This window comes from Acidovorax sp. ACV02, from assembly GCF_014851475.1.
GTDB classification, from domain to species: domain Bacteria; phylum Pseudomonadota; class Gammaproteobacteria; order Burkholderiales; family Burkholderiaceae_C; genus Acidovorax; species Acidovorax delafieldii.
In genome coordinates, this window is record NZ_JACUZU010000002.1 from 341569 (window position 1) to 397279 (window position 55711).

A 55711-nucleotide genomic window follows, 5' to 3' on the forward strand; every position below is an offset into this window, starting at 1 on the left:
GATGAAAAATGGAATGGGCGCAGTGTCCCGTGGCAGGGTGGGCCGCCTCAACAGGCTATAGCCGCCAACTCGATGCCACGCACCAGCTGGGCACGCTGAACAGCCTCGCCCCGCACCACCAGGCCCGAAGCCGCCACGCCCAGCGCACCGGCCAGCTTCTCGACGGTGGCCAGCGAGGCAATCACGCTGCCCCGCTCGATCTCGCCCACATAGGAGCGGTTGAGGTCGGAGTGTTCGGCCAGGCGCTCCTGCGACCAGCCCCGGGCCTCGCGCGACTGGCGCACCGCGATCCCAAAACCCTGGACCAGCGTGCTCATAGCGCAGCCCCCGCCAGCACGGAGGCAAAACGGCCCGACTCCAGCGAGCTGGCCTGGGTGACATTGCCGCCGGCCGGCACGTCGTGCGTGAGCCAGACGTTGCCACCGATGACGGCGCCCCGGCCCAGCGTGACGCGGCCCAGAATGGTGGCCCCTGCATAGATCACCACGTCGTCTTCCACCACCGGGTGGCGCGGCAAGCCCTTTTGCAGGTGGCCTTCGGCATCGGTGGGAAAACGCTTGGCGCCCAGCGTGACCGCCTGGTAGACCCGCACGCGCTGGCCGATGACGGCGGTCTCGCCAATCACCACACCCGTGCCGTGGTCGATGAAAAATCCCGCTCCAATCTGCGCGCCGGGGTGGATGTCAATGCCGGTTTCGCTGTGCGCCAGCTCGGCCACGATGCGCGCCAGCAGAGGCAAGCCCAGCTGGTACAGCCGATGTGCCAGCCGGTGGTGGATCATGGCCAGGATGCCGGGGTAGCACAGCAGCACTTCGTCCACACTGCGGGCCGCCGGGTCGCCCTGGTAGGCCGCCAGCACATCGCTGTCGAGCAGGCGGCGGATGGCGGGCAGCGACTGCGCAAACGCCTGGGCCGACCGGCGCGCCTGCGCTTCCACATCCGATCCGTCCAGCGCCTGGCGGCGGGCGCTGTAGCGCAGCTCCAGACCGATCTGTACATGCAGCGCATGCAAGGCGCTGTCCAGCGTGTGGGCCACGTAGAAGTCTTCGCTCTCCTGGCGCAGGTCGTAAGGGCCCAGCCGCATGGGAAAAAGCGCGCCCTTGAGCTGGTGTACCACCTGGGCCAGCGCGTCGCGCGAGGGGAACTCGCGTTCGCCCGCATCCTGCACGCGGTTGTGCGCATCGCGCCACTCGCGCCGGGCCGCGCTCAACGACTGCGCGATCTGTTCAATGTCAAAAAGGGCCATGGGTTTCACACCGGTCGTACCGGTTCATCCAGTCTGCAAAGTTCGGGAGGTCCGCGCGCTACTCTTCAGTCCTGCACCCACGGCAGGTTGTGAAAGCGCCATCCATCGCCACCGCCGCGGTGCTGCAGGGCATCGATCTCGCCTTCGAAGCCTTCGAGCACGTTGAACACATGGCGGAACCCCGCTGCTGCGGCTGCCTCGGCCGCCAGCACCGAACGCTTGCCGCTGCGGCACAGCAGCAGCGCCACGGCATCTTTGCCGCCGTCCTTGGCCAGCCTGGCTTCCAGCTCGCGCACAAAACGCGGGTTGCGTGTGAGCGCTGTGCCCGTGGCCCAGGCCACATGCTGGCTGCCGGGCACATGGCCCACAAACTTGCGCTCTTCGGCCGAACGCACATCCACCAGCACAGCCTGGCCCGACTGCACCAGCGCCCACGCTACGGGCGGGCGCACGCCACCGGCGTAGTTCAGCCCCTGGGCAGCGGCATCTGCGCGGGCAGCCTCCAGGGCTTCGGGCAAGGTGATCTCAAGGGCATCGGCGGACATGGACAGGGTCTCCTGGAACGTGCGGGTAAGCGGTTTTGGATGGGGATAGCCACCAATCTATGCCGTGGTCAGCCAAAACCAAACGAATAAAAATCGTTTTCTTTACAACCAAATCATCTGACGGCAGGTGCAAAGACCAAAAGAAGGAGACCTGGCGTGCCGCGCGCACTGCGGAGCAAGGGCTCGCCTGCATGGGGCTTGCGCCTCCCGCACGGAGCCAGGGGAGCCAACGCGCCGAGGCGGCGCACGCCCCACCAGGGCGTGCAGGGCAAGGGGTGTTGGAGGTGTGGGGTGCCCGTCAGCGAGGGCTGCGGACTGGGAGCCTGGGCTGGCGCGTGGATGCGATCACGCACAGAACCCGCGAGCGTGGGTCGTGTGCACGCCCCGCTCACAAGCGACAAAGAGCGGGGCCGATGCCGGCTACGCCAGTCAAAGAATCACCGGCTTGCGCCAGCAGTTAAAGGTGGCTTATCCCGATGCACGGCCGTTTGCGCTGCGGACCGATGCCGCGCTGATGGCAAGGCTCCGCAACGAGCGTGCCCTTGAGGAAAGCGTTTGCGCCTGCAGCAGCTACGCACAGTGCGTGGCGTGCAGGCGCAGAGATGGCAGGGCGCTCAGGACGGCCGCTTCATCTGACACGACGTCGGCTGGGCGCTGATGTAGTTGTCCCACGCCACTTCGGAGCGGAAGCCGTAGCCGGTTTTTTCCGCGTCGTACTTCACGCCCTTGCTGCCCTGCTTGGCCCAGATGCCCAGGTACAGCGGGGCTTCAAGCTGGTGGTCGGTCTTGCGCATGCGTACCTCGCCCATGGGGCTCTTGTAGGTCATGCCTTCCAGGGCCAGGGCCACCTTCTTGGCGTCGGTGGACTGGGCCTTGCGCATGGCTTCGCGCAGCATGTGCACGCTGTTCCAGTGGGCGGCAAACACAAAGTCTTCACCGGTCTTCTTCTTGTAGTCCACGTAGATCTTTTCGAGCTCGGGGGTGGGGGCGTTGTGCACCCAGTTCCAGATCACCCCGACCTTACCCTCGCCCCAGGGCCCGATCTGCGCGGGCGTGCCGGGGTTGTTGGCGTTGAGCGTGAAGTAGTTGATGTTCAGGCCATAGTCGCGCGAGGACTTGAACAGCAGCGTGAGGTCGCTGCCCCAGTTGGAGGTGATGACCGTGTCGGCCTTGGTGGCAGCAATCTTGGCCACGTACGAGGCAAAGTCGCGCGTCTGCGCGATGGGGATGAAGTCATCGCCCACAACTTCGATGTCAGGCCGCTTGCGCGCCAGGTATTCCTTGGCCGCCTTGGAGACCTGACGGCCGTGGGTGTAGTCCTGGTTGAGCAGGTACACGCGCTTCACGTCCTTGCGGCCTTGCAGGTAGGTGGTCAGCGCCTCCATCTTCATCTCGCTCGACGGATAGAAGCGGAAGTGCCAGAAGCTGCAGCGCTCGTTGGTGAGCTGCGGGTCCATGGCGGCGTAGTTGAGGTACACGGTCGCGCGCTCGGGGTCGCGCTCGGCGAGCTTGTTCAGCGCATCCACCAGCGCCAGCGCCACGCCCGAGCCACCGCCCTGGGTGATGTAGCGCACGCCCCGGTCGGTGGCAGCCTTCAGGGCGTTCAGGCTCTCCTGCGGCGTGCCCTTGTTGTCAAAGTCCATCACCTCGAACTTGGGCTCATTGGGCCCGGCCTTGGCGTTGACCTGCGCCACCACCTCGCGCAGCTGGTTGAGCGAGCTTTGGCCGGTGAGCGCAAACGGACCGGACAGCAGGTCGATGAAGCCGATCTTCACCGTCTCGGCAGCCCCGGCGTGCGCAGCCATCACCAGCGCTGCGGCGCATGCGCCGGCCTTGAGCCATTGATGAGGCCATTTCCTGGGAACCATGTTCATGTGTGTCTCCGTGGGGTGGTGGGTAGAAACTGCGTCAATGCAGGGCGATGTCAGTCGCCGCCGAACACCGAGCCATGGCGTTGCCGCAGCTCGTTTTTCTGGACCTTGCCGGTGCCGCCCAGCGGCAGGCTTTCGACAAACAGCACTTCGTCGGGCAGCCACCACTTGGCAACACGCTCTGCGAGGAAGTCCAGGATCTGCGCCTTGTCGAGTGACTGGCCGGGCTTGCGCACGATGAAGAGCAGCGGGCGCTCGTCCCATCGGGGGTGCTTGACGCCGATGACAGCGGCCATGGCCACCGCCGGATGCGCCACGGCGGCGTTCTCCAGATCGATGGAGCTGATCCACTCGCCGCCCGACTTGATCACGTCCTTGGTGCGGTCGCGAATCTGCACCACGCCCTGGGGGCTGATGGTGGCGATGTCGCCGGTGGGGAACCAGCCATCGGCCAGCGCCGAACGCTCGGCCTTGTGGTACCGGTCCACGATCCACTGGCCGCGCACCATCAGCTCGCCCTGCGCCACGCCGTCGCGCGGCAGGCTGGCGCCGTTTTCATCCACCAGCTTGAGCTCGATGCCGAACACCGACTTGCCCTGCTTGGCGACCAGGGCGTGGCGGTCCTCGGGTGGCAGTTCGGCATCGGCAGCGCCCAGCACGCTCATGGTGGCAATGGCCGTGGTCTCGGTCATGCCCCAGCCGTGGCGCACCTCCACGTCGTACACGTCGTTGAACTTGGCGATCAGCGCCTTGGGCATGGCCGATCCGCCCACGCCCGTGCGCCGCATGGTGGTGAACCGCAGCTGGTGCTGCTCCACATGCTGGATGAGGCCCATCCAGATGGTGGGCACACCCGCGCTGACGGTGACGCGCTCGGTCTCCATCAGCTCGTACAGGCTGGCGGCGTCCAGGCGCGGGCCGGGCAGCACCAGCTTGGCCCCGCCAATCAGGGCCGCATAGGGCAGGCACCAGGCGTTGATGTGGAACATGGGCACCACGGGCAGGATGGTCTCCCGCGCGCTGATGCTCAGCACGCCCGGCATGCAGGCCGACAAGGCACTGAGCACCAGCGCCCGGTGCGAATACAGCACGCCCTTGGGGTTGCCGGTGGTGCCCGAGGTGTAGCACAGCGCTGCGCCGGTCTTTTCATCACATTCGGGCCACTCAAAGCGGTCATGCTGGCCGGCCACCAGTGTCTCGTAGGCCTCGACCCCGGGCACCCCTTGCAGGTCGATGGTGCCGAGCGTGTCCGCATCACACAGCGCCACCCAGTGCCGCACGCGGGGGCACGACGCAGCGATGGCGCGCACCAGCGGCGCAAAGGTAGTGTCAAACAGCACCACCTCGTCATCGGCGTGGTTGACGATGTAGGCCAGCTGCTCGGGGTGCAGGCGTGGGTTGCAGGTGTGCATGACCATGCCGCTGCCGGACACGGCGTAGTACGCCTCCAGGTGGCGGTGGTTGTTCCAGGCCAGCGACCCCACTACGCTGCCAGGGCGCAGGCCCAGCGCCTGCAATGCGTTGGCCAGCTGCCGGGCGCGCCGGGCCATGTCGGCAAAGCGGTAGCGGTGCAGGCTGCCATTGGTGTCGCGCGAGACGATTTGCTGGTCGCCGTACTGGTTCTCACCGTGCTCGAGGATGGCCGAGACCAGTAACGGCCGATCCATCATGCTGCCGGGCTGCTGCATTGCTGTCGTCTCCTTGTGGTGTGCGCGGTGCTGCATCGCGGTATCCGTGGGATGCCGGTGCAGAGCCCTCTTTGCCGGGGCTGCCGCATCGTCGCAAACAACGCGGGGCGTGCTTGTCTTCTACGTGACTGGAGCGCACAGCACCGCCGTGGTGCACGAACGGGTCACAGGCCCAGCGCTGTGAAAAGCCCGTCCACGCGCGCCTGCACGGCGGCGTCCATGGCCATGGGGCGGCCCCATTCGCGCTGGGTCTCGCCGGGCCACTTGTTCGTGGCATCCATCCCCATCTTGCTGCCCAGGCCGCTGACAGGCGAGGCAAAGTCCAGGTAGTCGATGGGGGTGTGCTCCACCAGCAGCGTGTCGCGGGCAGGATCCATGCGGGTGGTGATGGCCCAGATCACGTCTTTCCAATCGCGCACGTCCACATCGGCATCCACCACCACGATGAACTTGGTGTACATGAACTGGCGCAAGTGGCTCCACACGCCCATCATCACGCGCCGCGCGTGGCCCGCGTAGGCCTTGCGGATGCTGACCACGGCCATGCGGTAACTGCAGCCTTCGGGCGGCAGGTAGAAATCAACGATCTCGGGGAACTGCTTTTGCAACAGCGGGATGAACAGCTCGTTCATCGCCAGGCCCAGCACGGCGGGCTCGTCGGGCGGTTTGCCGGTGTAGGTGCTGTGGTAGATCGCGTCCTTGCGCAGGGTGATGCGGTCCACGGTGAGCACGGGGAACTCGGCGCATTCGTTGTAGTAGCCGGTGTGGTCGCCGTACGGCCCTTCCAGCGCATGCTGCCAGCCGCTCGGGTGGCTCGCGTCGGGCTGGATGTGGCCTTCGAGCACGATCTCGGCGGTGGCGGGCACTTGCAGGGGTACGCCCAGAGCGGGCGTGACTTCGGTGCGTGCGCCGCGCAGCAGACCTGCGAACTGGTATTCGCTTAAAGAATCCGGCACGGGCGTGACGGCCCCCAGCAGCGTGCCCGGGTCCGCCCCCAGCGCCACGGCCACGGGGTAGGGCTGGCCGGGGTGGGCGGCGCAGTGGTCGGCAAAGTCCAGCGCCCCGCCCCGGTGCGCCAGCCAGCGCACGATGACCTGGTTGCGCGAGAGCACCTGCTGGCGGTAGATGCCCAGGTTCTGCCGCGCCTTGCGCGGGCCACGCGTGATGGTCAGACCCCAGGTGATGAGCGGGGCCACGTCGCCGGGCCAGCAGTGCTGCACGGGCAGGCGGTCGAGATGAACGTCCGGCCCCTCCCAGACCTCCTGCTGGCAGGGTGCGCCGCGCGCCACGGTGTGCGGCGCCATGTTCCACAGGGTCTTGAGCAGCTGGCCCATGCCCAGCATGTCCTTGAAGCCTTTCGGCGCCTCGGGCTCCTTGAGGGTGGCCAGCAGTTCGCCCAGTGCGCGCACGCCGCGCAGGTCGGCCACGCCCATGGCGCGGGCCACGCGGTCTGTGGTGCCAAACAGGTTGGTGAGCACCGGCATGCGGTGGCCCGTGGGCTGGGTGAAGAGCAGCGCCGGGCCGCCTGCGCGCAGCACGCGGTCGCTGAGCGCAGTCATCTCCAGGTGGGGCGACACGGGCTCCGCCACGCGACGCAGGTCGCCCGTGGCTTCGAGCTGGGCCATGAAGTCGCGCAGGTCGCTGTAGGCCATGTCAGGTTCAGGATTTGAATGAAATCGGCCGGTAGCGCAGGTATTGATTGCGCTAGCAGCTATAAATTAAGGAGCATTCAGCTCCAGGCCCTGCCACCGGGGCGCCAGGGCGTGCGGCACATCCATGAGGTCGAGCACGCGCGCCACGCTGTAGTCCACCACCTCGCCCACGGTCTGGGGGCGCAGGTAGAAGGCGGGCAGCGGCGGGCAGATGATGCCGCCCATCTCGGTCACGGCCACCATGTTGCGCAGGTGCGTGAGGTGCAGGGGCGACTCGCGCACCATCAGCACCAGGCGGCGGCGCTCCTTGAGGGCCACGTCGGCCGCGCGCGTGAGCAGGTTGTCGGCCAGCCCATGCGCTATGGCAGCCAGCGTGCGCATGGAGCAGGGAGCGACCACCATGGCATGGCACTGGAACGAACCACTGGCAATGGCCGCGCCCACATTGGCCACGTCGTGCACGCGGTGGGCCAGGGCCTCGACGGCGGGGCGGTCCATGTCCAGCTCGTGCTGCAGGTTGCGCCAGCCGGCGTCGGAGACGACCAGGTGGGTCTCGATGCCGCTTTGGCCCTGCAGCACCTGCAGCAGGCGCGCGCCGTACACGGCGCCGCTGGCGCCCGAGATCGCGACGATGATGCGGCGGGTGTGGGCAGCATCAGCCATGCGAGGGCTCCATGGCGGCAGAGCGAACCAAGGGCTGTGCGCGCTGGTCGGCCTCCACCTGCTCCAGCACCAGCGTGGCCTGCACGGGGTCAAAGTCTTCGTGCGTGCGCTTTTTCACACCGTATTGCTGCAGCTGGTAATGCCGGTCGGCCACGATGCCATGGCGCGCCAGCGTGCTTTTCACGCAGACCAGCGGACAGCCGTCGAGCGCGATGATGGGCCGGCCCGAGCGCACGGTCTTCATCAGGTGCGGCACATCGCCCCCCACGCCCGCAATGCACGACATCTCGGCCACGCCGCGCCGGTCGAGCTGCAGCGCCACATGGTTGGCCAGCTGCGCGGCGCTGGAGCAGCCGGAGCAGGAATAGACCAAGGGGTGGTTCTGGGGATGGGTGTCGGTGGTCATGCTCACCCTCCGTTGCGTGGAGTGGGGTCCAGGCGGCGGCGCAGGTGGCCCAGCACCTGGCGCGGCGCCAGCTTGTGCACCCACTGGCGCGGGTCCAGCACGGGCAGCTCGATCGCATCAAGCGCGTTCTTCACCACCAGGCCCAGCTCGGTGTCGCCCTCCATCGACAGGCGGCGGCTGAAGAACAGCGTGTCCGGGTCTTGCTGGCGCTGGGCCAGCAGCAAAAAATCATGGGCTGTGGCGCTCAGCGTGACGTCGGCCACCTGCGGCGGCACCAGCGGTGCATGGGGGGCGAAGCGCTGGCCCGTCCAGGCAAAGTCGAACGCCACGCGCGCATCGCGCACCTGCACCCGCATCTTCTTGTGCAGCAGCACCTGGCCCACGTCCGCAGGCAAGTGCCGCGCGAGCGCCAGGTTGAGCGCGGTTACCAGCAGCTGCGAGCCAGGGTAGGCGGGCAGGCGCGCCAGCACAGCGCCCACGGGCGCAGGAACGACCAGGGGGAAAGGAAGGGGAGAAGCCGCCATGAGACAGAAGGGCCCTCAGGCCACGTAGAAAAACACGGTGAAAAAGTGGCAGACGCTGCCGCCCAGCACAAACAGGTGCCACAGCCCGTGGCCGTGGCGCACGCGGTGGTCCAGCGCATAGAAGACGATGCCCAGCGTGTAGCAGGCGCCGCCCGCCAGCAGCCAGGCAAACCCGGCTGGGGTGAGCGCCTGCCACAGCGGCACCACGGCCACCAGCGCCAGCCAGCCCATGAGCACATAAATGACCAGCGACAGCACGCGTGCGCCACGCGCCCACCAGATCTCCTGCGCAATGCCCAGCAGGGCCAGGCCCCACACCACGCCCAGCAGCGACCAGCCCCAGGGCCCGCGCAGCGACACCAGCGCAAACGGCGTGTAGCTGCCCGCAATTAGCAGGTAGATGCTGCAGTGGTCCAGCTTTTGAAGCACGGCCTTGATGGTGCGCCGGCGCACGCTGTGGTACGCGGTGGAGGCCGCGTACAGCGCCACCAGCATGGCGCCGTAGATGCTGAACGCCACCACCTTCCACGGATCGCCCAAGCGTGCAGCAAGGGTGATGAGCACGGCCGTGCCTGCCATGGCGAGCAGCGCGCCCACCAGGTGGCTGATGCTGTTGAAACGTTCTCCGGGGTACATGCGGTGATTCGCTTTTTTTGCGTTATGGATGCATCGCAGGCCGCGTGGCAGCACCACGCGCTGCCCCTTGCAGCCCCTGCTCCAGGCCCGGGCGACCGAACCAGTAGCCATTGCAGGGCAGATCGGGCATGAAGGGCTGCATGCGCTCCACAAAGTCGGGGGTCTTTTCAGCCGTCTCTTGCGCAAGCACTGCGCGGCGGGCTTCGTCAAACGCGGCGATCACCTGCGCCATGTGCTGCGCCTGCGGGCTCAGTCGCACCACGTCCACGCCCTGGGCCTGCATCGCCGCCAGTTCGTTGGCCAGGTTGTAGACGCGCGCCGATTGCGTTTGTGTGCCGTTGAGCACCAGAAAACCCTCGCCCTCGCGCGTGCGCAGCGGCAGACCGTCGGCGTGTTGCAGGCAGCTGAACTGGCAGTCGTCCTTGGGCAGGTTGCGGTGGCGGGCGGTGAAGCAGCGCGCCGAATAGGCCAGGGGCATGCGGCCGTAGGCAAACACCTCGGTCTCGATGCCTGCGGGCCGCTGCGCCAGCACAGCAGCGAGCGCGTCCTGCGACATCTCCAGCGGCATCACCCAGCGCGTTGCGCCCAATTGCGCCATCCATTGCAACGAGGGCGCGTTGTACAGGTTCAGGTGCGGCCCGGCCACAAAGGCTTGCGGCCCGGCGGGCGCACGCGAGAGGCAGCCCACGGCCCCCATGTCATTGGCCTCGACCAGGAACTCGCCGTTGCCCGTGATCTTGTGCATCACCCCCACGTCGGCGCTGGACTCGATGAGCACTTGGCTGGACAGCACCACCTCCTTGCCCGCGTCCCGCAGCATGCGCGCCAGTGCCAGCCAGTCGGCCAAGCGCAGCTCGTGGCGGCGCGAGCATACCGTCTCGCCCAGGTACACCACATCCACAGGCGTGGCGGCTATGGCCTCGTAGAACGCGAACACGGTGTCGCGGGGCCAGTAGTACAGCAGCGGGCCGAGAGAGAGTTTCATGGGGCGGTCTCAAAGGTTTTCATCGTGGTAACCAGGCGCCAAAGCGGCTCACTGAGTTCGAATCTGGCGCGGGCCAGGCCAGCGACCGCCGCGCTGGCGGTGTCCCCCTTTCCCGCATCGCGCAAGCGAGGCGAGAGAAGGGGGAAGCCGCGCAGCGGCTCAGGGGTTGTCGCCTGATCATTTCATTTCCAGGGGCGGTAGTAAGCGCCCAGCGTGTGCTGCTGCCCCTCGGCCACCTGGTCCAGGCTGGCCATCCAGCGCGTCTTGGGCGCATAGCGGTGCGGGTAGGACAGGCACTGGTCCATGGCCTCGCGCCAGACCTGGGTGACCTGCGCCACATACGCGGGGCTGCGCTGGCGGCCTTCGATCTTGATGGCGCGCACACCCATCTTGAGCAGCTGGGGCAGCAGCTCCAGCGTGTTGAGGCTGGTGGGCTCTTCGATGGCGTAGTAGTTCTCATCGTCCCCCACGTCGAAACGCCCCTTGCACAGCGTGGGGTAGCCCGCGTTCTCGCCGGGCGCATAGCGGTCGATGAGCACGCCGTTCAGGCGCGACTCGCGGCCCTGCGGGGTCTCCACCCAGCGCACGGCCTTCGGCGGTGAACACACGCCGTGCGTGTTGGGCGATTCGCCCGTCGCGTACGACGACAGCGCACAGCGCCCCTCGACCATTACGCACAGACTGCCAAAACCGAACACCTCGATCTCGACCGGCGTGCGGTCGATGACCTGGCGTACCTGCTCCATCGACAGCACACGCGGGAGCACGGCGCGCACGATGCCGAACTGCTCGCGGTAGAAGTTGATGGCCTCGTAGTTGGTAGCCGAGCCCTGCACCGATAGGTGCAGGCGCAGCCGGGGATGGTGCTGCACCGCGTAGTGCATGAGGCCAGGGTCGGCCAGGATGACCGCGTCCACGCCCAGGTCCACCGCCTTGTCCAGTGCGCTACGCCACGGCCCGGGGTTGGCCGCCTGCGGGTAGGTGTTGAGTGCCATGAAGACCTTGCAGCCGCGCGCGTGGGCATAGCCAATGCCCTGGGCAATGGCCGCCTCGTCGAAGTTGAGGCCCGCAAAGTTGCGCGCGTTGGTGGCGTCGCGCAAGCCCAGGTAGACACAGTTGGCGCCGTGGTCCACAGCGGCCTTCAGGGCGGGCAGGCTGCCCGCGGGGCAAACCAGTTCCATGGCAGGGCCAGCCGCCCCGGGCAAGGCGGTGGCCGTCGATTTCAAGAGATCCATCACAAACATTCAAACGCTTGCCCCGGTGGGGAGCCACAGCACTGGGCGCCACCATACGGGGGGCTCTCCGCGCATCCGCTGATCTTCATCAACGGCAGTGCACAATGCCGGAGCAAAGCAGTCGGGTTTTGATGTGCTCCAGCCTTCCCGGCGTTCCACACCGCCCACCGGCCTTGACTTGCATCCAGTGCCCTGCGTGGGACATCCATTTCATAAAGACGCCAAAAGGCGCCCTCTGCCGTGAACAAGAACCTGTGGTTGCTGGCCCTGTGCCAAGGCCTTTTCCTGACCAACAACGTCGTCTTCATCGCCATCAACGGGCTGGTGGGGCTGCAGCTCGCGCCCTTTGGCTGGATGGCCACGCTGCCGGTGATGGGCTATGTGGTGGGCGGTGCGCTGTCCACGCCGCTGGTGGCCAGGACGCAAATGCGCTGGGGCCGCAAGGTGTCGTTCCAGATCGGGCTGGCCGTGGCCGTCGTGTCGGCCGCGCTGTGTGCCTGGGCCGCGTTCAGCGCCAGTTTCTGGCTGCTGTGCACGGCCACGGTGGTGGCGGGCTACTACAGCGCCAACGGTGGCCTGTACCGTTTTGCCGCCGCCGAACTGGCCAAGCCGGACTACCGCGAAAAGGCCGTGTCGCTGGTGCTGGCCGGTGGCCTGCTGGGCGCCGTGGCAGGTCCCAACCTGGCCAGCGCCACGCGCACGCTGTTCCCGGTGCCGTTTGCGGGCGCGTACATCGCGCTCATCGGCGTGGCACTGCTGTCCATGCTGTGCATGACAGCCATCCGGTTCGAAATGCAACCCGTGGTGCTCAACGCTGCGGGCCAACGCGAGCCAGGGCGCCCCCTTTCTGTGCTGATGCGCCAGCCTGCCTTCATCGTGGCCATTGTGGGCGCCGCGTTGGGCTATGGGGTGATGAACCTGCTGATGGCGGCCACGCCGCTGGCCATGCAGGTGTGTGGCTTTGACTTTGATGCCTCGGCACTGGTGCTGGAATGGCATGTGATCGGCATGTTCGCGCCCGGCTTTGTCACCGGCCACCTCATCAAGCGGTTTGGTGTGTTGCCCATCATGGGCACGGGGGTGTTGCTCAACCTGGCGTGTGTGGCGGTGGCGCTGATGGGCGTGGAGCTGCACCACTTCGGCATTGCGCTGTTCTTGCTGGGCGTGGGCTGGAACTTCCTGTTCACCGGCTCCACCACGCTGGCCATGACGGCCTACCGCCCCGAGGAAAAAGACCGCGCCCAGGCAGCCATCAACTTCTGCGTGTACGCCACACTGGCGCTGAGTGCGTTCTCGTCGGGCGTGCTGGTCACTACGCAGGGCTGGACGCTGTTGAATGCCGGATCGCTGGTGCCGATTGTGGTGACGGGGCTGGCGCTGGCCTGGCTGGGTTTGCAGCGCCAGCGTGCTTCAAGCGGCGCCTGAAGACCGGCCTACCGCAGCGCCCTCTGCCTGCGCCGTGGTGCGCAGCCACTGTGCAAAGGCCGCCACCGCAGGGTCTTCCAGGCGCCCCGGCGCCACAAAGAGGCTGTAGCCCCGCGCACCGCTGTCGTGGTGCGGGTGGGCCAGCACCAACTCGCCCGATTGCAGTTCGCGCTCCACAAAATACCGGGGCACCAGGCCAATACCCAGATCGGCGCGCACCGCCTCCACCAGCATCGAGAACAGATCAAAGCGGTGGCCGCCCAGGGTGTGGGCCGGCACGCGCGTGATGCCCGCGCGGCCCAGCCAGTCGTCCCACGCCCCCAGGCGGGAGCTGAGCTGCAACAGCGGCACGGCCCGGAAGTCGCCGCGCTCTGTGGCGCGCCGGTGGCGCGACTGTGGCGCGCACACGGCCACGCAGACCTCGGGCATCAGGGGCGCGGGCACCACGCCGGGCCAGGCCGCGTCGTCGTACTGCACGGCCACGTCGAACGGGATCTCCGCCATGTAGATCTGCGTGGGGTACACCTGCAGGTGCAGGCTGCAGCCTTTGTGCTGTGCGAGGAAGGCCGGCAGCCGGGGCAGCAGCCAGCGCTCGGCAAACACCGGCACGCAACCCACCAGCAGGCGCGCGCCATCGGGCCGCTGGGCCATGGCTTCGAGTGTGTGGTTCTGCAACCGCAGCAGGTCGCCCACGATCTGCGCGTGGTAGCGGCGGCCCACGTCGGTGAGCGTGGAGCCGCGTGCGCCGCGCTGCACGAGCTGCAGGCCCAGCTGGCCCTCCAGCAGGCGCAGCTGCTGGCTCACGGCGCTGTGGGTGAGGCAGAGTTCTTCGGCCGCCTTGCTCACGCCATGGTGGCGCGCCACGGCATCAAAAACAAGCAGGGCGCGGGTGCTGGGGATGTGTTTGCGCATGTAAGAAAAACTGTCGGCTGGGCAGATTAAAGCAGAGCCCAGGGGCGGGGTTCGGTCCAACAATTGCATGGCACTGCATGCCGGCCCACGGCTCCATCCACGATGGCTGGACAGGCCAGTCACTCCTTCCGTTTGTGTTCGTGTTTCGCTGGATCACCATGACTCTCCCTCTCCATACCTTCCGTGCCACAGCCCTTGCGGGTGCCATGGCCCTCGCCTGCTCCGCCTTGCTGCCCGGTGCCGCCCATGCGCAGTTCGGCGCCGTGGCGCCCACGCCCACCACGCTGCGTCCCGCCGTGGACAAGGCCTACGGCCAGCTGATGGCCGCACCCCAGATCCTGCAGCTGCTCGACGCCGTGAAGGCCGACCACGACCGCGCCACCGAAGACCTGCGCATGCTCACCGAGATCGAGGCGCCGCCGTTCAAGGAACAAAAGCGTGCCGAAGCCTTCCTGGCCCGGCTCCAGGCCCTGGGCCTGACCAATGCCGCCATTGACGCCGAAGGCAATGTGGTGGGCGTGCGCAAGGGCACGGGCAACGGACCCAAGCTGGTCATCTCGGCCCACCTGGACACCGTGTTCCCCTCCGGCACCGACGTGAAGGTGAAGGAGCGCGACGGCAAGCTGTATGCGCCCGGCATCTCCGACAACACGCGCGGCCTGGCCGTGCTGTTGTCGTGGCTCAAGGTGTTGAACGACCAGAAGATCGCCACCGTGGGCGACCTGGTGTTTGTGGGCAATGTGGGCGAGGAAGAGCTGGGCAACCTGCGCGGCATGAAGCATTTGTTCAAGGAGCACCTGGACATCGACGGCATGGTGGCGCTGGAGCCCGCGCCCGATGGCACGGTGCTGGTGCTGGGCACGGGCAGCCACCGCCACGAGGTGACCTTCAAGGGCCCGGGCGGCCACAGCTACGCCGCGTTCGGCGAGGTGCCCAGCGCCATTCACGGCATGGGCCGCGCCATTGCCAAGATCGCCGAGATCCGCACGCCCAAGAGCCCCAAGACCACCTTCACCGTGGGCACCGTGGGCGGCGGCACGTCCGTCAACACCATCGCGCCCGATGCGCGCATGGCGGTGGACATCCGCTCCGACGAAATGGCCCCGCTGCTGGCCACCGAGAAGCAGGTGCTGGCCGCCGTGGACAGCGCCGTGACCGAAGAGAACGCACGCTGGGGCGTGAACACCCTGAGCGCATCGACCAAGCTCATCGGCGACCGGCCCGGTGGCCGCACCGCCGCCGACGCGTTGATCGTCGAGGCTGCCGTGCGCGCCAACACCGCCTTTGGCCGCAAGACGGTGCTGGCCGGTGCCAGCACCGATGCCAACGTGCCCATGGCGCTGGGCATCCCCGCCATCGTGATCGGGGGCGGCGGCAAGACGGGCGGCTTCCACGCACTGTCGGAGTGGATTGACCTGACGGATGCCTGGAAGGGCGCCCAGACCTCGCTGGTCACGGTGCTGGGGCTGGTGGGGGTACAAGGTGTGAGTGCGCCGCTGCTCGACAAGCGCCCACCCCGCACCAAGTAGTGGCGCGGCACCCCAGCGGCGTCACCCCGTTCACGATTGTTGACACGAAGGCGCCTCCGAGGTGCGTACCATGGATGGTTCCGTCCGGGCTGGCGCACTGCCGCCCTTCATTCCTCTGCAGGAGAACACCATGGGTTTGCTCGATTCCGTTCTGGGTGCCGTCATCAACAATGCGTCGCAAGGCGGTAACGGCGCCGCTGCATCCGGTGGGGCCGGTGGTGGCCTGGGTGGCCTGCTGAGCCTGGCCGCACAAAACCCGCAGCTGGTGCAGGCCGTGATGTCCCTGATCAGCAACGATGGCCCGGTGGGCGGCCTGCCGGGGCTAATGGCCAAGTTTCAGCAGGCCGGGCTGGGCAATGTGATGGCGTCCTGGCTGAGCACGGGGCCCAACCACGCAATATCGGGCGAGCAGCTGTCCCAGGTGCTGGGCAGTGGCCCGCTGGCGCAGATCGCGTCGCAATTGGGTGTGGGCCCCAGCGCTGCGGCGGGGCAGCTGGCCCAGGTGTTGCCGGGCCTGGTAGACCACCTGAGCCCCCAGGGCCAGGCGCCCCACGGCGGGTTTGGCAATGCCAACGATCTGCTGGAGATGCTCGGCGGCCTACTTCAAAAATAATAGCAACCGGGTCATATTGCACTAGCGCAACCAGCCGTTTTCTCTGAACTCAGGCCACCCGGTGCCTGCCTACGGCCTTGCAGGCACCGCGCAGCCCCGCACCAGCCATTGCCGCAGCAGGTCGAACACCGGCTCCACCAGTTCCGGGCTTTCGTTGAACAGCTCGTGGAACAAGGGCTCAAAGCAGTGGGACTGCACCACAGCCTTGGGTGCAGCGGCCGCAAAGGCACGGCTGCCCGCAGGGTTGACCAGCTTGTCGCTGCCCGCCCACATCAGCAGCGTGGGCACGCTCCAGTGCGCAGCGCGGGCCACGGTGGCGGGGCCACCCTCGGCAATGAAGCGGGCCAGGCGCGCGCTGATGCGGTCGTGGCACAGCGGATCGGCCAGGTAGGCCGCCACCACGGCGCTGTCATGCGAAAGGTACTGCGCGTCCAGCCCATTGCCCACGCGCAGGTTGGGCGCGATGCGCGGCAGCGTGGCCAGCAGCAGTTTTTGCACGGCGCCCAGGCCGGCATCGAGTGCAGGGGAGGACAGCACCAGCGCATCCACCGGCCGCAGGTGCAGGGACACAAACCGCGAGGCCACCAAGCCGCCCATGCTGTGGCCCAGTAGCACCAGGGGTTGCCCTGCCGGCATGCGGGCGCGGGTGGTGTCCACCAGGTCCGCCAGATCGTCCAGCAGGCGCATGTCCGACGTGAGCCCGCCGCGCGGCCCGGCCGACTCGCCATGGCCGTATTGGTCATAGCCCCGCACCGCAAACCCCCAGTCGTTGAGGCGGCGGGCCAGCGCGTCGTAGCGGCCCACATGCTCGCCCAGGCCGTGCACCAGCAACACCGTCCCCCGGCAGGGCTCGCCCTGCGGCAAGGGCCAGTCCTGCACGGCCAGGTTCTCGCCATCGCTGGCGGTGAAGGTGGTCAGGGTGGAGGGCGCAAGTTCTTCGTCGTTGAGGGTCATGGTGAAAGGGCTGGCACGGACTAGGGAACAGAACGCGGATCAGGCGGGGCGCAATACCGGGGATGCCGAGCAAGGGCCGCCCCGCAGTGAGGGCATCGTCCCCCTTCCCGAAGTCGCGCAGCGATTTCGAGAGAAGGGGGGAAGGCGCGCAGCGACTCAGGGGGTTGTACCCGAGCTTTGGGCCATGGCCGCCATCACGTGTGCCACGGAAGCGGTGAGGCGCTTGGCATACGGCACATGCAAAAACTCGTTGGGGCCGTGCGCGTTGCTCTTGGGGCCCAGCACGCCACAGACCATCATCTGCGCGGTGGGGAAGCCTTCGCTGAGCATGTTCATGAGCGGAATGGTGCCGCCCTGGCCGATGTAGCCGCAGGGTGCGCCAAAGTGCGCCTGTGAGGCCTCGTTGAGCGCCTGCTCGAACCAGGGTGTGGTGGCCGGGGCATTCCAGCCCGTGGCACCGCCGCCGCTCTGGAAGGTGACCTTGGCCTGGTAGGGCGCGTTGTCTTCCAGCAGCGCTTTCAGATCCTGCACGGCTTGCGCGGCGTCCACCAGCGGGGGCAGGCGCAGGCTGAGCTTGAAGGCGGTGTAGGGGCGCAGCACATTGCCAGCGTCCTGCAGCGCCGGGAAGCCCTCGGCACCGGTCACGCTGAGCGTGGGCTCCCAGGTGCGCTTGAGCAGGGCCTGCACCGGGTCGGTGGTGGTGGGCAGTGCAAACGTGGTGGAACCTCCGCAGTCGTAGTGCGCCCAGGGGAAGCGGCGGTACACCTCTTCGCCCAGGATGGCCGCCGTGGCGCGGGCCTGGGCCAGCCGGTCGGCGGGCACCTCGCAATGAAAGCTCTGGGGCAGCAGGCGGCCGGTGGCGCTGTCTTCCAGCCGGTCGAGCACCTGCCGCATGATGCGGAACGACGAGGGCACCAGGCCCGAGGCGTCGCCCGAGTGAATGCCCTCGGTCAGGATCTCGACCTTGAGCGTGCCGCTGGCCATGCCGCGCAGGCTGGTGGTGAGCCACAGCTGGTCGTAGTTGCCGGCGCCCGAGTCCAGGCACACGACCAGCGCCACGTTGCCCATGCGGGGCTTCAGTGCATCGATGTAGGGCAGCAGGTCGCGCGAGCCGCTTTCCTCGCAGGTTTCAATGAGGCCCACGATGCGCGGGTGCGGCACGTTCTGGCGCTTGAGTTCCTGCACCGCAGCGATGCTGGCGTACACCGCATAGCCGTCGTCGGCGCCGCCCCGGCCGTAGAGCTTGCCGTCTTCGTACTTGGGCGTCCAGGGGCCCAGGTCGCTGCGCCAGCCGGAGAACTCGGGCTGCTTGTCCAGGTGGCCGTACATGAGCACGGTGTCGGTGGCGCCGGGCTGGGTGGCGGCGATCTCGAAGAACAGCACCGGGGTGCGGCCTTCCAGGCGCACGATTTCGAGCGTCAGGCCCTCGACCTTTTGCGACTCCACCCAGGCGGCGGCGTTGCGCACCACGGTGTCGAGCAAGCCCAACTCGGCCCAGTCAGCAGCGAACGTGGGGGACTTGGCAGGGATGGCGATGTAGTCGGTGAGCTGGCGAACAATGTCACTGTCCCAGGCCTGGCTGACACGCTGCAGGGCAAGCTCAGGCTGAAGGACTTGGGAGGGCACGCGGGCGTTCATGGTGGGGCTCCTGAAGGCAGAAGGTGATCAATCCGCCATTCCAACACAACCCCCCGCCGGGCGCCATCGATCAATACAGAGACTCGGGCAGGGTCTCGGGATTGGCCTGGGCCGCCAGCTGGGCGCTGGGGCGGCGCAAGCCCGTGGCCACCTCGACGCGGTTGCGGCCGTTGTTCTTGGCCTGGTACAGCGCGCGGTCGGCGGCAGCAATCAGCATGTCCCAGCTGTCGCCCGACTCCAGTCGCCCGCCAAACACGCCAATGCTCACCGTGACCGCAATGCCCGGGCCGGGCACGCCATCAGCAGGGCAGCGGGACTCCTCAACCGCCTTGCACAGCTCGCGCGCCAGTTGCTCGGCGCCCGTGAGGCCGGTGTCGGGCAGCAGCACCATGAACTCCTCGCCCCCGTAGCGGCCCACCAGGTCCTGCGCACGCACGCGCTGGCGCAGGACGTTGACCACGCTGCACAGCACGCGGTCACCCGCCGGATGGCCGTACTGGTCGTTCACATCCTTGAAGTGGTCGATGTCCACCATCATCAGCGCCATGGGCTCGCGCATGCGCTGGGCACGGGCCACGTCGCGGTCCAGCGCGGCGATCAGCGAGCGGCGGTTGGCCACGCCGGTGAGCGGGTCCAGCGCGGCCAGCACGCGGTTGTTTTCGTCGGCCCGGTCGCGCGACATGAACACAAAACCCACCGAGCTGACGAGCACCACCGAGAACGTGGCCAGAAAGGTCAGCGTTTGCAGCGCGCTGCTTTGCAGGATGCTGGTGGCATCAGAGTGCGTACTCAGGGCCACAACAGCGCGCCCGCCCAGCACCAGGGCCTCCAGCGCCAGTCCTGCCACCAGCAGCCATTGCCCGCGCCCTACGGTCACGTTCCGCTGCGACAACGCCGCCAACAGCGCCCACACCGCCTGCAGCCCGATGGCCAGGCCCACAAAGCTCACCCGCGCCGGAAAGTTGTCGATGAACACCGAGACAAAAACCAGCACCAGCGCCGGTGGGGCCAGCAGCAGCGGCCAGCGCACCGGCCGCCCCTGGAACTGGTAGACCGCCGCAATCAGGCCCACGAACACGCTGGACAGCATCAGGTTGCCGACCACGATGGACAACACATCGGGGATCAGGCCGCGCAGCATGATCAGCAGGTGCCCGATGGCGTTGACCAGCAGGGCCGCCGCCCAGCGACCCAGGCCATCGCGCCGCCGCCCCCAGCCCACCACGGCCATGGAGGCCGCCATCATGAGGGAACTGGCAATGATCATTGCCAGCATGGTGGGGACGTGGGCAGCCATGGATGCGGGTGGACAGGGAGATGGGTGGGGGAATCAAGCCAGCATAAACCAAGCTTTGCAGACCGCAAACCGCCAGATGACCGCCCGGCCGGTTGTCAGGCCCTATTGCAGCTGGGCGGGCGCCCGGGCGCCGCTGCCGGGCGCGTGCTGTCCCTCTCCGTCGCCGGTCTGCGCCATGGGCGCAGCCAGGGCCGCGCGCGCCGAGTAACCCAGGCCACCGTGGGTCGCCGTGCCGTCGCCCCGCGAAAGTTTGAACACCTGTACCGCCCCGGCCAGCCGCGTGGCCTGCTCGCGCAGGCTTTGCGCAGCGGCGGCAGATTGCTCCACCAGCGCGGCGTTCTGCTGCGTCATCTGGTCGAGCTGGTTGACGGCGGTGTTGACCTGGCCGATGCCGTCGGACTGTTCGGTCGATGCGGCCGTGATCTCGCCGATGATGTCGCCAACCCGTTTGACCGAGCCCACGATCTCGTCCATGGTGCTGCCCGCGTTTTGCACCAGGCGCGCGCCCGACTCCACCCGCTCTACGGACGCACCAATCAGCGCCTTGATCTCGCGCGCCGCCTCGGCGCTGCGCCCGGCGAGGTTGCGCACCTCGCTGGCCACCACGGCAAAACCCCGGCCCTGCTCACCAGCGCGGGCGGCTTCCACCGCAGCGTTGAGCGCGAGGATGTTGGTCTGGAACGCGATCGAATCGATCACGCCGATGATGTCGGCAATCTTGCGCGAGCTCTGGTTGATGTCACCCATGGTGGTGACCACCTCGCCCACCACCTGGCCGCCGCGCGCAGCCACTTCGGCGGCGGTGCTGGCCAGCTGGTTGGCCTGGCGGGCGGCGTCGGCCGACTGGCGCACGGTGGAGGTCAGATGCTCCATGCTTTGTGCGGTCTGCGCCAGGCTACTGGCCGTGGCCTCGGTGCGGGCCGACAGGTCCTGGTTGCCGCTGGCAATCTCGGCGCTGGCGGTGGTGATGCTGTCCACGGCATTGCGCACCTGCTGCAGCATTTGCGTATAGCGCTGGCGCATGCCCTCCACCTCCTGCACCAGCGCGCCGATCTCGTCGCGCCGCGTGGTGTGGAAGGCCTCGGTCAGGTCGCCCTGCGCGACCAGCGTGATGGCCTGGGTCAGGTCCTGCAGCGGGCGGCTCACGCCCCGGCGCAGCATGACGAACAGGCCGATGGCCAGCAGCACCACGGCCACGGCCATCAGGCCCCAGACTGCCAGCGTGACGCGCCGCTGGCTGGCCATGGCCTCGCCGTCGGCCACCTCCGCCACCACCCACCAGCCGCCACCGGTCTTGCGCACCAGGGCCCAGGGGTTCTCGGCGCCGGTGCCCAGCACGTCCGCGGCCTCGCGCACAAAGCCGTCCTGCGATGCGGCCAGCGCTTCAAAGAAGGGGCGCGCCTGCGGGTAGGCCTCCAGCACGCGCTTGCCGCGCGCGGTGGGGTGGTACACAAACACGGCCTGGTCCAGCGAGGTGCCAGGGTTGATCACATAGGTGCCGCCGTGTTCGAAGAACTTCGTCTGCGCCACCTGTTTTTGCAGCATGGCGTGGAACACGCTGATGTCATTGCCGATGAACAGCAGCGCAATGACCTTGCCCGAGGCGTCCTTGGCGGGCAGGTAGTGGCCCATGAAGGGCTTGCCGTTCACCACCGTGACGCCCGTAAAGGGCTCGCCCTTGGACACCGTGGCGTAGGCCGGGTCGGTGCGGCCAAGCGGCGTGCCCATCTGGCGCTCGCCCTTGTCGTTCTTGACCGAGGTGGTGATGCGGATGAAATCGTCGCCCTTCTTGGCGAACACGGTGGCAATGCCGCCCGTTTCGCTGGCGAATTTGTCGACCGAGCCGTAGTCCTCGTTGACCAGCGCGCCGTAGCTGCGCAGCTCGCCCGAGGCTTCGTCGAGCTGCATGGCGGCCTCGAAGTAGCGCTGAAAGCCCTTCATGGTCAGCTGCACCAGCTCGCGGTTGGTGTTGTCGGCCGCGTCCAGCGACTGCGCCACGCTCTGCGCCGTGTCGCCCACGCTGGCCACCACCTGGGCACGGGTGCTGCGCTCGGTCAGCACAGCAATCGCCAGCCCCACCAGCACCAGCACCAAGGCCACCAGCGCAATGGCGGTCAACGTGACCTGGCGCGCGACGGATCGGTTGTTGGCAAGGGATGCGGGCATGCGGGGTGTCTCCTGGAATGGAATGCGAAAAGCCGGCTGGGCCGGTCTGCATTCACTCTAAGCGCAGCACCTTGTTACATTTATTCACGCATTCCCTTACGCATTCGCGCGTATTGGTGCCGACCGCCGAAACGATCTATGCGGGGTGCGGGGCGCGGCTGCGCAGGGCCCAGTCCCGCCAGCCGAGCCCCTGTGACGTGCCTGCCGCCGGGGTGTATTCGCACCCCACCCAGCCCGTGTAGCCCAGGGCGTCGATGGTGTCGAGCAGGAACGGGTAGTGCAGCTCGCCCCGGTCGGGCTCATTGCGTGCGGGCACGCCCGCCACCTGGATGTGGGCCACGCGGCCCGTGGGCAGGTAGCGCTGCAGCTTGCCGTGCAGGTCCCCCTCCACCAGCTGGCAGTGGTACAGGTCCATCAGCACCTTCAGGTGGGGCACCTGGGCCGCGTCGAGCAGCTCGTGCGCATGGTCCTGCCGGTTCAGAAAATAACGCGGCACGTCGCGCAGGTTGGTGGGCTCGATGAGGATGTCACACCCTGCACGCGCGGCCTGCTCTGCCGCCCAGCGCAGGTTGCCCACGCACAGGGCCTTGAGCGATTCGCGCTCCACCCCCGGCGGCACGGTGCCGCACAGCAGGTTGATGAACGGGCAGCGCAGTTGCTCGGCATACCGCAGGGCCTCCAGCACCCCGGCGCGAAACTCCGCCTCTCGACCCGGCTGCGCGGCGAGGCCCCGTGCGCCCTGGTCCCAGGCGTGGGCCATGTCGGTGGGCGCGAACCCGCCCGCCGGGGCGTTGAACAGCACCAGCTGCAGGCCGTTGTCCTGCAGCCGGGCAGCGATCTCGCGGGGGTCGAAAGCGTAGGGGAAGTGCAGTTCCACCGCCCGGAACCCGTCGCGCGCCGCAGCCGCAAAACGGTCGAGCAAGGGCAGCTCGGTGTACATCAGGCTCAGATGGGCGGCAAACTGGGGCATGGGGGCAGTGCGAAGAGGCAACTTCTAAGCGCCGCAGCTTATCGTGTAGCCAACGAGCCCATTGCCCGCCCAGAGCGCCGTGGAGCCTGAATTTGTGCCAAATTCGCCTCTAGCGCTAGTTTCATATGCCTTTACAGCTATACATTTTATAGCAATCTCAGGATCACCCATGCGCATCGGAGAACTCACCCAACGCACCGGCACCACGCCCAAGGCCATCCGGCTGTATGAGTCACGGGGCCTGCTAGGCACGGTGGCACGCGCGGGCAGCTACCGCCACTATGGCGAGGCCGATGTGGCGCGCGTGTTGCTGATCCGCCGGGCCCAGGCGCTGGGTTTTCGGCTGTCGGAGCTGGATGGCCTGCCCCACATCGACACCGCTGCAGGCTGGGACCGCATGGCCCAACTGGTGGCCGGGCGGCGGGCCGCCGTGGCGCAGGAGCTGGCGCGCCTGGCAGCGCTGGACGCACAACTGGCCGCACTGGAAGCCGAGCTGCACACCTGCGACACGCTGGCCGTGCCCGTGGCACCCGAAGCCTGCGCTGCACTCTCCACACTGGCGGTGGCACCTCCAGCGCACAACCCCGCGCAATTTGGTGCAGCGACCACAGCGGGCGCTGCGAGATCCACCGCGACTTGACCTGACCGCTTGACTCTGCCCCGTGGGGCAAGGTGACCATGGCGCCATCAACAACACCGAGATGGAGCGTCTGTGGCAGAGCAACACAACATTCTGGTCATCCTGGGCCATCCCGCCGCCGGGAGCCTGTGCGCGGGCATGGCACGTGCCTATGCCGAGGGCGCCCGGCACGCCGGGGCGCAGGTGCGCTTTCTGGACGTGGGTCAGCTGGCCTTCAACCCCCTGTTCCAGGGCTATGGCGCTGCCCAGCCGCTGGAACCCGACCTGCTGGCCGCACAGGCTGACATCAGCTGGGCGCACCACCTGGTGTGGGTGTACCCCATCTGGTGGGGCGCCATGCCCGCGCTGCTCAAGGGTTTTATCGACCGCGTGCTGCTGCCCGGCTATGCCTTCAAGTACCGCAAAGGCTCATCGCTGTGGGACAAGCTGCTGACCGGCCGATCGGCCGAGCTGCTGGTGACCATGGACTCGCCGCCCTGGTACTTCCGCTGGGTCACGCGCATGCCGGGGCACCACCAGATGAAGAAAGCCATCCTGGAGTTCTGCGGCATCCGGCCCGTGCAGGTGCACAGCTTTGGCCCGGTGCGCAGCGCCAGCGCCGACCGGCTGGCACTGTGGGTGGAAAAGGCGCGGCAACTGGGGTTGCGCCAGGGGGCGCGTTCCGCACCGGGCAAGCCGCGCCCGGCACCTGTTACTTCGTCGCCTTCGCCGTGAAGGCCTGGACTGCAGCACGGCCCACCGCCGAGTCGTCGGTGAAGAAGCCGTCGATGCCCGCGCGCAGGTAGGCCGTGATCTCGGCCACGCTGTCGCCGCGCACGATGCCATCGGTGGTGGGCGCCTTCTTCAGACCGGCGGGCAGGAAGGCGTTTTCGGGCCGCAGCGTCCAGATATGCACTGCCAGCCCGGCGGCATGGGCCTGCGCGACCAGCGGCGTGGGCTCGCCGGGCACACCGTCCTTCACCGGCACCACCAGGGTCTTGAATGGCCCAACGGCGTTGGCGTAATTGGCCACCTGCTTCAGGCCCTCGGGCGTGATCAGGTCGGCATAAGCGCGCGTGTTGGCCGCGCCCTGGGCCAAAAAGTCATAGGGCCGGCCCGAAGGGGCGACCAGCTGCACCAGGCGCACGCTGCTGAGCTTGCGGATCGCCTGCAGGTTGCTGACCTCGAACGACTGCACGAACACGGGCGCGTCCTTGTGGTTCCAGCCGTTCTTCTCCAGCACGGCCAGCAGCGGCGCCTCCAGCGGCAGGCCGATGGACTGGAAATAGGTGGGGTGTTTGGTCTCGGGGTAGATGCCGATGGTGCGACCGGTCTTGGCCGTGGCCGCCTTGGCCAGGTCGATCACTTCCTGCAAGGTGGGCACCTCGAACTGGCCGTTATAGGCCACGTTGGCCGGGCGCTGTGCAGGGATGCGCTCGCGGGCGCGCAGGGTTTTGAGCTCGGCCAGCGTGAAGTCTTCGGTGAACCAGCCGGTGATGGCCTGGCCGTCGATGGTCTTGGTGGTTTTACGGCCCGCGAACTCGGGGCGGTCCACCACGTCGGTGGTGGCTTCCTTCACAGAGCCATCGGCGCCCAGGATGGCGATGGCGTTCTCGTGCCGCGCCACCAGCACGCCGTCCTTGGTGATGACCAAGTCGGGCTCGATGATGTCGGCACCGTCGTCAATGGCCTTTTGGTACGCGGCCAGCGTGTGCTCGGGCCGCAGCGCCGAGGCGCCCCGGTGGGCAATGACGGTGGGGGTGGGCGGCCAGGCCTGGGCGACGGCGCCCAGCGCCCAGGTGGTCAACAGCGCGGCAGCGGTCACTGCGCGCAGTGCAATGCGTTTCATGCGGGTCTCCTACAAACGGAGCCCGCACCTTAGCCGATGCGCTTGACAGCGGCGTGTCGCCGGGGCGTACACCCCGGTAAGCGCTACGCGTGTTCGAAGTGGAAGACGGCGGTGCCCGCGCGTGCGTTGGGCAGCCAGCGCACTTCCTGTCCATCCTGCAGGCCGAAGGCATCCAGGATGCGCAGGCTGTTCTTGGTGGCCAGCACTTCGAAGTCCTTGTAGGTGCCCACGCGGATGTTGGGCGTGTCGTACCACTGGTAGGGCAGGCGCCGCGTCACGGGCATGCGTCCGCGCAGGATGGACAGGCGGTTGGGCCAGTGGGCAAAGTTGGGAAACGCCACCACACCCGTGCGGCCTACGCGCGCCGTCTCGCGCAGCATGGTTTCGGCATTGCGCAGGTGCTGCAGCGTGTCGATCTGCAGCACCACGTCAAAGCTGTTGTCGTCGAACATGGCCAGCCCCTCGTCGAGGTTGAGCTGGATCACATCCACCCCGCGCTGCACGCAGGCCAGCACGTTGGCGTCGTCGATCTCCACACCATAGCCGCTGCAGCCGCGCTCGCGCTGCAGGTAGTCGAGCATGGCGCCGTTGCCACAGCCCAGGTCGAGCACGCGCGAGCCGGGGGGCACCAGGCGCGCCAGGGCTTGCATCGCCGCTTTTTCGGTCATGGTTGCAACTCCTTGGCAATGCTATCGAAGTAAGAGCGCATCACGCCCATGTACCGGGCATCATCGAGCAAAAAGGCATCGTGCCCGTGGGGCGCATCGATCTCGGCGTAGCTCACGCTGCGGCGGTTGTCGAGCAGGGCCTTCACGATCTCACGGCTGCGCTTGGGTGAGAAGCGCCAGTCGGTGGTGAAGCTCACCAGCAGAAACCTGGCCTGCGCCCGGGCCAGGGCCCGCGTGAGGTTGCCGGCATGGGTGCGCGCGGGGTCGAAGTAGTCCAGCGCCCGGGTGATGAGCAGGTAGGTGTTGGCGTCGAAGTAGTCGCTGAACTTGTCGCCCTGGTAGCGCAGGTAGCTTTCGATCTGGAACTCGATGTCCTGCGTGCTGTATTTCAGATCGATGCCTTCACGCAGCTGACGCCCGAACTTCTCGTTCATCACGTCGTCACTGAGGTACGTGATGTGGCCGATCATGCGGGCAATGCGCAGGCCACGCTTGGGGATCACGCCGTGGCGGTAAAAGTGGCCGCCGTGGAAGTCCGGGTCGGTCACGATGGCGCGGCGGGCGACTTCGTTGAAGGCGATGTTCTCGGCCGTGAGGTTGGGCGCACTGGCCACCACCACCGCGTGGCGCATGCGCTCGGGGTACTGCAGCGTCCAGCTGAGCGCCTGCATGCCGCCCAGGCTGCCGCCCAGCACGGCCGCCAGTTGCTGGATGCCCAGACGGTCCAGCAACCGCGCCTGGGCGTTGACCCAGTCTTCCACCGTGACCACAGGGAAGTCCGCTCCATAAACCTCGCCGGTGTCCGGGTGGTGGTGCATGGGCCCGGTGGAGCCAAAACACGAGCCCAGGTTGTTCACGCCGATGACGAAGAAGCGGTCGGTGTCCACGGGCTTGCCGGGGCCGATCATGTTGTCCCACCAGCCCTCGCTCTTGTCCTGCCCGGCGTACACGCCCGCCACATGGTGCGAGGCGTTGAGGGCGTGGCACACGAGCACGGCGTTCGAGCAGTCGGCATTGAGCGTGCCGTAGGTCTCAAAGGCCAGGTGGTAGTCGCGGATGGACGCGCCGCTTTGCAGCGGCAGCGCATCCGGGAAATGCATGGACTGGGGTGTGGCGATGAACGACATAGTTGGAACTGGTAAGCCCTCACGTTCCACCGCTTGCACACGCCGCAAGCCCCTCGAGGAGCCGCTGTCACCGAGGGCAAAACCTCGGCAAAAAAATACCCGGCGTCGCTAAAAACGAGGCCGGGCAGGTGTGTCGGACGGGTCTTTAGCAGAATTTATAAAGCGCCCGCAAGCTGTGGCAAATCGGCGCGTCTGGCAAATATACCAAAGCAGCGCCGCGTCGCCCAGCCCGTCGCACCGATCAGGTCAGCCTGCGGACGAAAAAATCGCCAGAAGCCCCAACACCAGAAAGATGGCGGCAGACACCAGATGCACCGCGCGAATCGGCACCTTGCGCGTGATGCGCTCGCCCAGCCAGACCACGGGCGCATTGGCCAGCATCATGCCCAACGTGGTGCCCGCCACCACCCAGAGGTAAGCGTTGTATTTGGCAGCAAGCATGACCGTCGCAATCTGGGTCTTGTCGCCCATCTCAGCCAGGAAGAATGCGACCACGGTGGTGCCAAACACACCCCAGCGTGGCGATCCGTCGGCTTCGCCTTCGTCCAGCTTGTCGGGGATCAGCATCCAGACCGCCATGGCGATGAACGAGGCGCCCAAAATCCAGCGCAGCACCTGGGGGCCCAGGAAGGTGGTCACCCAGGCACCGACAGCGCCGGCCAGGCCGTGGTTGACTAGCGTGGCCACCAGGATACCCAGCACGATGGGCCAGGGTTTGCGAAAGCGTGCCGCGAGCACCAGAGCGAGCAGCTGCGTCTTGTCGCCCATCTCGGCGAGCGCGACGATGGCGGTGGAAATGAAGAAGGCTTCCATGGGGGAGGGGGTCCTATCCGGCCGGATGGGTGGAAAACGCATTGACTGCACCCCGACTCCGGCCATGTGGATCGGTTTGCAGTCAATGGTCTCGCCCAGCTCAAAAGCCGCATACGCCATAGGTCTCAAAGAACCCAAGTGTGTTGACGCATGCCCCCGGCGCATTGCGCGGCCGGGCGGGCTACTCCCCAAAGACCCACGGATTTTACCCTATGGTTTGCCCTGAAATTCCCCGAAAAACCACGCTGCCCCGGGGTTTTGAGCCCATCTGCCCAGAAATAAAACCCCACGGGCCCCATAAAGTGATTAATAATGGATTCGCTTTTCTGCTTGCAGAAGGGCAGTTAGCTTAGCGGTGAATGGTCAGTTTCGCGTCTTTGAAGTCGTCACAGGTTTGTTGATTGCGTCGGGCTCCATCGCGTTTTTGTGTTTTTTCAGGAGTCCTTCATGGGCAACAAACTTTACGTGGGCAACCTGCCCTACTCTTTCCGCGACGAAGATCTGCAGCAGACCTTCAGCCAGTACGGCTCGGTTGGCAGCGCCAAGGTCATGATGGAACGTGACACCGGCCGCTCCAAGGGTTTCGGCTTTGTCGAAATGGGCAGCGATGCTGAAGCCCAAGCCGCCATCCAAGGCGTGCATGGTCAAAACTTCGGTGGCCGTGACCTCGTGGTCAACGAAGCCCGTCCTATGGAGCCCCGCGCTCCCCGTAGCGGTGGCTTCGGTGGCGGCAATGGCGGCGGCGGCGGTTACGGCGGTGGCCGTAGCGGTGGCGGCGGTTACGGCGGTGGCGGCGGTGGTGGTTACGGCGGTGGCCGTAGCAGCTACTAAAAAGTCCTTATCGGCAGTCCTCAGGGCCTGCCGACGGCAAAAAAAGGAGCCTTCGGGCTCCTTTTTGCGTTCGGGCGCGGCACGGACACCACAGCGCGCAAAGCCCCTTGCTTTTTCCCCAAAAGTGTGGCGCATAATGGTCTGGCGGGTTTGGCCCGCATTTCAAGTTTGCGGTGATCCGTCAGTTTCGCGCTGAGAGCGTCATTGAGATTAGCTGGCTGCGTTTTGGGGACTCCATCGCTTTATCCATGTGTTTTTGAGGAGTCCCTCGATGGGCAACAAACTGTACGTCGGCAACCTGCCTTACTCGGTGCGCGACGGTGATCTGGAACAGGCCTTTGGCCAGTTCGGTGCCGTGACCAGCGCCAAGGTCATGATGGAGCGCGACACGGGTCGCTCCAAAGGCTTTGGCTTTGTGGAGATGGGCAGCGACGCAGAAGCCCAGGCCGCCATCAACGGCATGAACGGCCAGCCCCTCGGCGGTCGCAGCATTGTGGTGAACGAAGCGCGCCCCATGGAACCACGCCCACCCCGTAGCGGTGGTTTCGGCGGCGGCGGTGGTGGTGGTGGCGGCTACGGCGGCGGCCGCAGCGGTGGTGGCGGATATGGCGGCGGCCGTGAAGGCGGCGGTGGCTATGGTGGTGGCCGCGAGGGCGGCGGCGGTGGATACGGCGGCGGCCGCGAAGGTGGTGGCGGGGGCTATGGCGGCGGTGGCCGCAGCGAAGGTGGCTTCCGCAGCCCGTACGGCTCGGGTTCGCGCAACGGTGGTGGCGGCGGCCGCAATGGTGGCGGTGGTGGCTATGGTGGCGGCGGCAACGGCGGCTACTGAACCACACCCGTTTTTCTGTCACAAGGGCCCTTCAGGGCCCTTTTTCATGGCAGCTGCACGTCGAGATAGCAATCTCCATCGCCCCCGGCGCCTTGGGGCGCCTTGTGCAATCCCGCCCCTACTGCATTTCGCTCTGGCGGCGCTTGCGTGGGCGGCCCGCCAGCACCTTGTCAAACAATGGGTTCGGCAGCATGCGCAGCAGCTTGGCGACCACGCCCATTTGCCAGGGGATGACCCGGTAGCTCACGCCCGCCTGAATGGTGCGAAACGCCAGGTCCGCAAAATCGGCGGGCTGCATCAAAAACGGCATGCTGTAGCGGTTCTGTTGCGTGAGGGGGGTATCGATGTAGCCCGGCGACACCGTCACCACGCGCACGCCGTGGGGGCGCAATTCACCCCGCAGGCTTTCGCAGTAGCTGATGACAGCCGCCTTGCTGGCGCAGTAGGCGCCATGGCCGGGCAGCCCCCGGATGCCGGCCACGCTGCCGATGCCCACCAGGGTGCCGCTGCCGCGCTGCACCATGGCGTCTACAAACGGCTGGAAGGTGGCCGCCATGCCGATGTTGTTGGTGGCAAAGGTGCGGGCCATGACGTCGATATCGTCCCGCACCGCTGTGTCCATGCCCACGCTGATGCCGGCATTGGCGATCACCACATCCGGCACACCCTGGCGTGCGATGCAATCGCGCCCTGCAGCCACGATGCTGTCAGTCACCGACACATCAGCACTATAAATTTCATAGCTTTCAGGGCTTATTTCTTGAGCACTTGCCCATGTTTTGACTTCGGAAGTGCGCCGCGCCACCAGAGCCAGGCGAAACCCCGCTTGGTGATAGCGCTGGGCCAGCGCTTGGCCGATGCCACTGGATGCGCCGGTGATGAAGACAAGGGGAGTGGTCATGTGCATTCCGACAGGGGGCGGCTAGGCAGGATAGGTGGAGGCTACCGCGTGGTGCCAGGCAGGATCATGCCGCGCACGCGCCCGCGCAGTTGCAGCACCTGGTCGAGGTTGTCGTAATCCATGCTGTCGGCGGTGAAGCGGTCGTTGCCACGGGTGAGCGTGACCGGCTGATCAGAGCGCACCCGCTCGGTGTTGGTGAAGGCATGCAGAAACTCACCACGGAACTCCATGGGGGGCTGCGCTGCCGCCCCGGGCTTGGCGGGCAGCGGTTCACGCTTGACGATGGCGTTGCCGAACAACTGCACTTCGGAGCCATCGGCGTTGCTCAGGGCCCGGTTGGCCGTGGCCACGGTGACCCGGCCATCGAGGCTGACCGAACGCATGCGGACCTGATCGATCTCCAGCGTGTCGGTGTCGGGGTAATGGCGCGCCTCGTCACCCTGCACCTCGCTCTGCAGGCGGCCCGTGGCATCGAATGTCTTCACCGAAAAGGACTTCATGAAATAGTCCGGCTGGTGCTGCACGGGCCGGTCAATCGCAGGCAACTGGGGCATGGGCGCGTTGCGCACCAGCCACCAGGTGCCCAGGGCCAGCAGGCCCATCAGCACCACGGGCAGGTAGATCGAGAGCTGGTCCCAGCCCTGGCGGATCACGCGGATCATGCGGTGTAGTCCGCCAGCAGCGCCGCATAGCGGCCCGTGGCCACCAGCAGCAAGTCACACAGCTCGCGCGCTGCACCCTCGCCCCCGCGCGCTTGGGTGACGAAGTGGGCCGCGTGGCGCACCTCGGTCTGGGCGTTTGCGGGCGCGCAGGCAAAGGCGCTGCGGCGCATCACGGGCAGGTCGGGCCAGTCGTCGCCCATGGCAGCCGCCTGCGCCCAGGTCAGGCCCAGGGTGGCCAGAATCTGCTCCGCGGCGGGGCGCTTGTCTTCGGTGCCAAACACGGCGTGCTCCACGCCCAAGGCCTTGAGGCGCACGCGCAATGGGGCAGAGTCGCGACCGGTGATGACGGCGGGGGTGATGCCTGCCTTTTGCAGCAGCTTGAGGCCGTGGCCGTCCAGGGTGTTGAAGCGCTTGAGGGTCTCGCCCGTTTCGCTGAAGTACAGGCCGCCGTCGGTGAGCACACCGTCCACGTCGAAAAAGGCCACGCGCACGCCCTGGGCGCGCAGCAGCAGCTCAGGGTCAATCTGCAGGGCAGGAGAGGGAGAGGTCTGAGGAACCAGCGCCATCGTCAGATCACCTTCGCCCGCATCAGATCGCCGATGTGCACCACGCCCACCAGGGCGCCCGCAGCGTCCACCACCAGCACGCTGGTGATGGCGTGGGCTTCCATCATTTCGGCGGCGTCCACGGCCAGGGCGTCGGGGGCAATGCGGCGCGGGTTGGCGTGCATGACCTGGGCTGCGGTGGTGGACCGCAGGTCCGCCCCGGCCTCGATGCGGCGGCGCAGGTCGCCGTCGGTGAAGATGCCCAACAGCTGCCCGTCGGCATCGACGATGGCCGAGGCGCCCAGGCCCTTGGCGCTCATCTCGCGCATGAGGTCGCTGAACGAGGCATCGGGGGCCACGCGCGGCACCTCGGTGCCCGAGCGCATCACGTCGCTCACATGGGTGAGCAGCTTGCGGCCCAGCGCGCCGCCGGGGTGTGAGCGGGCAAAGTCTTCGGGGCGGAAGCCCCGGGCGTCCAGCAGGGCCACAGCCAGCGCGTCGCCCATGGCCAGCTGGGCCGTGGTGCTGGCGGTGGGGGCCAGGTTCAGCGGGCAGGCTTCGCGCGCCACGCTGCAGTCGAGCACCAGGTCGGCATAACGCGCCAGGGTGGACTGCAGGCCGCCCGTCATGGCGATCATGGGCGCGCCCAGGCGCCGCAGCACGGGCAGGATGGCCGTGAGTTCGCCACTTTCGCCGCTGTTGGAGATGGCCAGCACCAGATCGTCGCCGGTGACCATGCCCAGGTCGCCGTGGCTGGCCTCGGCAGGGTGCACAAAAAACGCGGGGGTGCCGGTGGAGGCCAGTGTGGCGGCGATCTTGCGCCCCACGTGGCCACTTTTGCCCATGCCCATCACCACCACGCGGCCCCGGGCCTGCAGCACCATCAACACCGCCTGGGCAAACACACCATCCACGCGGGCCGCCAGGCCATTCAGGGCCTCCACCTCGATGTGGAAGGTCTCGCGGGCCAGGCGCAGGGCCTGGTCGGCATCAAAAGGGGGCAGCGCGGCGGGGGCGGGAGTCATGCAAGGATTCTATCGACCGGGCATGCCTGCCGGGCCGTCGCATGGGCCAAGTCCACTGGCACGGTCCGTGCATCCGGGTAGAAAAGCCCTTGCCCGGCCCACAAGGCTTGCCAGACTTGCACAAACAGGGAGGCAGCAGCGGCCTGCAGCCCCGGCCAATGGCTTGCTTGAATCCTGTGTTACACAACGCAAGCCTCGGATAGCATCGAACCCATGTCTTCACTCGCCCTCACACTGCTTTACCTGCTGGCCGCGGTGCTGGGCGTGGTGACCTGCCGCAGCCTCAAGCTGCCGCCCATGCTGGGCTACCTGGCCGCCGGGGTGCTCATTGGCCCGCACGCGCTGGCACTGGCGCAAAACTCCGAAGGGGTGCGCCACCTGGGCGAGTTTGGCGTGGTGTTCCTGATGTTTGCCATCGGGCTGGAGTTCAGCCTGCCCAAGCTGCGTGCCATGCGCAAGCAGGTGTTTGGCCTGGGACTGATGCAGGTGGTGCTGACGATGGCGGTCGTGTCCGGCATGGCACTGGCGTTGTCCCGCTGGGCGGGTGGGGTGTGGGACATGGGCTGGCAGACGGCGCTGGCGCTGTCGGGCGTGATGGCCATGAGCAGCACGGCGATTGTGGTCAAGCTGATGGCCGAGCGGGCCGAGCTGGAGAGTGAACACGGCCGGCGGGTGATGGGCATCTTGCTGTTCCAGGACCTGGCAGTGGTGCCGCTGCTGGTGCTGATCCCGGCGCTGGGGTCGTCGCCCGACCAGCTGCTGACCTCGCTGGGCTGGGCGCTGATCAAGGCCACGGTGTTGGTGGGCCTGCTGCTCACGGGCGGCCAGCGGCTGATGCGCTGGTGGCTCACGCTGGTCGCGCGGCGCAAGAGCGACGAGCTGTTCATGCTGAACCTGCTGCTGATTACGCTGGGCCTGGCCTGGCTGACCGAGCTGGCGGGCCTGAGCCTGGCGCTGGGCGCCTTCATTGCGGGCGTGCTGGTGTCCGAGACCGAGTACCGCCACCAGGTGGGCACGGACATCCGGCCCTTTCACGATGTGCTGCTGGGCCTGTTCTTCATCACCATCGGCATGATGCTGGACTGGCACATCCTGGTGGACCGCTGGGCGCTGGTGTTGATGCTGCTCACGGTGCCGCTGGTGCTCAAGCTGGGGATCATCCTGGTGCTGGCGCGGGGCATGGGCGCGACCACCGGTGTGGCGCTGCGCACCGGGCTGTACCTGGCGCAGGCCGGCGAGTTCGGCTTTGTGCTGCTGTCGCTCACGCAGAACAACGGGCTGGTGCAGCCAGCGCTGATGAACCCCATCCTCGCGGCCATGGTGCTGTCGATGCTGGCCACGCCCTTCCTCATCATGTACAGCAACCGCATCGTGATGAAGCTGGTGGCCAGCGACTGGCTGCAGCAGTCGCTGCAGATGACATCGATTGCGCGCAAGTCCATCAACACCAGCAAGCACGTGATCATCTGCGGCTACGGCCGCTGCGGGCAGAACCTGGCGCGCATGCTGGAGCACGAGGGCATCCCCTACATGGCGCTGGACCTGGACCCGGACCGCGTGCGCCAGGCAGCGGCGGCGGGCGACTCGGTGGTGTATGGCGACGCCACCCGTCTGCAGGCGCTGATGGCGGCGGGCCTGGTGCGCGCCAGCGCTGTGGCCGTGACCTACATCGATGTGCCCGCCGCGCTGAAGGTGCTGGCCAATGCCCGGTCACACGCGCCGCAGGTGCCGGTGGTGGTGCGCACGCAGGACGACCTGTACCTGGACAAGCTGCAGGAGGCCGGTGCGACCGAGGTGGTGCCCGAGGCCATCGAAGGCTCGCTCATGCTCGCCAGCCACGCCCTGGCCCTGGTGGGCGTGCCCATGCGCCGCGTGCTGCGGCTGGTGCAGGACCAGCGCGATGCGCGCTACAACCTGCTGCGCGGCTACTTCCATGGCGCGGACGACGACACGGTGAACGAACGCGACCAGGAGCGCCTGTCCACCATCAACCTGCCCCCGGGCTCCACCGCCCTGGGCCGCAGCCTGGGCCAGCTGGCCCTACCCGCCATGGGCGTGCGCGTGGTCAACCTGCGGCGCGGCAATGGCCATGTGAGCGCAGCAGTGGACGAGGCCCTGCTGGCCGAAGGCGACACGCTGGTGCTGTCGGGCCATCCGGCGGCGCTGGCGCTGGCGGAAGACAAGCTGCTGAAAGGCTGACTGGCCCACGGCCCGCCGCTGGCAGCTCAGCGGGTGGTTGGGCACCCCATTTGAATGAAATCGGCCTGTAGCGCTAGTGCAATATGCGCTGACAGCTACACATTTAATAGCAAACTACAGCAGCTCTTCCGGCCCAGGCCGCCCGAACAGGTAGCCCTGGAACTGGCGGCAGCCGTTGCGCAGCAAGAAGCTGCGCTGCCCCTCGGTTTCCACGCCCTCGGCCACCACGTCCAGGCCCAGGCTGCGGGCCAGCGTGATGATGGTACAGGCGATGGTGGCGTCGTTGGGGTCGGTGAGCACGTCGCGCACAAAGCTCTGGTCGATCTTGAGCTGGTCCAGCGGCAGGCGTTTGAGGTAGCTGAGCGATGAGTACCCGGTGCCAAAGTCGTCGAGCGAAAAACCCACCCCCAGCGTGCGCAGCGCCTGCATCTTGAGGATGCTGTCCTCCACGTCGTGCAGCAGCAGGCTTTCGGTGAGTTCGAGCTTGAGCAGGCGCGGGTTGGCGGCCGCATCGCGCAGCGCTGCCAGCACCTGCTCCACAAAATCGGGCTGGCGGAACTCCTGGGCACTCACGTTCACGGCCAGCGTCCACGCGGCTTTCGCCGGGGCGGTGGCCCACTGGGCCAGCTGGCGGCAGGCCAGGGCCAGCACCTGGCGCCCCAGGGGCAGGATGAGCCCCGTCTGCTCGGCCAGCGGTATGAAATCGGCGGGCGAGACCATGCCGCGCTGCGGGTGTTGCCAGCGCACCAGCGCCTCGGCCCCCAGCAGGTGGCCGGTGGCGTCCACCACCGGCTGGTAGTGCAGCAGGAACTCGTTGCGCGCCAGGCCCTGGCGGATGTCGCCCTCCAGCGCCGAACGCGCCGACGCGGCAGCCTGCATGGCGGGGTCGAAAAAGCACAGGGTGTTGCGCCCCTGCGCCTTGGCCTGGTACATGGCCAGGTCGGCGCGCTTGAGCAGCTCTTGCACGGGCTGCTGCGCGTCCTGGAACAGCGCAATGCCGATGCTGGGGGTGCTGTGCATGTCGCAGCCATCCACGACATAGGGCTGGTTCAGCGCCAGCAACACCTTCTGGGCCACGGCCTCGGCCTCGGCCGCGGCTTCGACCTCATGGCCGTGCAGGCCCTGCACCACGACCACAAACTCATCGCCACCCAGCCGCGCCACGGTGTCGGTGGCCCGCACGCTGGCCCCGATGCGCGCGGCCACCTGCACCAGCAGGCGGTCGCCCCACTCGTGGCCCATGGTGTCGTTGATGCCCTTGAAGTTGTCCAGGTCGAGGAACAGCAGGGCGCCATGGCGGCCGTCGCGCTGGGTGGTGGCCACCGCGCGCTCCAGCCGGTCCATCAGCAGCCGGCGATTGGGCAGGCCGGTGAGTTCGTCGTAGAACGCCAGGCGCTGGATCTCGGCCTCGGCCAGCTTGCGCTCGGTGATGTCGCGCGCCACGCCCCGGTAGCCGGTAAAGCGGCCCTCTTCGTCAAAGATGGGCTCGCCACTGATCGACACCCACACGGGCTTGCCGTCCTGGGACAGGCGCTGCATCTCGAAGTCGTGAAAGACCTGGTGCGCCTCCAGCTGCTCGCGGTGCTCGCGCCATTGCCCTTCGTTGACGAAGGTGTCGGGCAACTCCCAGCGGGTCAGGCCGTAGTGCATCTCATCGGGCACGCCCTCCGTGTGGTACGGGTTGCCGTCCAGCCGCACAAAACGAAACTGGTCGTCCTGCTCCCAGTACCAGTCGGACGACAGGTCCGTCAGGCTGCGCCAGCGCGCCTCGCTCTGGCGCAGGGCCTCCAGCGTGCTCAGGTAGTCGGTGACATCGGTGAACGTGCGCACGCGCCCGCCGGGCTCCAGGGCACGGGTGCGCACCTCGATGTAGCGGCCCTGCCGGGTGCGCCGCACGTAGCTCTGCGGCATGGTCAGGCGGCCGCCATGCGCTGCGTATTCCGACGCCACGTAGTTGCGGGCCATGGGCTCGATGAGCTGGAACTCGGGCCCGAAGTCGCCCCGCTCGGTCTGAAAGCGCACCACCTCTTCCACCAGCGGCTGCGTGGCCAGCAGGGACTCGGGCAGGTCCAGCAGCTCCAGGTAACGCTGGTTGTAGACGCGGATGCGGCCCTCGGCGTCCACATTGGTGATGCCCTGCGAGATGTTGTCCAGGGTGCCTTCGAGGGCTCGGGTCTTCTCGGCCAGCAGGGCGCTGGTGCGGGCCAGTTCGGCCTCCACATGGCTGCGGGCCAGCTCGGCGCGGCGGGCGGTCTCCAGTTGGCCAATGGTGTTCAGCAAGGGCTGCAGAAACTGCACGTCGGCGTTGGTGTAGCCGCCGCTGCGGTTGGCCAGCCCCACCATGGCCACCAGCTCGCCCGCCGCATGGATGGGCAGGCCCAGGTAGGTGCGCAGCGTGGGGTGGCCGGACGGCGTGCCCGCGCTGCGGGCATCGTGGTTGGCGTCGTTGCTGAGGACCGGCTCGCCCGTCACCAGCGCAGCGCCCACCAGCGAGTGCAGGTTGTCGAACACCATGCCATCCTCAGCATGCTGGGCATAGCGCTGGCGCGAGGCCTCGTCCCAGCTGATGTCGGTCATCGCGTGCACGCGCAGGTAAGGGTGCCCGTCATCGGCCCGCTGCACCTGGCCCACGAGGCCGAACGCGCTCTGGGTCAGCGTCATCAACTCGCCCAGCAGCGCCTCGAACGCCGCCCGAGGGCCCGAGCTGGCAATGAACATGCCCTGGGCCCGCGAGATGGCCTGCAGCAGCCGGTGCTGGCGCGCCAGCATGGCCTCGGCCGCGCGGCGGGCACGGGCGCTGGAGGTGCGCTCCAGCACGGCTTCGATCTGCGCGGGCAGGGTGAGCAGGTAGTCCAGCGCCGGGTCCTGCACGGTGAAGTCGTCAAAGCCGTGGCGCATGGCCTGCGCCGCGTGGGTCTCCGCCCCCATGCGCACGATGATGATGGCCGGAACGCCATCGAGCAGCTGCAGCAGGTCAAAGGCCGATCCGTCCATGGTGCGCTGGGCCGCCAGCACGATGTCGGGCCGGTGGCCCAGCAGGTGGTCGCGCGCCTCGGTGATGGACTCCACCACGTCCACGCGCCAGCCCGACCAGGGGTCGGCCAGCGCCCCCGCCACGGCCTGTGCGTGGGGGTGATCACTCTCGATCAGCAGGACGGAGATGGGCATGGGCCGATCGTCGTGGGGGTTGGGGCACCGCCCGCCGCAGGCGGCGCGAGTTTGTAACGCCAGTGAAACACATTATGGCGTCTGGTGCAGGCGCGCGCGGGCACCGCCGGGCTGTTTACACTCACGCACTTTCCGTGCCTCGCGCCACTGGCCAACCCCTGGCGCATACCCAGGCATTGGCCCTGCCCGGGCCTCCCCCGCGTCATCACTCCCCACCCGCCCATGCAGCCCCTCAGCGTCAACCAGTACCTTCGCCAGCACATCCGCACCGTCCCCGACTGGCCCGCGCCTGGCGTGCAGTTCCGCGACATCACGCCACTGCTGCAGGACCCGAAAGTGTTCCGTGTGCTGATCGATGCCTTCGTGCACCGCTACATGGACAAGGCGCTGCGCCCCGACGTGGTGGCGGGCCTGGATGCGCGGGGCTTCATCCTGGGCGCCGTGGTGGCCTACGAGCTGAACGTAGGCTTCGTGCCCATCCGCAAGAAAGGCAAGTTGCCCTTCACCACGGTAGAGGAAACCTACGAACTCGAATACGGCAGCGCCACCGTGGAGCTGCACACCGACGCCGTGAAGGCCGGCGACCGCGTGCTGCTGATCGACGACCTGATCGCCACCGGCGGCACCATGATGGCCGGCAAGAAGCTGTTGGAAAAACTGGGGGCCACCGTCACCGAAGGCGCCGCCATTGTCGATTTGCCCGAGCTGGGCGGATCGCAGCGCCTGCGCGATGCCGGCCTGCCGCTGTACACCCTGGTGGACTTTGCAGGGCACTGACCCGAGGACCGTGGCATGGGTGCACAGCCCCCTGTGGGCGTGCACCACACGACCCCTGGATCAGTTGAGTTCGCCGTACTGCGTGCTGCTGAGGTCGGGAGCGGGACCGTCGGCACCGGGCATTTCGGTGTCCTCAAACCCTGTCGGCTGGGACGGTGGCAGCAGCGGACCGGAGCGCACCGGCACGCCTGGCTTGGCGGCGGCAGCCGTGGCCGCCGATGACCCTGCGGCGTTGGCCAGCGCGCGCTTGAACGCGGCCACCTCGTCGGCCTCGATGGGTTCGAACCGGGCAGAAGAGGCAGGCCGCGTGGCAGCCAGCGGTGCGGGTGCAGACACGAGGGGCGCGGGGGCCGACACCGCACCGAGCGGGCGGCGCGCAGCCAGCGGGGCCGCAGCGGGCGCCAAAGGAGCAGGGGAAACAGGTGCCGCGGCAGCCGCGGCGGGGCGTGCGCCCGCCAGCGGTGCAGGCGACGGGGCCAGGGGTGCCGGGGCCGTGGCCGCTGCTGCTGGCGGACGGCGCACCGCCGTAGAAGCCGCCTGCAACGGCAGCGCAGCGCCCTGGGGCGCCACGCCCTTTTGTGGAATACCCACCGCCACATGGTCGTTGATGCGCCAGTACACGGCCGTCACCAGGATGTCGTAGCGGGTTTTGGCGGTCTGGGCGATGAGCGCCTCGATCTCGCTCAGGCGCACCGTCTCGCCGCCGTATTCCCGGGCCAGGTCCATCATCACCAGGAACTGGCGGCCGCGCTGGTCGAGCGACAGCACCTTGAACTTGTAGCTGGCCGACAGCACGCCAGCGCGCACCATGGCGTCGCGCACCACGGTGTAGAGCAGCTCACGGCGCTCCATGCGCTCGTTCTTGCGATTGGCGGCGTGCTCTGGGGGCTGGGGCTCCACGAGCGGCTTGCCCTGGCGCCCGGGTTGCAGGGGCACGGTGGCGTCGGCGTTGAACAGGCCGGAGGGCTCGGCCGCTGCGCGGGGCTTGGCGGGAGCGGGTTTGCGGCTGAACCAACTGAACAGGGACATGGCTTGCTTTCTTCGGATGGTGCCTGGACAAAATCCAAATCGAGTGTAACGCGCCATCCCCCCGCAGAAGGCGGAAGAAGCCCGAGGGAAACCCCCGACAGGCCCCGCCTGTCAGGTGGCCGCAACGCGGCGGCGGCGGTTGCCCAGGCGCTTGGCCAGCACAGCCCCTGCCGCCATGGCCAGACCCAGGGCAATGGCGGGCTGGCGGTTGGTCAGCTCGGTGAAGCGAATGGCCGTGAGGCTCCACAGTTTGCACGGCGCGCTGGCCTGCACGGTGGCACTGCGCGCGCGGTGTGAGAAGAAAGCGCCTTCACCCACCACCGACCCCGCGCCCACAATCGCCAGACGCAGGCGTTCCTTTTCGTCCTGGTAGTGCACGCTCAGGCTGCCGCTTTCGACCAGGTACAGGGTGCGGTCCGTAGCACCCTGGCTGAAAAGCACTTGGCCCGCGGGCAACACCACCGGGAGCAGGTAGGACGACAGCACCTCCCACTGGGCGGCCGTCAGCGGGTTGGTCATGCTGTCCTCCGCCGTGGTCTGGGCAATGGCGTCGATCAGACCTTTGAGGTCCACCTTGGAGGCAACGGGCATGGGAACATTCATGGTCCGCCGAAAGTAACCCTGTTACAGATCGGACACAAGCGCTGTTTACGTCCGTTTACAAGATAGGGCGACCAACGGTCGCTATTTACCGATGCAGAAGCTGGAGAAGATCACGCCGAGCAGGTCGTCGGAGGTGAACTCGCCGGTGATGGCGCTCAGGGCGTTCTGCGCCAGCCGCAGCTCCTCGGCCAGCAGGTCCAGCGCCGGGCCCTGGGCCTGCAGTTGGTCAGCAGCTTCCTGCAGGTGCAGCGACACGGCCTGCAGCGCCTGCACATGCCGCGCCCGGGCAATGTAGATGCCCTCGGGTGCCGACTGCCAGCCCGCCACGTCCAGCAGCAGCCGTCGCAAGCCGTCCAGCCCCTGACCGGTGCGGGCCGACAGATGCACCGCAGGGCGCCGGGGGTTGGCCGTAGGCGCAACACCGGCCGCGCAGTCCAGCTTGTTCCAGACATCGATCACGGGGATGTTTTTTGGCAATTTTTGCCCCAAGGCGCTTTCGATATCTGCGTCGGCAGCTACATATTCAGGAGCACTTTGCCGCGACAGGTCGTGCAGGAACAGCACGGCGTCTGCCCCAGCAATCTCGTCCCAGGCGCGGGCGATGCCGATGCGCTCGACCTCATCACTGCTGTCGCGCAGGCCGGCGGTGTCGATGATGTGCAGCGGCACCCCTTCGATCTGGATGGTCTGCTGGACCTTGTCGCGCGTGGTGCCGGCAATGGGCGTGACGATGGCCAGCTCGGCCCCTGCCAGCGCATTGAGCAGTGAGCTTTTGCCGGCATTGGGCTGCCCGGCGATGACCACCTTGATGCCCTCGCGCAGCAAAGCGCCCTGGCGCGCGCGCTGCATCACCGAGGCCAGGGTTTGCTGCAGATTCGATAGCTGGCCATGCGCATCGGCCTTGCGCAGGAAGTCGATTTCTTCTTCAGGAAAATCGAGCGTGGCCTCCACCAGCATGCGCAGGTGGATGAGCGCGTCGCGCAGGCTGTGGATTTCTGCCGAGAACGCGCCGGTGAGCGAGCGGCTGGCGCTGCGGGCTGCAGCCTCGGTGCTGGCGTCGATCAGGTCGGCAATCGCCTCGGCCTGGGCCAGATCGAACTTGTCGTTCAGGAAAGCCCGTTCAGTGAATTCGCCGGGCTGGGCCACGCGCAGGCCCGGCAAGCAGGGCTGGCCCGTGGCCGGGTCCGTGTCGGCGCCCGCCTCCAGGCAGCGCGCCAGCAACAGCTGCAGCACCACGGGGCCGCCGTGGGCCTGCAGCTCCAGCACATCCTCGCCGGTGTAGCTGTGCGGGCCGGGGAAGTACAGCGCCAGCCCCTGGTCGATGGCCTGACCCTGTGCATCCCGAAAGGGCAGGTACGTCGCCTCGCGGGCCTTGAGGGTGCGGCCGCACAGCGCCTGCACCAGGCCCTCCAGCCCTTTGCCCGACACCCGCACGATGCCGACGGCCCCGCGCCCGGGGGCAGTGGCGATGGCAACGATGGGGTCGTGGTGGCGGGCAAGCATGGGCAGGGACTTTACAAGGTGACAGAAAAAAGGCCGCTTGCGCGGCCTTCGGGAGTCAGTTCGTGGATGTCAGCGTTGCCGCTGCGGCATCACTTGAACTTGGGCAGATTGAACTGCGGTGGCACGCCCATGCGGGTGTTGATGATCCACTGCTGCGCAATCGACAGGATGTTGTTCGTCAGCCAGTACAGCACCAGGCCGGCTGGGAAGAAGAAGAACATCACGCTGAAGATCAGCGGCATGAACCACATCATCTTGGCCTGCATCGGGTCTGGTGGCGCGGGGTTCAGGGCGGTCTGCAGCAGCGAGCTGGCCGTCATCAGCAAGGGCAGGATGAAGAATGGGTCAGGCGCGGAGAGGTCGTGGATCCAGCCGATCCAGGGCGCATTGCGCATCTCGACGCTGGACAGCAGCACCCAGTACAGCGCAATGAACACAGGGATCTGGATCATGATGGGGAAGCAGCCGCCCATCGGGTTGACCTTTTCCTCGCGGTAGATGCGCATCATCTCCTGCTGCATCTGCTGCGGCTTGTCCTTCAGGCGCTCGCGCATCTCCATGATCTTGGGATTGATGGCCTTCATCTTGGCCATGCTGGCGTAAGCCTTGGCATTGAGCCAGTAGAACGCGATCTTGAGCAGCAGCACCAGCGCAACGATGGACCAGCCCCAGTTGTTCAGGAGCTTGTGCAGGTTGTCGAGCAGCCAGTACAGCGGCTTGGACAGGATGGTCAGCCAGCCGTAGTCCTTGACCAGTTCCAGGCCGGGGTACAGCTTTTCCATCATGGTCTCGACCTGCGGGCCGGCGAATAGTCGCGCGTCGATGGTCTTGGTGGCGCCCGGCTCGATGGTGCCGAGGGAGGTCAGCATGCCCACGGAGTACAGGTTGGTGTCCACCTTGCGGGTGAAGGGCTCGCGCTGCACGCCGTCGGCCAGCAGCCATGCGGTGGCGAAATAGTGCTGCACCATGGCGACGTAGCCATTGGCCGAGTCCTTGGGAATGTCGACCTTGCCGCTTTCGATGTCCTTGAACTCGATCTTCTGGTACTTCTTGGCTTCGGTGAAAACCGCCGGGCCGGTGAAGGTGGAGTAGAACGACGACTCGCCTGGCGGCTTGTTGCCGTCACGCACCAGTTGCAGGTACAGCTGGGGCGATACAGCAGCGCTGCCGGTGTTGACGATGTCGTGCTTGACGGCGATGTCATAAGCGCCGCGTTTGATGGTCCAGGTCTTGACCAGCTTCACGCCGCCCTGGTCGGGCGACTCGAAGCGGATGCTCATGGAGTCTTCACCGTCCTTGAGTTCGCGCGGGCCGGGAACGGCCGTCATCACCGTCTTGTGCGTGGGGAAAGTGCCGCCCACCAGGCCGGTCTGCGCCACGTAGACGCGCTGCGCGCTTTCATCCAGCAACAGGAAGTTGCGGGCCTTTTCGGTCATGTCGGCGTGCTTGAGCAGCTCGGCCTGGGTGAGCGAGCCGCCTTCGCTGTCGAACACCAGGCGATACAGGTCGGTCTTGACCTCAATGCGTTCGCGTTTGGCGGGTGCAGCCGCTGCGGCAGGCTGCCCGGGCACGGCTGCCGCGCCTTGCGCGGCCGTTGTGGCTGCGGGCACGCTGGTGGCGGGCACGCTGGCAGCCCCGGTCGCACCGGAGGCCGCGCCTGCGGCAGCAGCAGGGGCTGTCACTGCGGGCGTGGTCGGGAAAAAAGTGGCCTTGTTGCCATTGTGCAGCTGCCACTTGTCCCACAGCAGAACCATGGAAAAGCCAAAAATCACCCACAGGATGGTGCGGCGAATGTCGTTCATGAAGACTTCTTTGGTGAGGATGGGGGAGTGGTGGAAGGGGTGAGCCTGGAGAAAAGCCGCAGGCTGCGCGGCAGATCTTGCGGGACCGGATCATGGCCCCCGTCACACCAGGGGTGGCAGCGTACCAGCCTGCGCACCGTCAGATAACTGCCTGCTGCAGCGCCGTGCTGCTCCAGCGCCTGCAGCGAATAGACCGAGCAGGTCGGCTCAAAGCGGCAGGCCGAACCCAGCCATGGGCTGAGAAACAGCCGATAGCCTTTGACCACGCCGATCAGCAGGCGCTGCATCATGGGGCAGTCACCGGCTCTGCCACCGGCGGCACAGGCGCAGCAACCGCTGCGCCCGAATGCCGGGTGGCATATCCGAACAGCTGCAGCAGCTCCGCGCGTACCGCCTGCTTGAGTTGGTCGGACGTGGCGCTCACGAACTGCTTGCGATCAAACGCCGAGCGCAGGCGCACCACATGGGCGGCCTGCGGCAAACGCGCCTCAAACGTGGCGCCCACGGTGTAGATCTGCCGCTTGATGGTGTTGCGCGTCACGGCGCGGCGCGCCCAGCGCTTGGGCACCATGGCACCCATCCAGACGCCCTGAACGACAAACAGGGCCTGCGGCCCTTGCGTGTGCGGCAAGGAGCCGGGCCCTGTAGGTGCAACAGTGGCGGCTTGGCTGGCAACTGCGGTGCTGTTGGCGTCTAGTGCCAAACGGTGCAACGCAAAATGCGCCGTGCGGGAGACAGTGCCCCCCGCCATGGCAGCCTGGAACTGCGGCCGGGTTTTTAGCCTGTGCATGCAAGCGCCCCGTTTGGAACCTGGCGGTACAAACCGGGAACAGGCGGGGAGCAGGCCGTAGACCGTATCGGCCTTAGACGGCCAGGCGCTTGCGGCCCTTGGCGCGGCGTGCGTTGATAACGGCACGGCCGCCGCGGGTCTTCATGCGGACGAGGAAACCGTGGGTGCGCGCGCGGCGCGTCTTGGAGGGCTGGTAAGTACGTTTCATGGTGCTATTCCTTGAGGTTCAGTTCCGGACTGCTGCTCTTGAACCCCCTGCAATCTGCACACCCACGCTATGTATGAAACATCGCCTGGAGGCAGACCCACGGGGCAGAAATAACGGCGCGCCGGGTCAAATCACCCTGAACACATTCAGGGAAACCCAAAATTATCGCAGGCTTGTGGCCGACTGGCAATGCCTTTCGATGGGCAGGCCTTTACCAGCGGGTCGCGGAGGCTGCAGCGCCCGCCCCTTTCAGGCCACGTCTTCCCCGCATGGCAACCCCGGATTCCCCCGGATGACAGCCACCTTCAAATTGTGGATAACTCCTTGACAAGCTACAATCCACCGCCTTACCCCGTTCCTCCTATCCACAATAAGAATTCCCCAGAAATGACCGAGGAACCCACCCGCAGCCCTATCAATTCGCCCGGCTCAGATGCCGGTCAGGGCCTGTGGCAAGCCTGCGTTGAGCAACTGGCACAAGACCTGCCAGAACAACAATTCAACACCTGGATCAAGCCCCTGATTGCCCAAGTGGCCGAAGACTTCTCCAAAGTCACGCTGCTCGTGGGCAACCGCTTCAAGCTCGACTGGATCCGCGCCCAGTACGCCGGCCGCATTGCCGCGCTGCTCGAAGGCCTGTATGGCCAACCGGTCACACTGGAGTTAGCACTCGCTCAGCGCGAATCCGTTGCCAGGACTTATGTACGGCCCACATCGCAGGAGCCCTCCAGCCCCGCAGCGCCAGCCGAAACCCCCTCCAGTAGCAACGATGAGGCCTCAGCGGGCGCGTTCCGCAACCGCCTCAACGCCGCCCTCACGTTCGAGACCCTGGTGGAAGGCACGGCCAACCGCATGGCGCGCTCTGCGGCCATGCACGTGGCCGGCATGCCCGGCCATCTGTACAACCCGCTGTTCATCTACGGCGGTGTCGGCCTGGGCAAGACCCACCTGGTGCACGCTGTGGGCAACCGCCTGCTGCAGGACAAGCCCGACGCCAAAGTTCTCTACATCCATGCCGAGCAGTTCGTATCGGATGTGGTTAAGGCCTACCAGCGCCGCACCTTCGATGAGTTCAAGGAGCGCTACCACTCGCTCGACCTGCTGCTCATCGACGATGTGCAGTTCTTCGCCAACAAGGACCGCACGCAGGAAGAATTCTTCAACGCGTTCGAGGCCCTGCTGGCCAAGAAGTCGCACATCGTGATGACGTCGGACACCTACCCCAAGGGCCTGGCCAACATCCACGAGCGGCTGGTGTCGCGCTTCGACTCGGGCCTGACGGTGGCCATCGAGCCGCCCGAACTCGAAATGCGCGTGGCCATTCTGATCAACAAGGCGCGCGTCGAAGGCACCGAGATGCCCGAGGAAGTCGCCTTTTTCGTGGCCAAAAACGTGCGCTCCAACGTGCGCGAGCTCGAAGGCGCGCTGCGCAAGATCCTGGCGTACTCGCGTTTCAACCAGAAAGAGATTTCGATCCAGCTCGCCCGCGAGGCGCTGCGTGATCTGCTGTCCATCCAGAACCGGCAGATTTCTGTGGAAAACATCCAGAAGACGGTGGCCGACTACTACAAGATCAAGGTCGCCGACATGTACAGCAAGAAGCGCCCGGCCAGTATTGCCCGCCCGCGCCAGATTGCGATGTACCTGGCCAAGGAGCTGACGCAAAAGAGTCTTCCCGAGATCGGAGAATTGTTTGGCGGGCGCGACCACACCACGGTTTTGCATGCTGTGCGCAAGATTGCGGGCGAACGCCAGCAGCTGACCGAGTTGAACCAGCAGCTGCACGTGCTGGAGCAGACGCTCAAAGGGTAGCGCCAAGGGTAGATAACCAGCGGGAAACGCCCGTCGGGCAGCCCCACGAAGAAGCGACCCCGTTAAGGGGCAAAATGGCGGGTTATAGATAGCAGGGGGAGGCATGACCTGTGCCGCTGTCCACGCACCGTCCCAAAACCACAAGAGGTTGATGACATGATCGTCCTGAAGGCAACACAAGACAAGGTTCTCGCGGTTCTGCAGTCCGTGGCTGGCATCGTGGAGCGCCGCCACACGCTGCCCATCCTGGCCAATGTGCTGATCCGCAAGACGGGCAATGCCCTGCAGCTGACGACCAGCGACCTCGAAATCCAGATCCGCACCACGGCCGAACTGGGTGGCGACACCGGCGACTTCACCACCACCGTGGGGGCGCGCAAGCTCATCGACATCCTGCGCACCATGCCGGGCGACCAGACGGTCAGCCTCGAATCGGCCCAGTCCAAGCTCATCCTCAAGGGCGGCAAGAGCCGCTTCACGCTGCAAAGCCTGCCGGCCGAAGACTTCCCGCTGGTGCAGGAGTCCGCCGCCTTTGGCCCCGTGTTCGCCGTGCCCCAAAAGACGCTGAAGGACCTGCTCGGCCAGGTGTCGTTCGCCATGGCGGTGCAGGACATCCGCTACTACCTCAACGGCATCCTGTTCGTGGCCGAGGGCAAGACCCTGAGCCTGGTCGCCACCGACGGCCACCGCCTGGCCTTTGCCAGCGCTACGCTGGACGTCGAAGTGCCCAAGCAGGAAGTCATCCTGCCGCGCAAGACCGTGATCGAGCTGCAGCGCCTGTTGTCTGATGCGGGTGGCGAGAACCAGCCGCACATCGAGATGCAGTTCGCCAACAACCAAGCCAAGTTCACCTTTGGCGGCATGGAGTTCGTGACCAAGCTGGTCGAGGGCAAGTTCCCCGACTACAACCGCGTGATCCCCAAGAACCACAAGAACAGCATCACCCTGGGTCGCGCCCCGCTGCTGGCCAGCCTGCAGCGCACGGCCATCATGACCAGCGACAAGTTCAAGGGCGTGCGCCTGAACCTGGAGCCCGGCACCCTGCGCGTGGCGTCCAACAACGCCGAGCAGGAAGAGGCCGTGGACGAGCTCGACATCGACTACGGTGGCGACACCATCGAGATCGGCTTCAACGTGACCTACCTCATCGACGCCCTGGCCAACATGGGCCAGGACATGGTGAAGGTGGAGCTTTCGGACGGCAACAGCTCTGCGCTGCTGACCATCCCCGACAACGACAGCTTCAAGTACGTCGTGATGCCCATGCGCATCTGAGGCTGCGTGACACCCGCCGTGCACCACAGTCGCAGCGCCACACCGCGAACGCTACTTTATTGATAGCTGCAAGCGCATATTCAATATGCGCTTGCGCCCAATTAGACCATTGAACATATTGGAAACCACGGTTTCCACGGATCCCAAGGCCCACCATGACCGTTGACAACAACATTCCCTCCGAGCCCGAATCCTCCGGCGTCTCCGGCCATGTGGAGCCCACCGTCAACAAGATCGACACCAACCAGGCCGGCGCCAGCGAAAGCTATGGCGAAGGCGCCATCACCATCCTCGAAGGCCTGGAAGCCGTGCGCAAGCGCCCCGGCATGTACATCGGCGACACCAGTGACGGCACCGGCCTGCACCACCTGGTGTTCGAGGTGGTCGACAACTCCATCGACGAGGCCCTGGCCGGCCACTGCGATGACATCGTGGTCACCATCCACACCGACAACTCCATCAGCGTGACCGACAACGGCCGTGGCATTCCCACCGGCGTGAAGATGGACGACAAGCACGAGCCCAAGCGCAGTGCCGCAGAAATCGCCCTGACCGAGCTGCACGCAGGCGGCAAGTTCAACCAGAACAGCTACAAGGTCTCGGGCGGCCTGCACGGCGTGGGCGTGAGCTGCGTGAACGCATTGAGCAAATGGCTGCGCCTGACCGTTCGCCGCGAAGGCAAGGTGCACCAGATCGAATTTGCACGCGGCTTTGTGCAAGACCGCCTGCTGTCCACCGTGGACGGCTTTGAAGTCAGCCCCATGAAGGTGACCGGCGAGACCGAAAAGCGCGGCACCGAAGTGCACTTTTTGCCCGACACCGAGATCTTCAAAGAGAACAACGACTTTCACTACGAGATCCTGGCCAAGCGCCTGCGCGAACTCTCGTTTTTGAACAACGGCGTGCGCATTCGCCTCAAGGACGAGCGCAGCGGCAAGGAAGACGACTTCTCGGGCGCCGGTGGCGTGCGCGGTTTTGTCGAGTTCATCAACAAGGGCAAGACGGTGCTGCACCCCACCTCGTTCTACGCCGCAGGCGAGCGCCCGGCAGAAACGTACGGTGGCATCCCCGGCACGCACATTGGCGTGGAAGTGGCCATGCAGTGGAACAGCGCGTACACCGAGCAAGTGCTGTGCTTCACCAACAACATCCCCCAGCGCGACGGCGGCACCCACCTGACCGGCCTGCGCGCCGCGATGACCCGCGTCATCAACAAGTACATCGAAGAAAACGAGCTGGCCAAGAAGGCCAAGGTCGAAGTCACCGGCGACGACATGCGCGAAGGCCTGTGCTGCGTGCTCAGCGTGAAGGTGCCCGAGCCCAAGTTCAGCAGCCAGACTAAGGACAAGCTGGTATCGAGCGAAGTGCGCGCGCCGGTGGAAGACATCGTGGGCAAGCTGCTCACCGACTACCTGCAAGAAAAGCCCAACGACGCCAAGATCATCTGCGGCAAGATCGTGGAGGCCGCCCGTGCCCGCGAAGCCGCCCGCAAGGCCCGCGAAATGACCCGCCGCAAGGGCGTGCTGGACGGCATGGGCCTGCCCGGCAAGCTGGCCGACTGCCAGGAAAAAGACCCCGCCCTGTGCGAGATCTACATCGTGGAGGGTGACTCCGCCGGCGGCTCAGCCAAGCAGGGCCGCGACCGCAAGTTCCAGGCCATCCTGCCCCTGCGCGGCAAGATCCTGAACGTGGAAAAAGCCCGCTACGAAAAGCTGCTGACCAGCAACGAAATCCTCACGCTGATCACCGCCCTGGGCACCGGCATCGGCAAGGCGGGCGGCACCACCGGGGGCGACGACTTTGACGTGGCCAAGCTGCGCTACCACCGCATCATCATCATGACCGACGCCGACGTCGACGGCGCCCACATCCGCACCCTGCTGCTCACCTTCTTCTACCGCCAGATGCCCGAACTGGTGGAGCGCGGCCACATCTACATCGCGCAGCCGCCGCTGTACAAGGTCAAGGCCGGCAAGGAAGAGCTGTACCTGAAGGACGCCCCCGCGCTCGACGGCTTCTTGCTGCGCATTGCGCTGAACCACGCCAGCGTGACCACCGGCGGCGCCAACCCGCAAACCCTGACGGGCGAGACCCTGGCCGAACTGGCGCGCAAGCACCAGATCGCTGAAAGCGTGATCGCCCGCCTGGGCAACTTCATGGACGCCGAAGCCCTGCGCGCCATTGCCGACGGCGTGAGCCTGAAGCTGGACACCGTGGCCGAAGCGGAAGCCAGCGCCGTGGCCCTGCAGGCCAAGCTGCGCGAACTGAACACCACCGGCGCCCCCGCCGAAGTGGCCGGCGAATTTGACGCCCGCACCGACAAGCCCCTGCTGCGCATCAGCCGCCGCCACCACGGCAACATCAAGAGCAGCGTCATCACGCAAGACTTTGTGCACGGCGCCGACTACGCCGCCCTGGCCGAAGCCGCCGAAACCTTCCGCGGCCTGCTGGCCGAAGGCGCCAAAGCGATGCGTGGCGAAGGCGACAAGCAGAAGGAAGAAAAGGTCAGCGACTTCCGCCAGGCCATGAAGTGGCTGATTGCCGAAGCCGAACGCACCACCAGCCGCCAGCGCTACAAGGGCCTGGGCGAGATGAACCCCGAGCAGCTGTGGGAAACGACGATGGACCCCAATGTGCGCCGCCTGCTGCGCGTGCAGATCGACGATGCGATCGAAGCGGACCGCGTGTTCACGATGCTGATGGGCGATGAGGTCGAGCCGCGCCGGGATTTCATTGAAACCAATGCGCTGCGGGCGGGCAATATCGACGTCTGATCGATCGCTTGATCGTCGCCACCGCGCCCTGCCGCCGCTCGCGCATGCAGGAAGGCCACCCTCGGGTGGCCTTTGTGCCCTTTGCCCGACCTTCTTCGCATGACCCATCTTGCCATCCGTCCCGCAACCATCGATGACACCGACCTGATCCTGCACTTCGTGCGGGAACTGGCGATCTATGAGAAGGCTGAGCAGGAGGCGCTGGCCACACCCGCACATGTGCACCGCACGCTGTTCTGCACCAATCCCAAGGTGCATGGCCTGATCTGCCAGGACGGCGATACCCCCGTGGGCTTCGCGGTGTACTTCTTTAACTATTCGACCTGGCAGGGCCGCCACGGTCTGTATCTGGAAGACCTGTACGTGTCGCCAGAGCACCGCGGCAAGGGCGCTGGCATGGCGCTGCTGAGGCAACTCGCGCGCATCGCCGTGGACCACGACTGCGGGCGCTTCGAGTGGAGTGTGCTGGACTGGAATACACCTTCCATCGCGCTGTATGACAGCCTGGGTGCCCGCCCGCAGAGCGAGTGGATCCGTTACCGACTCACAGGAGACGAGTTGCACGCGCTGGCGGCGCAGTCGCAGCCGCTCCTGCAGCCGTCCAACACCGCGCCATGAGATCCACCATCGCCATCGTTGACGTTGACCGCCTGGACACCTGGTCCCGCTACCGCGCAGGCCTGTGCGACACCTGCGCGGCCAACTGCTGCACCATGCCGCTGGAAGTGCAACTATCGGACTTGGTGCGGCTGGAACTGGTGGACCCGTTCGAGGCCGAGCATGAAGAAATCCGCCACATTGCCAAGCGGCTGCAAAAGGCGCGGCTGATTGACCACTTCAACCACAAGAACGCGGTCTTCACGATGGCGCGGCGGGCCAGTGGGGACTGCAATTTTCTCGACCCCAAGACGCGGCTGTGCACGGTGTATGACAAGCGGCCCGAGACCTGCCGCCTGCACCCGCAAAAGAAGAGCCCCAAGCCGGGTTACTGCGCTTATGGGGCGCGGGATCTGCAGCGGCGGGGCTGATGACAGACATGTGCTGAGGTATCTCGCACCTCGCATCTGCGCAAGCCCGCCGCCTTCTGAAACCGTCGACCCCCATGGTCACGCCATGTCGCGCAGCTCGCGGCGCAGGATCTTGCCGACGCTGGACTTGGGCAAGGCCTCCACAAACACGATCTGCCGGGGCACCTTGTAGGCGGTGAGCGCTGCGCGGCAGTGGGCGGCGATGTGGTCTGCATCCACCGGTGGCGCAGTGCCCGCCGCGCGCACCACATACAGCCGCAGCGCCTCGCCCGTCTTCTCGTCCGGAACGCCGATGCAGGCGCATTCCAGCACGCCGGGGCAGGCGGTAGCCACGGCTTCGACTTCGTTGGGGAAGACGTTGAAGCCTGAGACGATGACCATGTCCTTCTTGCGGTCCACGATCTTGAGGAAGCCGCGCTCGTCCAGTTGGCCGATGTCGCCGGTGCGGAAGTAGCCGTCGCGGGTAAATGCTGCGGCGTTGGCCTCGGGCTGCTGCCAGTAGCCGCCCATGACCTGGGGGCCTTTCACGCAGACCTCACCAGGCTGGCCCAGAGGCACGGGGTGGTCCTGCTCGTCCAGCAGCAGCACGTCGGTGGAAGGCAGGGGCAGGCCGGTGCTGCCGCTGAACGTAGTGACCGATGCGGGGTTGAAGGCCACCACGGGGCTGGTCTCGCTCAGGCCGTAGCCTTCGCGGATGAACTGGCCGGTGATGGCCTGCCAGCGGGCGGATACCGAGGGGAGGATGGCAGCGCCGCCGCCACCCGCCAGCCGCAGGTTGGAGAAATCCACGCCCTGCGTGCCGGGGTGCGCCGCCAGCCCGGCGTACAGCGTGTTGACGCCCATGAACACGCTGGGACGCGCAGCCTTCAACACGTCAATCAGCCCGTCCAGGTCACGCGGGTTGAGCACCAGCCAGTTGCGTGCGCCCACCGCAAAGTAGCTGATCAGGTTCACCATCAGCGCGAAGATGTGATACAGCGGAATGGCGGTAACGATGACTTCCTGCGCGGGGCGCAGGGCATCGGGCACGAAGGCCTTGAACTGCTCCACGTTGGCCACCAGGTTGCGGTGCGTGAGCATGGCGCCCTTGGACAGGCCCGTGGTGCCCCCGGTGTATTGCAGGAACAGCAGGTCGCCCCCCTCCAGCACAGGTGGCGCAAAAGGCAGGGTGGCGCCCTCGGCCAGGGCGCGCGCAAACGAGGTGGTGGTGTGCAGGTGGGCATCCACCGGCGGCCCAGGCAGGTCGGCTGCGGTGCCGTCGCCAGGCGCCACGGTGATGATGCTGTGCAGTTCCACACGGTCCTGGATGGCAGCCAGGGTCGCAGTAGACCCTGCATAGATCACCATCACCCTGGCTCCCGCGTCCTGTAGCTGGTGCTCCAGCTCCCGCGGGGTGTACAGCGGATTCACGTTCACCTGCACACAGCCCGCGCGCGCAATACCGAGCATGGCGATGGGAAACGCCATCAGGTTCGGGCACATCACGGCAATGCGGTCGCCCTTGCGCACGCGCAGTACGTTCTGCAGGTAGGCAGCAAACGCGCGGGATTGCTGGTCCACATGCGCATAGGTCAGCGTCTGGCCCAGGCAAGTGAATGCGGGCCGGTGCGCGTACCGCTGCATAGCCGCACACAGCAGGTGCACGATGCTGGGATGGCTGTCGGGATCGATGTGGGCAGGGATGGCGCCATAGCTGGCCAGCCAGGGTTGGGGGGACATGGTGAATCGGTCCTCGTGGGGGGGTGAAGCAGCAACGTGCGGGCAGGCTCAGCGCACGGCCTTGGCCAGTGCCGCAAAGGCTTGCCGGTCCAGCGCGTGGGTGAAGGCGGTGTTGGGCACGGGGTGCGTGGAGAACTTCACCACCACCAGCTCGGCCGCCGGGTTGATGTGGATGTGCTGGCCCATCAGGCCCTTGGCTTCAAAGGTGCCATCGGCATCGTGGGGTATCCACCACTGGTTGTGGTACGAGTAGCCCGCGCGCATGGCCGTGCCTGGGGCCTTGCTGAACTGGGCGGGGTCGGCCCCTTTGCGCAGCTCGGCAATGGTGGCGGGCGAGACGATCTGCTGGCCGTTGAAACGGCCGTTGGATCGCAGCATCTCGCCCAGACGGCCCAGGTCACGCAAAGTGGCGTTCACGCCCACGCTGGTGGCCTGGCCGCCGTTGGCATCGGCAAACACATACGCGTCCTCCTGCGTGCCCAGCTTGGACCAGATGCGCTCGGACAACAGCGTGGCGTAGCTCTTGCCGGTGACACGCTGCAGCAGCCAGCCCAGCACTTCCGTGTCCACCGACTTGTAGGCAAACGCGGTGCCGTGCTCGCCGTCCTTCTGCACGGTGGGCAGGTGCTCGGCCATGCTCTTGGCACCATTGCTGCCGGGGCGCGCAGGCTGCAGGCCCGCAGCGGCCAGGTACTGAAAGACACCGGAGGTGGGGTCCGCAAAGTCTTCGGCGTATTTGACGCTGGTGGTCATGTCCAGGGTCTGCTGCACGGTGGCATCGGCCCAGGCGCTGTTGGCCAGCTCGGGCAGGTAACGCACGATGCGCGCACTGGGGTCGATGGCGCCTTCCTGGATGAGTTCGGTCACCAGCAGCCCCACCAGCGATTTGCTCATGGACCACAGCACATGTGGCTGCTGCGGCTGCATGCCGATGTGATAACGCTCATACACCACACGGCCCCGGTGCAGCACCAGCAGGGCGTCGGTGTAGGTGGCCTTCTGCCAGTCGGCCAGCGTGGTGGGCGCGCCCTTGTCGTCGGCAAACGCCAGCGTGTCGGGCAAGGCACGCGGCGCTGCGGGCAGTGCGCTGGGCGCAGCGGCGCCCCGCCAGATGGTGGCCGTGGGCCCCAGTTCGCGCAGGTGCTGCGCGGCCCAGCGCACGTTGGGGTACTTGAGGATGTTGGCCAGGCGCACCACCTTGTCAGGCGCCGGTGGGAAGCCCTGCATCAGCTGCAGGGTCACAGGGTTGGTGGCGTCCGGCGGCGGCAGCTGCGGAGCCTGGGCCTGGCTGTCAGGAGCGGCCCCCAGCAGGGTGCAGGCCAAGGCGACGGCGGTGAAGGAAGGGGTGAGGTGGCGATGAAAAGAGCGCATGGTGAGAAGGCCTCGGTCAAGAAACGTGGGATGGGGAAGAACAAAAAAGGACACGGAATCGGTCGGGCCGATCAGCCCCGCGCGGCCAGCAAGGTGCGGATCACGCCCTCGGTGCGCTCGTACTCGCCTTCGCCGAAGTGCTTGTAGCGAATGCGGCCTTGTGCATCGATGAGGTAGGTGGCGGGCCAGTACTGGTTGCTGTAGGCCTTCCAGGTGCCGTAGCGGTTGTCCTGTGCCACGGGGTGCTTCACGCCATGGCGGCGCATGGCGGCTTCCACGTTGGCGGTCGGGCGCTCAAACGGAAACTCTGGCGTGTGCACGCCCACCACGGTGAGCCCCTGGGGCGTGTACTGCTCGGCCCAGCGGTTCACATGAGGCAGGGTGCGGATGCAGTTGATGCAGGCGTACGTCCAGAAATCCACCAGCACCACGCGGCCGCGCAACTGCGCCAGGCTCAGCGGTTCGGAGTTGAGCCAGCGCTCGATGCCGGTGAACTCGGGCGCAGCGCCCAAGTCGGGCAGCGCTGCGGCGGGGCTGGCGGGGCCCGCTGCATACGCCAAGCCAGGGGCCGCCAGTGCAGCGGCCATCGACGCCAGGAAAGCGCGGCGCTCGGAAAAGCGCGATGAAGAGGGGTGCAATGTCATGGTGAAAGCTCCTTGCAATCGGTGGGGTGTCGCCCCTTACAGGCCGCCCCAGCCCGAGGGATAAAACTGCGTAAGCCAGGCGGTGATCTGCCCATCCACCTCCCACAGCATGGCCAGCGCGATGGCAATGACCACCACGCCAAACACCTGCTGCACGCGGTGTGCGTGGCGCGCAATGCGGCGCA

Annotated in this window: 52 protein-coding genes and 1 riboswitch (1 of these 53 cut by a window edge); of the genes, 14 read left to right on the forward strand and 38 right to left on the reverse strand. The window is 66.6% G+C overall.

Annotation, left to right across the window (positions count from 1 at the left end; translation table 11 throughout):
• Window positions 1–47: 47 nt before the first annotated feature.
• The 12 genes from IB236_RS05450 to IB236_RS05505 all read right to left on the reverse strand — a co-directional run bounded on the left by IB236_RS05450 (window position 48) and on the right by IB236_RS05505 (window position 11451).
• The gene (locus tag IB236_RS05450; RefSeq protein WP_056742656.1) at window positions 48–317 is read right to left on the reverse strand and encodes a helix-turn-helix domain-containing protein; all 270 of its coding nucleotides are present in this window, start codon (window positions 315–317) and stop codon (window positions 48–50) included.
• Window positions 314–1246 (reverse strand): serine O-acetyltransferase EpsC, encoded by a 933-nt coding sequence (gene epsC / locus IB236_RS05455; protein ID WP_056742654.1) that lies wholly within the window; start codon window positions 1244–1246, stop codon window positions 314–316. The genes IB236_RS05450 and epsC overlap by 4 nt, the downstream gene beginning before the upstream one ends.
• 65 nt (window positions 1247–1311) lie before the next feature.
• Window positions 1312–1791 carry a rhodanese-like domain-containing protein gene (locus IB236_RS05460; protein WP_056742652.1) on the reverse strand — a complete coding sequence of 160 codons (480 nt, stop codon included), beginning with the start codon at window positions 1789–1791 and terminating at the stop codon, window positions 1312–1314.
• 614 nt (window positions 1792–2405) lie between these two features.
• Window positions 2406–3665, reverse strand: coding sequence for a branched-chain amino acid ABC transporter substrate-binding protein (locus IB236_RS05465; RefSeq protein ID WP_082564848.1), 1260 nt, complete (start codon window positions 3663–3665; stop codon window positions 2406–2408).
• A 50-nt stretch (window positions 3666–3715) separates the two neighbouring features.
• The gene (locus IB236_RS05470; RefSeq protein ID WP_192419317.1) at window positions 3716–5350 is read right to left on the reverse strand and encodes a long-chain-fatty-acid--CoA ligase; all 1635 of its coding nucleotides are present in this window, start codon (window positions 5348–5350) and stop codon (window positions 3716–3718) included.
• A gap of 164 nt (window positions 5351–5514) precedes the next feature.
• Entirely contained in the window at window positions 5515–7002 is a 1488-nt protein-coding gene (gene ubiD, locus IB236_RS05475) for a 4-hydroxy-3-polyprenylbenzoate decarboxylase (protein WP_192419319.1), read from the reverse strand.
• Window positions 7003–7068: 66 nt separating this feature from the next.
• Window positions 7069–7665 (reverse strand): UbiX family flavin prenyltransferase, encoded by a 597-nt coding sequence (locus tag IB236_RS05480; protein WP_060987236.1) that lies wholly within the window; start codon window positions 7663–7665, stop codon window positions 7069–7071.
• Window positions 7658–8071, reverse strand: a complete 414-nt coding sequence (locus IB236_RS05485; RefSeq protein WP_060987235.1) for a putative zinc-binding protein — start codon at window positions 8069–8071, stop codon at window positions 7658–7660. The genes IB236_RS05480 and IB236_RS05485 overlap by 8 nt, the downstream gene beginning before the upstream one ends.
• 2 nt (window positions 8072–8073) lie before the next feature.
• Window positions 8074–8595 (reverse strand): SCP2 domain-containing protein, encoded by a 522-nt coding sequence (locus IB236_RS05490; RefSeq protein WP_099731704.1) that lies wholly within the window; start codon window positions 8593–8595, stop codon window positions 8074–8076.
• A 15-nt stretch (window positions 8596–8610) separates the two neighbouring features.
• Window positions 8611–9231 (reverse strand): hemolysin III family protein, encoded by a 621-nt coding sequence (locus IB236_RS05495; protein ID WP_192419321.1) that lies wholly within the window; start codon window positions 9229–9231, stop codon window positions 8611–8613.
• A gap of 22 nt (window positions 9232–9253) precedes the next feature.
• Window positions 9254–10216, reverse strand: a complete 963-nt coding sequence (locus tag IB236_RS05500; RefSeq protein WP_192419323.1) for a U32 family peptidase — start codon at window positions 10214–10216, stop codon at window positions 9254–9256.
• A gap of 182 nt (window positions 10217–10398) precedes the next feature.
• Window positions 10399–11451, reverse strand: a complete 1053-nt coding sequence (locus IB236_RS05505; protein WP_192419325.1) for a peptidase U32 family protein — start codon at window positions 11449–11451, stop codon at window positions 10399–10401.
• A 240-nt stretch (window positions 11452–11691) separates the two neighbouring features.
• Here IB236_RS05505 and IB236_RS05510 point away from each other — a divergent pair, with 240 nt between their 5' ends.
• Window positions 11692–12876, forward strand: a complete 1185-nt coding sequence (locus IB236_RS05510; RefSeq protein ID WP_192419327.1) for an MFS transporter — start codon at window positions 11692–11694, stop codon at window positions 12874–12876.
• Here IB236_RS05510 and IB236_RS05515 read toward each other — a convergent pair.
• Window positions 12862–13788, reverse strand: a complete 927-nt coding sequence (locus IB236_RS05515) for a LysR family transcriptional regulator (protein ID WP_192419329.1) — start codon at window positions 13786–13788, stop codon at window positions 12862–12864. The two genes, IB236_RS05510 and IB236_RS05515, sit on opposite strands and share 15 nt — an antisense overlap.
• A 158-nt stretch (window positions 13789–13946) precedes the next feature.
• Between IB236_RS05515 and IB236_RS05520 the strand changes: the two genes are divergently transcribed.
• A complete protein-coding gene (locus IB236_RS05520; RefSeq protein ID WP_192419330.1) occupies window positions 13947–15317 on the forward strand; it encodes a M20/M25/M40 family metallo-hydrolase in 1371 nt (456 codons plus the stop codon).
• A 130-nt stretch (window positions 15318–15447) separates the two neighbouring features.
• On the forward strand, window positions 15448–15930 hold the full coding sequence (locus tag IB236_RS05525) for a YidB family protein (protein ID WP_192419332.1): 483 nt from the start codon (window positions 15448–15450) through the stop codon (window positions 15928–15930).
• Window positions 15931–15999: 69 nt separating this feature from the next.
• Here the strand turns inward: IB236_RS05525 and IB236_RS05530 are convergent, their stop codons facing one another.
• The 5 genes from IB236_RS05530 to IB236_RS05550 all read right to left on the reverse strand — a co-directional run bounded on the left by IB236_RS05530 (window position 16000) and on the right by IB236_RS05550 (window position 22955).
• Window positions 16000–16884, reverse strand: coding sequence for an alpha/beta hydrolase (locus IB236_RS05530; protein ID WP_192419334.1), 885 nt, complete (start codon window positions 16882–16884; stop codon window positions 16000–16002).
• 156 nt (window positions 16885–17040) lie between these two features.
• Window positions 17041–18522 carry a M20 family metallopeptidase gene (locus IB236_RS05535; protein ID WP_192419336.1) on the reverse strand — a complete coding sequence of 494 codons (1482 nt, stop codon included), beginning with the start codon at window positions 18520–18522 and terminating at the stop codon, window positions 17041–17043.
• Between the two features lie 70 nt (window positions 18523–18592).
• Entirely contained in the window at window positions 18593–19819 is a 1227-nt protein-coding gene (locus IB236_RS05540; RefSeq protein ID WP_121941445.1) for a GGDEF domain-containing protein, read from the reverse strand.
• Between the two features lie 102 nt (window positions 19820–19921).
• Complete coding sequence (locus IB236_RS05545) at window positions 19922–21985, reverse strand: methyl-accepting chemotaxis protein (RefSeq protein ID WP_192419338.1); 2064 nt, start codon at window positions 21983–21985, stop codon at window positions 19922–19924.
• 136 nt (window positions 21986–22121) lie between these two features.
• Entirely contained in the window at window positions 22122–22955 is an 834-nt protein-coding gene (locus tag IB236_RS05550; protein WP_056742627.1) for a hydroxypyruvate isomerase family protein, read from the reverse strand.
• 169 nt (window positions 22956–23124) lie between these two features.
• Here IB236_RS05550 and IB236_RS05555 point away from each other — a divergent pair, with 169 nt between their 5' ends.
• Window positions 23125–23595, forward strand: coding sequence for a MerR family transcriptional regulator (locus IB236_RS05555; RefSeq protein ID WP_192419340.1), 471 nt, complete (start codon window positions 23125–23127; stop codon window positions 23593–23595).
• 72 nt (window positions 23596–23667) lie between these two features.
• Entirely contained in the window at window positions 23668–24309 is a 642-nt protein-coding gene (locus tag IB236_RS05560; protein WP_056742624.1) for an NAD(P)H-dependent oxidoreductase, read from the forward strand.
• Here the strand turns inward: IB236_RS05560 and IB236_RS05565 are convergent.
• The 4 genes from IB236_RS05565 to IB236_RS05580 form a co-directional block, all read right to left on the reverse strand.
• Window positions 24287–25423, reverse strand: coding sequence for a glycerophosphodiester phosphodiesterase (locus IB236_RS05565; RefSeq protein ID WP_192419342.1), 1137 nt, complete (start codon window positions 25421–25423; stop codon window positions 24287–24289). The genes IB236_RS05560 and IB236_RS05565 overlap by 23 nt on opposite strands.
• Before the next feature lie 83 nt (window positions 25424–25506).
• Entirely contained in the window at window positions 25507–26091 is a 585-nt protein-coding gene (gene metW, locus IB236_RS05570; protein WP_055402134.1) for a methionine biosynthesis protein MetW, read from the reverse strand.
• Window positions 26088–27218 carry a homoserine O-acetyltransferase gene (locus tag IB236_RS05575; protein ID WP_146870497.1) on the reverse strand — a complete coding sequence of 377 codons (1131 nt, stop codon included), beginning with the start codon at window positions 27216–27218 and terminating at the stop codon, window positions 26088–26090. The genes metW and IB236_RS05575 overlap by 4 nt, the downstream gene beginning before the upstream one ends.
• Before the next feature lie 246 nt (window positions 27219–27464).
• Entirely contained in the window at window positions 27465–28031 is a 567-nt protein-coding gene (locus IB236_RS05580) for a TMEM165/GDT1 family protein (protein WP_056056786.1), read from the reverse strand.
• A 16-nt stretch (window positions 28032–28047) separates the two neighbouring features.
• Window positions 28048–28233, reverse strand: a riboswitch (yybP-ykoY riboswitch).
• Window positions 28234–28478: 245 nt separating this feature from the next.
• Here IB236_RS05580 and IB236_RS05585 point away from each other — a divergent pair.
• Window positions 28479–28862, forward strand: coding sequence for an RNA-binding protein (locus tag IB236_RS05585; RefSeq protein WP_056056787.1), 384 nt, complete (start codon window positions 28479–28481; stop codon window positions 28860–28862).
• A gap of 271 nt (window positions 28863–29133) precedes the next feature.
• Window positions 29134–29691 carry an RNA-binding protein gene (locus tag IB236_RS05590; RefSeq protein ID WP_116748416.1) on the forward strand — a complete coding sequence of 186 codons (558 nt, stop codon included), beginning with the start codon at window positions 29134–29136 and terminating at the stop codon, window positions 29689–29691.
• Window positions 29692–29809: 118 nt separating this feature from the next.
• Here the strand turns inward: IB236_RS05590 and IB236_RS05595 are convergent, their stop codons facing one another.
• Genes IB236_RS05595 through IB236_RS05610 form a run of 4 tightly spaced genes read right to left on the reverse strand, consistent with a single transcriptional unit; the run spans window position 29810 to window position 32824 of the window.
• Window positions 29810–30592, reverse strand: a complete 783-nt coding sequence (locus IB236_RS05595) for an SDR family oxidoreductase (RefSeq protein ID WP_192419344.1) — start codon at window positions 30590–30592, stop codon at window positions 29810–29812.
• Between the two features lie 41 nt (window positions 30593–30633).
• Window positions 30634–31254, reverse strand: coding sequence for an LPS export ABC transporter periplasmic protein LptC (gene lptC, locus IB236_RS05600; protein WP_056056794.1), 621 nt, complete (start codon window positions 31252–31254; stop codon window positions 30634–30636).
• Window positions 31251–31820, reverse strand: a complete 570-nt coding sequence (locus IB236_RS05605; RefSeq protein WP_056742613.1) for an HAD family hydrolase — start codon at window positions 31818–31820, stop codon at window positions 31251–31253. Before IB236_RS05605 ends, lptC begins: the two co-directional genes overlap by 4 nt.
• Before the next feature lie 2 nt (window positions 31821–31822).
• The gene (locus tag IB236_RS05610; protein ID WP_056056797.1) at window positions 31823–32824 is read right to left on the reverse strand and encodes an SIS domain-containing protein; all 1002 of its coding nucleotides are present in this window, start codon (window positions 32822–32824) and stop codon (window positions 31823–31825) included.
• 213 nt (window positions 32825–33037) lie between these two features.
• Between IB236_RS05610 and IB236_RS05615 the strand changes: the two genes are divergently transcribed.
• Window positions 33038–35023 (forward strand): monovalent cation:proton antiporter family protein, encoded by a 1986-nt coding sequence (locus tag IB236_RS05615; protein WP_056056799.1) that lies wholly within the window; start codon window positions 33038–33040, stop codon window positions 35021–35023.
• Window positions 35024–35137: 114 nt separating this feature from the next.
• Here the strand turns inward: IB236_RS05615 and IB236_RS05620 are convergent, their stop codons facing one another.
• Complete coding sequence (locus IB236_RS05620) at window positions 35138–38191, reverse strand: EAL domain-containing protein (protein WP_192419346.1); 3054 nt, start codon at window positions 38189–38191, stop codon at window positions 35138–35140.
• 222 nt (window positions 38192–38413) lie between these two features.
• On the opposite strand from IB236_RS05620, the gene IB236_RS05625 reads away from it, so the two are divergent.
• Window positions 38414–38968, forward strand: a complete 555-nt coding sequence (locus IB236_RS05625) for an adenine phosphoribosyltransferase (protein WP_043565825.1) — start codon at window positions 38414–38416, stop codon at window positions 38966–38968.
• 60 nt (window positions 38969–39028) lie between these two features.
• Here IB236_RS05625 and IB236_RS05630 read toward each other — a convergent pair whose 3' ends face one another.
• The 7 genes from IB236_RS05630 to rpmH form a co-directional block, all read right to left on the reverse strand.
• Window positions 39029–39997: a hypothetical protein gene (locus IB236_RS05630; protein WP_099731686.1), complete on the reverse strand. Its 969-nt coding sequence runs from the start codon at window positions 39995–39997 to the stop codon at window positions 39029–39031.
• Window positions 39998–40108: 111 nt separating this feature from the next.
• Window positions 40109–40600 carry a Crp/Fnr family transcriptional regulator gene (locus IB236_RS05635; protein ID WP_043565827.1) on the reverse strand — a complete coding sequence of 164 codons (492 nt, stop codon included), beginning with the start codon at window positions 40598–40600 and terminating at the stop codon, window positions 40109–40111.
• Between the two features lie 81 nt (window positions 40601–40681).
• Window positions 40682–42103, reverse strand: coding sequence for a tRNA uridine-5-carboxymethylaminomethyl(34) synthesis GTPase MnmE (gene mnmE, locus IB236_RS05640; RefSeq protein ID WP_192419348.1), 1422 nt, complete (start codon window positions 42101–42103; stop codon window positions 40682–40684).
• 89 nt (window positions 42104–42192) lie between these two features.
• Complete coding sequence (yidC, locus tag IB236_RS05645; RefSeq protein ID WP_192419350.1) at window positions 42193–43905, reverse strand: membrane protein insertase YidC; 1713 nt, start codon at window positions 43903–43905, stop codon at window positions 42193–42195.
• Complete coding sequence (gene yidD / locus IB236_RS05650; protein ID WP_082522278.1) at window positions 43902–44195, reverse strand: membrane protein insertion efficiency factor YidD; 294 nt, start codon at window positions 44193–44195, stop codon at window positions 43902–43904. The genes yidC and yidD overlap by 4 nt, the downstream gene beginning before the upstream one ends.
• Entirely contained in the window at window positions 44192–44695 is a 504-nt protein-coding gene (locus IB236_RS05655; RefSeq protein ID WP_056742603.1) for a ribonuclease P protein component, read from the reverse strand. Before IB236_RS05655 ends, yidD begins: the two co-directional genes overlap by 4 nt.
• A gap of 73 nt (window positions 44696–44768) precedes the next feature.
• Complete coding sequence (rpmH, locus tag IB236_RS05660) at window positions 44769–44903, reverse strand: 50S ribosomal protein L34 (protein ID WP_005798102.1); 135 nt, start codon at window positions 44901–44903, stop codon at window positions 44769–44771.
• A gap of 387 nt (window positions 44904–45290) precedes the next feature.
• Between rpmH and dnaA the strand changes: the two genes are divergently transcribed.
• The 5 genes from dnaA (at window position 45291) to IB236_RS05685 (ending at window position 51792) form a co-directional block, all read left to right on the forward strand.
• The gene (gene dnaA, locus IB236_RS05665) at window positions 45291–46715 is read left to right on the forward strand and encodes a chromosomal replication initiator protein DnaA (RefSeq protein ID WP_082522279.1); all 1425 of its coding nucleotides are present in this window, start codon (window positions 45291–45293) and stop codon (window positions 46713–46715) included.
• 156 nt (window positions 46716–46871) lie between these two features.
• The gene (gene dnaN, locus IB236_RS05670; RefSeq protein ID WP_056056813.1) at window positions 46872–47990 is read left to right on the forward strand and encodes a DNA polymerase III subunit beta; all 1119 of its coding nucleotides are present in this window, start codon (window positions 46872–46874) and stop codon (window positions 47988–47990) included.
• Window positions 47991–48145: 155 nt separating this feature from the next.
• Window positions 48146–50764, forward strand: a complete 2619-nt coding sequence (gyrB, locus tag IB236_RS05675; protein ID WP_192419351.1) for a DNA topoisomerase (ATP-hydrolyzing) subunit B — start codon at window positions 48146–48148, stop codon at window positions 50762–50764.
• A 99-nt stretch (window positions 50765–50863) separates the two neighbouring features.
• A complete protein-coding gene (locus IB236_RS05680) occupies window positions 50864–51382 on the forward strand; it encodes a GNAT family N-acetyltransferase (protein WP_056742599.1) in 519 nt (172 codons plus the stop codon).
• Window positions 51379–51792 carry a YkgJ family cysteine cluster protein gene (locus IB236_RS05685; RefSeq protein ID WP_056742597.1) on the forward strand — a complete coding sequence of 138 codons (414 nt, stop codon included), beginning with the start codon at window positions 51379–51381 and terminating at the stop codon, window positions 51790–51792. Before IB236_RS05680 ends, IB236_RS05685 begins: the two co-directional genes overlap by 4 nt.
• A gap of 78 nt (window positions 51793–51870) precedes the next feature.
• Here IB236_RS05685 and IB236_RS05690 read toward each other — a convergent pair whose 3' ends face one another.
• From IB236_RS05690 to IB236_RS05705, 4 genes are all read right to left on the reverse strand, one after another.
• On the reverse strand, window positions 51871–53511 hold the full coding sequence (locus IB236_RS05690; RefSeq protein WP_192419353.1) for an AMP-binding protein: 1641 nt from the start codon (window positions 53509–53511) through the stop codon (window positions 51871–51873).
• A gap of 48 nt (window positions 53512–53559) precedes the next feature.
• A complete protein-coding gene (locus IB236_RS05695) occupies window positions 53560–54882 on the reverse strand; it encodes a serine hydrolase (RefSeq protein WP_192419355.1) in 1323 nt (440 codons plus the stop codon).
• A gap of 71 nt (window positions 54883–54953) precedes the next feature.
• The gene (locus IB236_RS05700; RefSeq protein ID WP_121941468.1) at window positions 54954–55526 is read right to left on the reverse strand and encodes a thioredoxin family protein; all 573 of its coding nucleotides are present in this window, start codon (window positions 55524–55526) and stop codon (window positions 54954–54956) included.
• Between the two features lie 36 nt (window positions 55527–55562).
• On the reverse strand, window positions 55563–55711 hold the 3' portion of the coding sequence (locus IB236_RS05705; protein WP_192419357.1) for a cytochrome c biogenesis CcdA family protein. It continues 574 nt past the right edge of the window; the window shows 149 of its 723 coding nt (coding positions 575–723); its start codon lies off the right edge, out of view; its stop codon occupies window positions 55563–55565.

What these genes read in the sequence shown, in the direction of transcription:
- IB236_RS05690 (WP_192419353.1), bottom strand. Translation starts at nt 53,511, where the DNA reads ATGTCCCCCCAACCCTGGCTGGCCAGCTATGGCGCCATCCCTGCCCAC.
- metW (WP_055402134.1), bottom strand. Translation starts at nt 26,091, where the DNA reads ATGACCGAAAAAGCGGCGATGCAAGCCCTGGCGCGCCTGGTGCCCCCC.
- IB236_RS05585 (WP_056056787.1), top strand. Translation starts at nt 28,479, where the DNA reads ATGGGCAACAAACTTTACGTGGGCAACCTGCCCTACTCTTTCCGCGAC.
- IB236_RS05700 (WP_121941468.1), bottom strand. Translation starts at nt 55,526, where the DNA reads ATGACATTGCACCCCTCTTCATCGCGCTTTTCCGAGCGCCGCGCTTTC.
- IB236_RS05515 (WP_192419329.1), bottom strand. Translation starts at nt 13,788, where the DNA reads ATGCGCAAACACATCCCCAGCACCCGCGCCCTGCTTGTTTTTGATGCC.
- IB236_RS05635 (WP_043565827.1), bottom strand. Translation starts at nt 40,600, where the DNA reads ATGAATGTTCCCATGCCCGTTGCCTCCAAGGTGGACCTCAAAGGTCTG.
- IB236_RS05575 (WP_146870497.1), bottom strand. Translation starts at nt 27,218, where the DNA reads ATGTCGTTCATCGCCACACCCCAGTCCATGCATTTCCCGGATGCGCTG.
- IB236_RS05530 (WP_192419334.1), bottom strand. Translation starts at nt 16,884, where the DNA reads ATGACCCTCAACGACGAAGAACTTGCGCCCTCCACCCTGACCACCTTC.
- IB236_RS05500 (WP_192419323.1), bottom strand. Translation starts at nt 10,216, where the DNA reads ATGAAACTCTCTCTCGGCCCGCTGCTGTACTACTGGCCCCGCGACACC.
- yidC (WP_192419350.1), bottom strand. Translation starts at nt 43,905, where the DNA reads ATGAACGACATTCGCCGCACCATCCTGTGGGTGATTTTTGGCTTTTCC.
- IB236_RS05520 (WP_192419330.1), top strand. Translation starts at nt 13,947, where the DNA reads ATGACTCTCCCTCTCCATACCTTCCGTGCCACAGCCCTTGCGGGTGCC.
- mnmE (WP_192419348.1), bottom strand. Translation starts at nt 42,103, where the DNA reads ATGCTTGCCCGCCACCACGACCCCATCGTTGCCATCGCCACTGCCCCC.
- IB236_RS05555 (WP_192419340.1), top strand. Translation starts at nt 23,125, where the DNA reads ATGCGCATCGGAGAACTCACCCAACGCACCGGCACCACGCCCAAGGCC.
- dnaA (WP_082522279.1), top strand. Translation starts at nt 45,291, where the DNA reads ATGACCGAGGAACCCACCCGCAGCCCTATCAATTCGCCCGGCTCAGAT.
- IB236_RS05605 (WP_056742613.1), bottom strand. Translation starts at nt 31,820, where the DNA reads ATGGCGCTGGTTCCTCAGACCTCTCCCTCTCCTGCCCTGCAGATTGAC.
- IB236_RS05535 (WP_192419336.1), bottom strand. Translation starts at nt 18,522, where the DNA reads ATGAACGCCCGCGTGCCCTCCCAAGTCCTTCAGCCTGAGCTTGCCCTG.
- IB236_RS05485 (WP_060987235.1), bottom strand. Translation starts at nt 8,071, where the DNA reads ATGACCACCGACACCCATCCCCAGAACCACCCCTTGGTCTATTCCTGC.
- IB236_RS05655 (WP_056742603.1), bottom strand. Translation starts at nt 44,695, where the DNA reads ATGCACAGGCTAAAAACCCGGCCGCAGTTCCAGGCTGCCATGGCGGGG.
- IB236_RS05620 (WP_192419346.1), bottom strand. Translation starts at nt 38,191, where the DNA reads ATGCCCATCTCCGTCCTGCTGATCGAGAGTGATCACCCCCACGCACAG.
- lptC (WP_056056794.1), bottom strand. Translation starts at nt 31,254, where the DNA reads ATGATCCGCGTGATCCGCCAGGGCTGGGACCAGCTCTCGATCTACCTG.
- IB236_RS05625 (WP_043565825.1), top strand. Translation starts at nt 38,414, where the DNA reads ATGCAGCCCCTCAGCGTCAACCAGTACCTTCGCCAGCACATCCGCACC.
- IB236_RS05465 (WP_082564848.1), bottom strand. Translation starts at nt 3,665, where the DNA reads ATGAACATGGTTCCCAGGAAATGGCCTCATCAATGGCTCAAGGCCGGC.
- IB236_RS05550 (WP_056742627.1), bottom strand. Translation starts at nt 22,955, where the DNA reads ATGCCCCAGTTTGCCGCCCATCTGAGCCTGATGTACACCGAGCTGCCC.
- IB236_RS05450 (WP_056742656.1), bottom strand. Translation starts at nt 317, where the DNA reads ATGAGCACGCTGGTCCAGGGTTTTGGGATCGCGGTGCGCCAGTCGCGC.
- IB236_RS05695 (WP_192419355.1), bottom strand. Translation starts at nt 54,882, where the DNA reads ATGCGCTCTTTTCATCGCCACCTCACCCCTTCCTTCACCGCCGTCGCC.
- IB236_RS05525 (WP_192419332.1), top strand. Translation starts at nt 15,448, where the DNA reads ATGGGTTTGCTCGATTCCGTTCTGGGTGCCGTCATCAACAATGCGTCG.
- IB236_RS05615 (WP_056056799.1), top strand. Translation starts at nt 33,038, where the DNA reads ATGTCTTCACTCGCCCTCACACTGCTTTACCTGCTGGCCGCGGTGCTG.
- IB236_RS05505 (WP_192419325.1), bottom strand. Translation starts at nt 11,451, where the DNA reads ATGGATCTCTTGAAATCGACGGCCACCGCCTTGCCCGGGGCGGCTGGC.
- IB236_RS05540 (WP_121941445.1), bottom strand. Translation starts at nt 19,819, where the DNA reads ATGGCTGCCCACGTCCCCACCATGCTGGCAATGATCATTGCCAGTTCC.
- IB236_RS05495 (WP_192419321.1), bottom strand. Translation starts at nt 9,231, where the DNA reads ATGTACCCCGGAGAACGTTTCAACAGCATCAGCCACCTGGTGGGCGCG.
- IB236_RS05545 (WP_192419338.1), bottom strand. Translation starts at nt 21,985, where the DNA reads ATGCCCGCATCCCTTGCCAACAACCGATCCGTCGCGCGCCAGGTCACG.
- IB236_RS05490 (WP_099731704.1), bottom strand. Translation starts at nt 8,595, where the DNA reads ATGGCGGCTTCTCCCCTTCCTTTCCCCCTGGTCGTTCCTGCGCCCGTG.
- IB236_RS05470 (WP_192419317.1), bottom strand. Translation starts at nt 5,350, where the DNA reads ATGCAGCAGCCCGGCAGCATGATGGATCGGCCGTTACTGGTCTCGGCC.
- ubiD (WP_192419319.1), bottom strand. Translation starts at nt 7,002, where the DNA reads ATGGCCTACAGCGACCTGCGCGACTTCATGGCCCAGCTCGAAGCCACG.
- IB236_RS05595 (WP_192419344.1), bottom strand. Translation starts at nt 30,592, where the DNA reads ATGACCACTCCCCTTGTCTTCATCACCGGCGCATCCAGTGGCATCGGC.
- rpmH (WP_005798102.1), bottom strand. Translation starts at nt 44,903, where the DNA reads ATGAAACGTACTTACCAGCCCTCCAAGACGCGCCGCGCGCGCACCCAC.
- IB236_RS05630 (WP_099731686.1), bottom strand. Translation starts at nt 39,997, where the DNA reads ATGTCCCTGTTCAGTTGGTTCAGCCGCAAACCCGCTCCCGCCAAGCCC.
- epsC (WP_056742654.1), bottom strand. Translation starts at nt 1,246, where the DNA reads ATGGCCCTTTTTGACATTGAACAGATCGCGCAGTCGTTGAGCGCGGCC.
- IB236_RS05610 (WP_056056797.1), bottom strand. Translation starts at nt 32,824, where the DNA reads ATGACTCCCGCCCCCGCCGCGCTGCCCCCTTTTGATGCCGACCAGGCC.
- IB236_RS05590 (WP_116748416.1), top strand. Translation starts at nt 29,134, where the DNA reads ATGGGCAACAAACTGTACGTCGGCAACCTGCCTTACTCGGTGCGCGAC.
- gyrB (WP_192419351.1), top strand. Translation starts at nt 48,146, where the DNA reads ATGACCGTTGACAACAACATTCCCTCCGAGCCCGAATCCTCCGGCGTC.
- IB236_RS05580 (WP_056056786.1), bottom strand. Translation starts at nt 28,031, where the DNA reads ATGGAAGCCTTCTTCATTTCCACCGCCATCGTCGCGCTCGCCGAGATG.
- IB236_RS05565 (WP_192419342.1), bottom strand. Translation starts at nt 25,423, where the DNA reads ATGAAACGCATTGCACTGCGCGCAGTGACCGCTGCCGCGCTGTTGACC.
- IB236_RS05480 (WP_060987236.1), bottom strand. Translation starts at nt 7,665, where the DNA reads ATGGCTGATGCTGCCCACACCCGCCGCATCATCGTCGCGATCTCGGGC.
- IB236_RS05460 (WP_056742652.1), bottom strand. Translation starts at nt 1,791, where the DNA reads ATGTCCGCCGATGCCCTTGAGATCACCTTGCCCGAAGCCCTGGAGGCT.
- yidD (WP_082522278.1), bottom strand. Translation starts at nt 44,195, where the DNA reads ATGATGCAGCGCCTGCTGATCGGCGTGGTCAAAGGCTATCGGCTGTTT.
- IB236_RS05680 (WP_056742599.1), top strand. Translation starts at nt 50,864, where the DNA reads ATGACCCATCTTGCCATCCGTCCCGCAACCATCGATGACACCGACCTG.
- dnaN (WP_056056813.1), top strand. Translation starts at nt 46,872, where the DNA reads ATGATCGTCCTGAAGGCAACACAAGACAAGGTTCTCGCGGTTCTGCAG.
- IB236_RS05685 (WP_056742597.1), top strand. Translation starts at nt 51,379, where the DNA reads ATGAGATCCACCATCGCCATCGTTGACGTTGACCGCCTGGACACCTGG.